Origin of the sequence: Cytobacillus horneckiae (assembly GCF_002835735.1) — a bacterium.
Lineage (GTDB): Bacteria > Bacillota > Bacilli > Bacillales > Cytobacillaceae > Cytobacillus > Cytobacillus horneckiae.
The window spans coordinates 115,344-173,014 of sequence record NZ_PISD01000016.1 but is presented as its reverse complement, the minus strand read 5'-3'; the positions used below and the strand labels follow the sequence as shown (position 1 = coordinate 173,014).

50 protein-coding genes, 1 pseudogene and 1 other annotated feature (1 of these 52 only partly in view) are annotated in these 57,671 nt (G+C 37.8%); of the genes and pseudogenes, 44 read left to right on the top strand and 7 right to left on the bottom strand.

From position 1 onward, the window contains the following. On the top strand, window positions 1-118 hold the 3' end of the coding sequence (locus tag CWS20_RS09205; protein WP_066197866.1) for a hypothetical protein. It extends 158 nt beyond the left edge of the window; only the last 118 of its 276 coding nucleotides appear in the window; its start codon lies off the left edge, out of view; it ends in the stop codon at window positions 116-118. A 56-nt stretch (window positions 119-174) separates the two neighbouring features. Here CWS20_RS09205 and CWS20_RS09200 read toward each other — a convergent pair whose 3' ends face one another. Continuing rightward, the gene (locus CWS20_RS09200) at window positions 175-918 is read right to left on the bottom strand and encodes an SDR family NAD(P)-dependent oxidoreductase (RefSeq protein WP_066197870.1); all 744 of its coding nucleotides are present in this window, start codon (window positions 916-918) and stop codon (window positions 175-177) included. 27 nt (window positions 919-945) lie between these two features. Further along, complete coding sequence (locus tag CWS20_RS09195; RefSeq protein ID WP_066197873.1) at window positions 946-1,701, bottom strand: SDR family NAD(P)-dependent oxidoreductase; 756 nt, start codon at window positions 1,699-1,701, stop codon at window positions 946-948. Window positions 1,702-1,891: 190 nt separating this feature from the next. On the opposite strand from CWS20_RS09195, the gene CWS20_RS09190 reads away from it, so the two are divergent. Then, window positions 1,892-3,016 carry a LuxR C-terminal-related transcriptional regulator gene (locus CWS20_RS09190; RefSeq protein WP_066197875.1) on the top strand — a complete coding sequence of 375 codons (1,125 nt, stop codon included), beginning with the start codon at window positions 1,892-1,894 and terminating at the stop codon, window positions 3,014-3,016. Between the two features lie 29 nt (window positions 3,017-3,045). On the opposite strand, the gene CWS20_RS09185 is transcribed toward CWS20_RS09190, so the two are convergent. Both CWS20_RS09185 and CWS20_RS09180 read right to left on the bottom strand, forming a co-directional pair. Next, window positions 3,046-3,810, bottom strand: coding sequence for an ABC transporter permease (locus CWS20_RS09185; RefSeq protein WP_066197878.1), 765 nt, complete (start codon window positions 3,808-3,810; stop codon window positions 3,046-3,048). Continuing rightward, a complete protein-coding gene (locus CWS20_RS09180) occupies window positions 3,807-4,538 on the bottom strand; it encodes an ABC transporter ATP-binding protein (protein ID WP_066197881.1) in 732 nt (243 codons plus the stop codon). The genes CWS20_RS09185 and CWS20_RS09180 overlap by 4 nt, the downstream gene beginning before the upstream one ends. 191 nt (window positions 4,539-4,729) lie before the next feature. Between CWS20_RS09180 and CWS20_RS09175 the strand changes: the two genes are divergently transcribed. After that, window positions 4,730-5,785, top strand: a complete 1,056-nt coding sequence (locus CWS20_RS09175; protein WP_066201613.1) for a tartrate dehydrogenase — start codon at window positions 4,730-4,732, stop codon at window positions 5,783-5,785. A 187-nt stretch (window positions 5,786-5,972) separates the two neighbouring features. Here the strand turns inward: CWS20_RS09175 and CWS20_RS09170 are convergent, their stop codons facing one another. Next, window positions 5,973-6,998 (bottom strand): DctP family TRAP transporter solute-binding subunit, encoded by a 1,026-nt coding sequence (locus CWS20_RS09170; protein WP_066197884.1) that lies wholly within the window; start codon window positions 6,996-6,998, stop codon window positions 5,973-5,975. A gap of 272 nt (window positions 6,999-7,270) precedes the next feature. On the opposite strand from CWS20_RS09170, the gene CWS20_RS09165 reads away from it, so the two are divergent. The 13 genes from CWS20_RS09165 to CWS20_RS09105 all read left to right on the top strand — a co-directional run bounded on the left by CWS20_RS09165 (window position 7,271) and on the right by CWS20_RS09105 (window position 21,789). Then, on the top strand, window positions 7,271-7,825 hold the full coding sequence (locus CWS20_RS09165; RefSeq protein ID WP_066197887.1) for a TRAP transporter small permease: 555 nt from the start codon (window positions 7,271-7,273) through the stop codon (window positions 7,823-7,825). Next, the gene (locus CWS20_RS09160) at window positions 7,822-9,090 is read left to right on the top strand and encodes a TRAP transporter large permease (protein WP_066197890.1); all 1,269 of its coding nucleotides are present in this window, start codon (window positions 7,822-7,824) and stop codon (window positions 9,088-9,090) included. Before CWS20_RS09165 ends, CWS20_RS09160 begins: the two co-directional genes overlap by 4 nt. Before the next feature lie 20 nt (window positions 9,091-9,110). Then, complete coding sequence (locus tag CWS20_RS09155; protein WP_066197892.1) at window positions 9,111-9,956, top strand: HpcH/HpaI aldolase/citrate lyase family protein; 846 nt, start codon at window positions 9,111-9,113, stop codon at window positions 9,954-9,956. 428 nt (window positions 9,957-10,384) lie between these two features. Next, window positions 10,385-11,047, top strand: a complete 663-nt coding sequence (locus tag CWS20_RS09150; protein WP_066197896.1) for a GntR family transcriptional regulator — start codon at window positions 10,385-10,387, stop codon at window positions 11,045-11,047. Between the two features lie 72 nt (window positions 11,048-11,119). Further along, window positions 11,120-12,481: an MmgE/PrpD family protein gene (locus CWS20_RS09145; RefSeq protein WP_066197898.1), complete on the top strand. Its 1,362-nt coding sequence runs from the start codon at window positions 11,120-11,122 to the stop codon at window positions 12,479-12,481. 73 nt (window positions 12,482-12,554) lie between these two features. Then, a complete protein-coding gene (locus CWS20_RS09140; RefSeq protein WP_066197901.1) occupies window positions 12,555-13,400 on the top strand; it encodes a fumarate hydratase in 846 nt (281 codons plus the stop codon). 10 nt (window positions 13,401-13,410) lie between these two features. After that, on the top strand, window positions 13,411-13,962 hold the full coding sequence (locus tag CWS20_RS09135) for a Fe-S-containing hydro-lyase (RefSeq protein WP_066197904.1): 552 nt from the start codon (window positions 13,411-13,413) through the stop codon (window positions 13,960-13,962). Between the two features lie 170 nt (window positions 13,963-14,132). Then, window positions 14,133-15,350, top strand: a complete 1,218-nt coding sequence (locus tag CWS20_RS09130; RefSeq protein ID WP_066197907.1) for an acyl-CoA dehydrogenase family protein — start codon at window positions 14,133-14,135, stop codon at window positions 15,348-15,350. Between the two features lie 115 nt (window positions 15,351-15,465). Then, window positions 15,466-16,650: a CaiB/BaiF CoA transferase family protein gene (locus CWS20_RS09125; protein ID WP_066197908.1), complete on the top strand. Its 1,185-nt coding sequence runs from the start codon at window positions 15,466-15,468 to the stop codon at window positions 16,648-16,650. Between the two features lie 27 nt (window positions 16,651-16,677). After that, on the top strand, window positions 16,678-17,742 hold the full coding sequence (locus tag CWS20_RS09120; protein WP_066197911.1) for a TRAP transporter substrate-binding protein: 1,065 nt from the start codon (window positions 16,678-16,680) through the stop codon (window positions 17,740-17,742). Between the two features lie 74 nt (window positions 17,743-17,816). Further along, window positions 17,817-18,320: a TRAP transporter small permease gene (locus tag CWS20_RS09115; protein ID WP_241504160.1), complete on the top strand. Its 504-nt coding sequence runs from the start codon at window positions 17,817-17,819 to the stop codon at window positions 18,318-18,320. Window positions 18,321-18,338: 18 nt separating this feature from the next. Next, window positions 18,339-19,643 (top strand): TRAP transporter large permease, encoded by a 1,305-nt coding sequence (locus CWS20_RS09110; RefSeq protein WP_066197916.1) that lies wholly within the window; start codon window positions 18,339-18,341, stop codon window positions 19,641-19,643. A gap of 55 nt (window positions 19,644-19,698) precedes the next feature. Next, window positions 19,699-21,789 carry an acetate--CoA ligase family protein gene (locus tag CWS20_RS09105; protein ID WP_066197918.1) on the top strand — a complete coding sequence of 697 codons (2,091 nt, stop codon included), beginning with the start codon at window positions 19,699-19,701 and terminating at the stop codon, window positions 21,787-21,789. A 61-nt stretch (window positions 21,790-21,850) separates the two neighbouring features. Here the strand turns inward: CWS20_RS09105 and CWS20_RS09100 are convergent, their stop codons facing one another. Continuing rightward, on the bottom strand, window positions 21,851-22,759 hold the full coding sequence (locus CWS20_RS09100; protein WP_066197921.1) for a LysR family transcriptional regulator: 909 nt from the start codon (window positions 22,757-22,759) through the stop codon (window positions 21,851-21,853). Between the two features lie 224 nt (window positions 22,760-22,983). Here CWS20_RS09100 and CWS20_RS09095 point away from each other — a divergent pair, with 224 nt between their 5' ends. The 22 genes and pseudogenes from CWS20_RS09095 to CWS20_RS08985 all read left to right on the top strand — a co-directional run bounded on the left by CWS20_RS09095 (window position 22,984) and on the right by CWS20_RS08985 (window position 46,665). Continuing rightward, window positions 22,984-23,781, top strand: coding sequence for an IclR family transcriptional regulator (locus CWS20_RS09095; RefSeq protein ID WP_066197925.1), 798 nt, complete (start codon window positions 22,984-22,986; stop codon window positions 23,779-23,781). Window positions 23,782-23,942: 161 nt separating this feature from the next. After that, window positions 23,943-24,683, top strand: coding sequence for a 3-oxoacyl-ACP reductase FabG (fabG, locus tag CWS20_RS09090; RefSeq protein ID WP_066197927.1), 741 nt, complete (start codon window positions 23,943-23,945; stop codon window positions 24,681-24,683). Between the two features lie 42 nt (window positions 24,684-24,725). Next, window positions 24,726-25,178, top strand: a complete 453-nt coding sequence (locus CWS20_RS09085) for a MaoC family dehydratase N-terminal domain-containing protein (protein WP_066197931.1) — start codon at window positions 24,726-24,728, stop codon at window positions 25,176-25,178. 23 nt (window positions 25,179-25,201) lie between these two features. After that, window positions 25,202-25,624 carry a MaoC/PaaZ C-terminal domain-containing protein gene (locus tag CWS20_RS09080; RefSeq protein ID WP_066197934.1) on the top strand — a complete coding sequence of 141 codons (423 nt, stop codon included), beginning with the start codon at window positions 25,202-25,204 and terminating at the stop codon, window positions 25,622-25,624. Window positions 25,625-25,626: 2 nt separating this feature from the next. Further along, the gene (locus CWS20_RS09075) at window positions 25,627-26,787 is read left to right on the top strand and encodes an acyl-CoA dehydrogenase family protein (RefSeq protein ID WP_066197937.1); all 1,161 of its coding nucleotides are present in this window, start codon (window positions 25,627-25,629) and stop codon (window positions 26,785-26,787) included. Window positions 26,788-26,789: 2 nt separating this feature from the next. Beyond that, entirely contained in the window at window positions 26,790-27,947 is a 1,158-nt protein-coding gene (locus CWS20_RS09070) for an acyl-CoA dehydrogenase family protein (RefSeq protein ID WP_066197943.1), read from the top strand. A gap of 22 nt (window positions 27,948-27,969) precedes the next feature. Next, window positions 27,970-29,139, top strand: a complete 1,170-nt coding sequence (locus CWS20_RS09065; protein ID WP_066197946.1) for an acetyl-CoA acetyltransferase — start codon at window positions 27,970-27,972, stop codon at window positions 29,137-29,139. A gap of 2 nt (window positions 29,140-29,141) precedes the next feature. Beyond that, complete coding sequence (locus tag CWS20_RS09060) at window positions 29,142-29,558, top strand: Zn-ribbon domain-containing OB-fold protein (protein ID WP_066197951.1); 417 nt, start codon at window positions 29,142-29,144, stop codon at window positions 29,556-29,558. A gap of 95 nt (window positions 29,559-29,653) precedes the next feature. Continuing rightward, window positions 29,654-30,799 carry a TAXI family TRAP transporter solute-binding subunit gene (locus CWS20_RS09055; protein ID WP_158236994.1) on the top strand — a complete coding sequence of 382 codons (1,146 nt, stop codon included), beginning with the start codon at window positions 29,654-29,656 and terminating at the stop codon, window positions 30,797-30,799. Window positions 30,800-30,846: 47 nt separating this feature from the next. Then, window positions 30,847-32,757, top strand: coding sequence for a TRAP transporter permease (locus CWS20_RS09050; RefSeq protein WP_066197957.1), 1,911 nt, complete (start codon window positions 30,847-30,849; stop codon window positions 32,755-32,757). 2 nt (window positions 32,758-32,759) lie between these two features. Continuing rightward, on the top strand, window positions 32,760-34,898 hold the full coding sequence (locus CWS20_RS09045; protein WP_066197967.1) for an acetate--CoA ligase family protein: 2,139 nt from the start codon (window positions 32,760-32,762) through the stop codon (window positions 34,896-34,898). A gap of 14 nt (window positions 34,899-34,912) precedes the next feature. Next, the gene (locus CWS20_RS09040) at window positions 34,913-35,326 is read left to right on the top strand and encodes a PaaI family thioesterase (RefSeq protein ID WP_066197970.1); all 414 of its coding nucleotides are present in this window, start codon (window positions 34,913-34,915) and stop codon (window positions 35,324-35,326) included. 14 nt (window positions 35,327-35,340) lie between these two features. Next, window positions 35,341-36,132 carry a citryl-CoA lyase gene (locus CWS20_RS09035; RefSeq protein ID WP_066197972.1) on the top strand — a complete coding sequence of 264 codons (792 nt, stop codon included), beginning with the start codon at window positions 35,341-35,343 and terminating at the stop codon, window positions 36,130-36,132. Between the two features lie 14 nt (window positions 36,133-36,146). Next, window positions 36,147-36,926 (top strand): enoyl-CoA hydratase/isomerase family protein, encoded by a 780-nt coding sequence (locus tag CWS20_RS09030; protein ID WP_066197974.1) that lies wholly within the window; start codon window positions 36,147-36,149, stop codon window positions 36,924-36,926. Window positions 36,927-36,946: 20 nt separating this feature from the next. Beyond that, window positions 36,947-38,740 carry an acyl-CoA dehydrogenase family protein gene (locus CWS20_RS09025; RefSeq protein WP_066197980.1) on the top strand — a complete coding sequence of 598 codons (1,794 nt, stop codon included), beginning with the start codon at window positions 36,947-36,949 and terminating at the stop codon, window positions 38,738-38,740. Window positions 38,741-38,829: 89 nt separating this feature from the next. Beyond that, on the top strand, window positions 38,830-39,750 hold the full coding sequence (locus CWS20_RS09020; protein ID WP_066197984.1) for a hydroxymethylglutaryl-CoA lyase: 921 nt from the start codon (window positions 38,830-38,832) through the stop codon (window positions 39,748-39,750). A 22-nt stretch (window positions 39,751-39,772) separates the two neighbouring features. Beyond that, complete coding sequence (locus CWS20_RS09015) at window positions 39,773-40,576, top strand: enoyl-CoA hydratase/isomerase family protein (RefSeq protein ID WP_241504159.1); 804 nt, start codon at window positions 39,773-39,775, stop codon at window positions 40,574-40,576. A 17-nt stretch (window positions 40,577-40,593) separates the two neighbouring features. After that, on the top strand, window positions 40,594-41,757 hold the full coding sequence (locus CWS20_RS09010) for an acyl-CoA dehydrogenase family protein (protein ID WP_066197989.1): 1,164 nt from the start codon (window positions 40,594-40,596) through the stop codon (window positions 41,755-41,757). 83 nt (window positions 41,758-41,840) lie between these two features. Further along, window positions 41,841-43,057, top strand: a pseudogene (locus CWS20_RS09005) (CaiB/BaiF CoA transferase family protein). 140 nt (window positions 43,058-43,197) lie between these two features. Beyond that, window positions 43,198-43,403, top strand: a binding site (T-box leader). 93 nt (window positions 43,404-43,496) lie between these two features. Continuing rightward, the gene (gene proB / locus CWS20_RS08995; RefSeq protein WP_066197994.1) at window positions 43,497-44,585 is read left to right on the top strand and encodes a glutamate 5-kinase; all 1,089 of its coding nucleotides are present in this window, start codon (window positions 43,497-43,499) and stop codon (window positions 44,583-44,585) included. Between the two features lie 18 nt (window positions 44,586-44,603). Next, window positions 44,604-45,851 carry a glutamate-5-semialdehyde dehydrogenase gene (locus CWS20_RS08990; protein WP_066197997.1) on the top strand — a complete coding sequence of 416 codons (1,248 nt, stop codon included), beginning with the start codon at window positions 44,604-44,606 and terminating at the stop codon, window positions 45,849-45,851. Window positions 45,852-46,029: 178 nt separating this feature from the next. Further along, window positions 46,030-46,665: an NUDIX hydrolase gene (locus CWS20_RS08985; protein ID WP_066197999.1), complete on the top strand. Its 636-nt coding sequence runs from the start codon at window positions 46,030-46,032 to the stop codon at window positions 46,663-46,665. Here the strand turns inward: CWS20_RS08985 and CWS20_RS08980 are convergent. Continuing rightward, entirely contained in the window at window positions 46,657-47,484 is an 828-nt protein-coding gene (locus CWS20_RS08980; protein ID WP_066198001.1) for an MBL fold metallo-hydrolase, read from the bottom strand. The two genes, CWS20_RS08985 and CWS20_RS08980, sit on opposite strands and share 9 nt — an antisense overlap. Before the next feature lie 155 nt (window positions 47,485-47,639). Between CWS20_RS08980 and CWS20_RS08975 the strand changes: the two genes are divergently transcribed. From CWS20_RS08975 to CWS20_RS08950, 6 genes are all read left to right on the top strand, one after another. Further along, window positions 47,640-48,593 (top strand): Gfo/Idh/MocA family protein, encoded by a 954-nt coding sequence (locus CWS20_RS08975; protein WP_066198006.1) that lies wholly within the window; start codon window positions 47,640-47,642, stop codon window positions 48,591-48,593. Between the two features lie 232 nt (window positions 48,594-48,825). Further along, window positions 48,826-51,105, top strand: a complete 2,280-nt coding sequence (gene helD, locus CWS20_RS08970) for an RNA polymerase recycling motor HelD (protein ID WP_066198009.1) — start codon at window positions 48,826-48,828, stop codon at window positions 51,103-51,105. A 242-nt stretch (window positions 51,106-51,347) separates the two neighbouring features. Beyond that, window positions 51,348-52,931: an esterase/lipase family protein gene (locus tag CWS20_RS08965; RefSeq protein WP_066198012.1), complete on the top strand. Its 1,584-nt coding sequence runs from the start codon at window positions 51,348-51,350 to the stop codon at window positions 52,929-52,931. 134 nt (window positions 52,932-53,065) lie between these two features. Then, complete coding sequence (locus CWS20_RS08960; RefSeq protein ID WP_083957382.1) at window positions 53,066-54,316, top strand: hypothetical protein; 1,251 nt, start codon at window positions 53,066-53,068, stop codon at window positions 54,314-54,316. 69 nt (window positions 54,317-54,385) lie between these two features. Continuing rightward, complete coding sequence (locus CWS20_RS08955; RefSeq protein WP_083957383.1) at window positions 54,386-56,467, top strand: SCO7613 C-terminal domain-containing membrane protein; 2,082 nt, start codon at window positions 54,386-54,388, stop codon at window positions 56,465-56,467. A gap of 54 nt (window positions 56,468-56,521) precedes the next feature. Beyond that, a complete protein-coding gene (locus tag CWS20_RS08950) occupies window positions 56,522-57,271 on the top strand; it encodes a glucose 1-dehydrogenase (RefSeq protein ID WP_066198015.1) in 750 nt (249 codons plus the stop codon). Window positions 57,272-57,671: the final 400 nt, after the last annotated feature.

Genomic DNA, 57,671 nt, shown 5'->3' with positions numbered 1-57,671 from the left:
TAGTCACCGAGGTAATTTGACAGCAGGCTTATTTATGGGGTATTTTTACGGGTATGCCGCGATTGGCACATATGCTTCACTAAAAACTTCATTTAACTATTTTCGCAATCAAAAGTAAAAAAGGATAACTGGGCGACAGCTTGAAACCCAATTATCCAATAATATCAATCGATGTTAATGTGTTGTATATCCGCCGTCGACTAGGAGGGTTGTACCATTTACAAAGCTTGCATCATCACTTGAAAGGAACAGCACAGCTTTTGCGATTTCTTCCGGTTTTCCTAATCTGCCTTGCGGGTGAAGGGAAGCTAAGTGCTCTTTTACTTGTGGTTCAAGCTTAGAGAGTAATGGCGTATCAATATAGCCAGGACAAACTGCATTTACGCGAATACCGTCCTTTGCATAGGCAGTACATAGGTTTTGTGTTAAAAGTTTCACGCCGCCCTTAGCTGACGCATACGCAGTCGTGGATGGCAATGCGACAAAGCTGTGAATAGACCCAGCATTGACTATTACGCCGCCGTTTCCTTGCTTTAAAAATTGTTCAATCGCATATTTATCTGATAAAAACACGCCTGAGAGATTAATATCGATTGTTCGTTTCCATTTTTCGTAAGATAGTTCTGTTGCGATAGAATCATCTGCAATTCCGGCATTCGCATACATAATATCTAATGTTCCGTATTTTTTTACTGTTTTTGCAACGACATGTTTTACATCTTCTTCATTGGTTACATCTGTTTTTACGAATAAAGTCTCATAATTAGCTGCATTTAATTCATCTGACAGTTCTTTACCGCGTTCAGAGAAATCCGCAATGACAACTTTTGCACCTTCTTCTGCATATAGTTTGACAACCGCCTCGCCAATTCCGCTTGCGCCGCCTGTAACAATCGCTACTTTATCTTTTAGTCTCATCATTAAGTCTCCCATCTATTTTCTAGACTATCTTGCAGTTGCCCCGCCATCAATGACAAATTCTGCGCCAGTTGAATAGGCTGAATCATCTGATGCAAGGAAAAGTACTGTATTAGCAACGTCTTTCACTGATCCTAAATATCCGAGTGGAAATAAATTTGAGCCAAGCTCTTCCTTAGATAGTCCCGTTTTTTCCGACGCGTAATCCGCCATTCCCGTATTAATATAACCTGGATGTATAGAATTCACTCTGACTCCCATCGGTGCATATTCTATTGCAGCATCCTTGGACATGATTCTAACAGCTCCTTTACTTGCTCCATACAAAACATGGCCGGCTGCACCAGTTAAACCTGCAATGGAGGAAGCGTTAATTACAGAGCCTTTTTTCTGTTTCGCCATTAACGGCATAATATGCTTCATGCCAAGGAAGACACCGGTTACATTAATTGACATGAGCTTATTCCAATCGTCTACTGTAATTTCAGCCAGCGGTTTAATAATATAGATGCCGGCATTATTAAAGAGAATATCCGCTTGGCCGAAAACTTTAATCGTTTCCTCGGCAACTTTTATCCAATCTTCTTCTTTACTTACATCATGATGGATATATATCGCTTCACCGCCATTATTTTTAATTTCTTTGACGGCTTGCTTTCCTGACTCTTCATTTATATCAGTGACCACAATTTTGGCACCTTCTTTAGATAATAATTGTGCCGTTTCTTTTCCAATCCCAGTGCCGCCGCCAGTTATAATCGCTACTTTATTTTCTACTCGCATCGTATAAACCCACCCCTTCTATTTTTTGGCAACTAGATTTTATAAAAAGTTAGTTGCAATTAAAGCGTACATTGATTTGTTACAATATAAATGTTACTCTTTTCAATTCAAAATGCTATCCTACAAAATAATGTATAATTAAATTAGATTCCCCGCTATTTATAGGGGGATGTTTGAAGGAGTAGGAACTATGAAGCGTTCATCAAATCATTATGAAGATATGACTTTTTCAGAGTTTATTTTGTTTATGAAGACATACAGCCAACAATTAGAAGAAAACATCAATATTTATTTAAATCTAGACTCTCCTATATTAGAATCTGACAGAATTGCGACTGAAATGTTGTTACAATCTTTTTTGCAATTTTTTACCGAATCTAGGATAGAACATAAAGAAGAGGACGGCATGGCGCAAATGCACACCTGGCTAATGTCTCAGTTAGCCATACTGTCAATGAAAAGCTTGAATTTATTCCAACTCGTTTTTGAAAAATCACTTATCACATTAGTATTTCAAATAAAGCATCATCGCAGTAGATCTATTGTCATGTATACACTGTCTATTTTTACATATTTAGTCTCTGACTATATCAATTGCAATAACAGTGAGGAGGGCAAGTCAAATGATAAAAAGTCAATTTTGGAAAATAGACCATTAGACAACTTAAATAAATTATTAATTGGCACTTCAGGCGTACAAAATTTAGCTTTTATTTTAAAAAAATGTGAAGAATGGTTTCAATATAAGCGCTGTGTTTTTTATGCTTATGTTCCATGGTCTAATGAATTTTATGGAGCAGTTGGCACGGAACTTCAAAAAGTACAAAGCATGAGGGGGCAGCTAGGAGATAGATATACAGTTTTTAGTGCGCAAAAGCCGATTTTCCTTAAGGACCCTACAAACTATATTAAAGATGATCATATTCAGTTATTCGGACTTTCTTCCATTATTTTCATCCCGATTGTCCATGAAGAGCAATTATTCGGCTGGCTTACTTTTGATCAAAGGGGACAGGAATTTGATTGCACATCTAAAGAACTTGCTTTATTGGAACAAGTAGGAATTCGGCTCGGCTTATTTTTCTCAAGAAGAGGAGAAGGGTTGATCAAAGTTAATGATGTTCATCTGACTGAAAGAGAGCATTCCATACTAATGCTCCTTTCCGAAGGCTATGATAATAAAAGGATTGCAAAGCTGCTTTTTTTAAGTGAACATACTGTAAGAGATTATGTTAGCAGCTTAATGAAAAAATTAAATGCAAAAAATCGTACGCAGGTTGTCGCTTCAGCTTTTCGTAAGGGGTTGCTTCAATAATAATCAAACGGTGAAGGCGGATGATTCCCTCACCGTTTGATTTTGTTTGATTTTATCAATTGCATTCGCTCATTAAATAACGATGGATAGGACAGGAAGCCAAGCATAATACTTGTAATTACAGCTGTAGTTAATAAAAGGAAAATGATAAGCAGCTGGAACATGACGGCCTGCACTGGGTCTGCACCTGCAATGATTTGACCGCTCATCATTCCAGGCAATTGAACAAGGCCAATTGTTTTTTGACTTTCAATTGTTGGAATGGTACTAGCTCTAATCGCCGCCATTAATGAATGATGAATGGATTGTTTTGTTGTGCCTCCTAGAGTAAGTATCAATTCCGTTTCATCCCGGCGATTCTCCACTTCGCTCGTAAAGCGGTTAAGGAAGAGAATGGAGAGGACCATAGAGTTACCAATAAGCATTCCGCTTATTGGAATAATATATTGGGCGGTTGGGGGGATAATCTTTAACCCAATTAAAATACTTTGAGTTAAGATTTCTATAAAGCTGTAAGTTACTATCAGCTTCCATGTGATTCCCCGTATGGAAACCCCTTTTTTTCTCGCATTCTGAACAGCTGCACCAATCATTAATAAAACCATTAATATGATAAAAATATAACTTTCAGATTCAAATACAAATTGCAGTATATAGCCGACAGCAAGAAGCTGAATAATCGATCTAACTGCAGCGATGACAGTGTCTTTTTCAAGTCCAAGCTTGAAATGCTTAGAAAGGAAAAATGGGATGAGAACAAATATGAGAGTGAGAGATAAGTTAAGATAACTCATTTGTCTCCTCCTTTTAAAAACTGCTTGACTTCATCTGACTTTGGATTTTCTAGCAGATTGCTGCTTCCCGATTCAACAAGTTTTCCATCGACCATCACCCATGTGTCATGACCGATTGTTACCGCTTGCTGCAAGTTATGAGTAATCCAAATAATAGTCGTAGCAAATTCCTTATTAACGTTGGAAATAAGCTGCTCAATTTCATGTTGGGACGCTTGATCAAGAGAAGAAGTAATTTCGTCCAGCAGCAAAATAGGCGGCTCATTTATCAATGATCTTGCAATAGATATTCTTTGCTGCTGACCGCCTGACAAATCAGCTGCTTGTCTATGTAAGAATGATTCATTTAACCCAATTAATTTTAAGTATTCGATCGCTTTATCCTTTGCTAATGTCTTTCCTTGAAGTGAAAGAGGAAGCGATAAGTTTTTAAACACATCTCCATTAATCATGACCGCTTTTTGCAATACAATGCCGACTTCTCTTCTAAGCTGTAATGGATCGAATTCGTTAATATTCTTTCCATTAATAATAATCGTACCTGTTTGCGGGGATCTCATCCCGTTCAAAAGGCTAAAGAGCGTTGATTTTCCTGATCCTGAAGGACCGACAAGCGTTGTGATTTTTCCTTTGTAAATATTTCCAGTTATCCCTTTTAAAATTTCTACATTTTTTGTTCCATAATTAATATTATTTAGTTTTATGGCAATAGAATCCTTTTCTGACAAACAATTCACTTCCTCAGCATATGTAAACATTAGATTCATTGTAATTTATATACTAATTATTTCATTATGTCCAGCGACTTATGTGCTTGCAGGAATACTCACTCTCCCTTTCGTGATAAAAATTGAATATTTTCATTATAAAGACTATGATGAATAAAGAGGCAGAAATTGTGAATGAAGGTGGGGAAGAGATGAAGAAATATAATATAGCTATTATACCAGGAGACGGAATCGGCAAGGAAGTTGTTCCTGCTGCATTAAATGTTTTGCATACAGTGGCAGAAGTCCATGGTGGTATTCAATTTGAAACGAAGGAATTTCCATGGAGCTGTGACTATTATTTAGAACATGGAAAAATGATGGATGATGATGGTCTCGAAATTTTAAGAAACTATCATGCCATTTTTCTTGGAGCAGTGGGAAATCCGGCAATTGTACCCGACCATGTATCATTATGGGGCCTATTAATAAAGATTAGAAGGGAGTTTGAGCAAAGTATAAATATACGACCTGCAAAGCTATTTAGTGGGTTGCCTTCACCGCTTGCTAATCCGAAAGATTTTGATTTAATGGTCGTTAGAGAAAATAGTGAAGGAGAGTATAGTGAAGCTGGAGGGAGAATACATAAGGGTGAAGACGAGGTCGCCATTCAAAATGCCGTTTTTACTAAAAAGGGAACAGAGCGGGCAATGAGATACGCCTTCGATTTGGCTAAAACTAGAAAAGGGCATGTGACGTCAGCGACTAAATCCAATGGAATTGTCCATTCTATGCCATTCTGGGATGAGGTTTTTAATGAAGTGAAGAACGATTATCCTGACATAAAAACTTCAGTTAACCATATTGATGCACTGGCGGCGTTTTTCATTTCTAAGCCGCAAACGTTTGATGTAATTGTTGCCAGCAATCTATTCGGAGATATTTTAACAGATATTGGCGGAGCGATTATGGGCAGCATCGGAATTGCTCCGGCCGGAAATATTAACACAAATGGAAAATATCCTTCTATGTTTGAGCCTGTCCATGGTTCTGCTCCAGATATCTATGGAAAAGGGATCGCCAACCCGATTGGTCAAATATGGACAGCGAAAATGATGCTTGATCATTTTGGTGAGGTTGAAATGGGTGAGAGGCTGCTGCAAGTTGTGGAAGAGGTGACTGCCGCAGGTATTAAAACGCCTGACATCGGCGGAAATGCAACAACGGTTGAAGTCGCTGAAGAGATTTGCAAGCGATTAAAGCAATAAGTTTTAAAAAGAATCCCCGTAGAATAATAGGGATTCTTTTTTATTTGGTTAGTCGTAAGTTTATTTGTGAGTTTTTGCATCACTGTTAAAAGGACGTGGAAGGATGCCATGCAGCCACAAAAAGCCCTGATCGCAGGCGGAAAAGCGAGCACTTAGAGAGAACATCGTTATAGTTATAAAAGGCTATTTATCTGCTTTCTGCATCCTCTATAATATCGGTTCCAATTTTCTCTTTCCATTCATTGTACAAAGGTGTTAAAAATTCTTTAAACTCTTCGATTTGTTCCTCGGAAAGTTCATTTATTTGTGAATTTCCATTTTCAATCAATTTTTCACGTGCTTCTTCATTCAATTTTGCAGCAGATTCTCTAGCTACCGTTGTTCCTTCTTCTATGCCAAGCTCTACAATTGCCTTCGTTTCATCGTTCATGCTATTCCAAAATGTAGTATTGGTTAGAAGTGCATAATCAACCCTTGTAATTCCCATGATGGAAATATATTTTTGCACTTCATCAAATTTCTTTGATTCTATATTGCTATAGGGGTTATCCTGACCATCAACAGTGCCTTGCTGAAGAGCTGTGTAAAGCTCACCAAATGGGATGGAGGTGGAGCCTGCGCCAAGGGTGCCAAACAAATCTTCTAATAACTGACCTCCTGTTGTCCTTATTTTCATTCCTTTAAAATCCTCGGGGGATTCTATGGGCCTCTTGTTATTCGTAATTTGTTTAGCCCCATTTGGCCACATGGAGACACCGAGCACGCCGTCTTTCTCAAGTCGCCCTAAAACCTCTTTTCCTTTTTCACCATCCCAGAAAGCTTCGGCGGCCTGATCGCTTTCAAATAAGAAGGGCATCGCGGGAATGTTAAATCCAGCTTCACTGCCGACGAGCTTGGTCATTTCAGGCATAATGAACTGAATATTATTAGCAATTAAGTTTTGATATTCATCTTTGTCGCCAAACAGTGAGCTATTGGGGAAAATCTCCACTTTGATTTTGCCCTCTGATTTTTCCTCTATTACTTCTTTCATTTTCAATGCACCCATTTGTTTAGGCGTATTTTCTGCCACAACATGTGATATTTTAATCGTCATTTGTTGTATGCCTTCCTTTTGCGATGCGTCAGCATGATTTGTACTGCTTCCGCAGCCGCTAAGAGCAGCAATAGATAAGATTAAGATAATGGCAAGCAAATGCCTCATTCTCCGCATAATAAAACCTCCTTCTTCAATGGGAATTTCGATGTCTTATACTTCCAGAAAAGCAATCGCTTTCATTTTGCCAATCAATAAACTTGAAAGAAAACCTCCTTTAAAAATGTATATTGGATACAATATCAATCATCTGATGTATAGTATAACAAAAGTATAAATTATTGTGAATACATAAAAAATAATTAATTTTCTGTTTATTTATTCTCGGATGTATAGTAAAGTAATAAAGAAAAACAGATTGGATACAATCTACAAAAGGAGTTGAAAAAGTGAAAATACTAAAAAAACTTGATATTTTAGAGGGAGGAGTAGCCGGTGTTCTTTTCGTCGGTGGCGTGGCTGTAAGCATTTATGGGGTTTTTACTAGATATGTTTTAAATTCTCCCCAAGCATGGATCACAGAAATATTTGAATTTATGCTTGTATGGTCCATTTTTTTAGGTTTTGGGATGGCCCTTAAGGATAATCGTCACATTCAAGTTGAATTATTATTTGATAAATTGTCTTTTAAGTTTAAGAGAGTTGTAGGGTGCATCAGCAATTTAATTGGGGCAGGCTTTGCTCTTTTTTTAGCGTATTCATCGGTTGAATTGATAACGCTTACAAAGGTTCAGGCGACGAAAACAATTGATGTCGGTTTGCCAATGTGGATGACATTATTAGTATTGCCCATAAGTATGTTCCTTCTTGGCATCTACTTTTTATTTAAATCGTACAAAGCTGCCAAAGGGGATAAGAAGGAGCTTACTGGTGAACTTGAGGTTTTAGCCCGGGAAATGAAAGAGTTAAGTGAAGAAAATAAAAAGAAAGGGGTAGGCGCATGACTGCAATTATTGTCTTATTCTCTGCCTTTGCAATTCTTTGCCTATTAAGAGTACCAATTGCAATCAGTTTAGGTTTATCAAGTATTCTTGCGTTATTCATGGTAGATTTCACTTTGTATACAGTTTCGCTAAAAATGTTTAACTCACTAAACTCAGCAACGCTCATGGCTATCCCAGGATTTGTTTTTGCAGGAATTATCATGTCAAAGGGCGGAATATCGTATCACTTGATAGAATCCTTAAAATCATGGGTTGGGCATATGCGTGGCGGACTAGCTGTTGTGACAATTCTCGCTTGTATGATTTTCGCAGCAATTTCCGGATCCAGTCCGGCAACTGCAGCTGCAATTGGTGGAATTATGATTCCAGCCATGGTGAAGGCAGGCTACAGCAAAAGATATTCCATGGGATTAGTGGCGGCTGCAGGCACTTTAGGTATATTAATCCCTCCATCTATACCGTTAATTATTTATGCAACAGTAGCTGAAGAATCTGTAGGTAAGCTGTTCGCCGCCGGAATTATTCCCGGCTTAATGCTTGGTGGAATACTATTAATCTCAGCTATATTTCATGCTAAAAGACATAACTATGGCAAATTGGAGAAAGCACCAATGAATGAGAGGTGGAAAAAAACATATAAAGCTATATGGGGTTTTTTGCTACCGGTATTCATTCTTGGCGGAATTTATTCAGGTATTGTCACGCCAACTGAAGCTGCATTTGTTTCTTGTTTGTATGGCCTCATTGTTTCAGTTTTTATTTATAAAGAAATGACATTTAAAAAGTTTCGTGAAGTGTTAAAAGAATCAATAAATGTTACCGCAATGATATTCTTAGTTATCGCATCCGCAATGGTCTTCGGTATGTTCCTCACAACCGAACAAGTACCACAAGCATTTGCGTTATGGATTGAACAAAGTTCAGCAAATAAATGGATCTTTATATTAGGCGTCAATATTATGTTCTTTATACTTGGCATGTTTTTAGAAGCAACGGCGATTATTCTTATTACTCTGCCAATCCTGTTGCCTGTTTTAGCGTTATTTGATATCAATATTATCCATTTTGCAATCATTATGACAATTAATATGGAATTAGCGATGATTACACCGCCGGTTGGTCTTAATTTATTTGTTGTAAGCGGGATAACGAAAGAAAAGGTTGGTGAAGTCATAAAAGGAGTAATGCCATTCTTTGGATTAATGGTCGTTGCGTTAATCCTAGTAATACTCTTCCCGCAAATCTCTTTGTTTTTAGCTGAGTAGAAAACGGAAGGGGGAATAAAATGAAGAATAGCTCTTATCTTTTTGTACCGGGAAAGTCAAAAAAAATGATGGAAAAAGCAATAATATCTATTGCCGAAAATATTATAATTGACTTGGAAGATTCTGTGGCACTATCAGCAAAAGTAGATGTACGAAAAGAAGTCGAAATTTTCTTGAAAAATAATAATATTTCAAAAAACATTTATATAAGAATAAATGATGTATCAACAAGCTATTGGAAGGAAGATATTGATTTAGTAATAGAGACGGATGTACAGGGAATTGTTTTACCAAAAGCAGAATCCCAACATAAATTAAAGGAAATATGCCATTACATTGAAAATGGTCTCCATCAATCAGGGAGAATGAGACCTGATTTCGAGGTGATTCCTCTTATTGAATCTGCTAAAGGCATTCATTTTGCCTATGAGATCGGGTGCTCGCATCCATATATTAAGAGAATGGCATTCGGTTCGATTGATTATTCTCTTGATATAGGAGTAAACCTATCGCGTGTAGGAACAGAGCTCCTTTATGCAAAATCTCAAATTGTGAATGCATCTAGGGCAGCAGAGATTGAAGGTCCGATTGATGCGGTTTTCCCCGAAATAAATGATGAAAGGGCATTAATGAATGATGCGAAGGCAGGAAAGCAGCTAGGATTTAAAGCAAAGTTAGCCATTCATCCAAAACAACTAGAAACTATTCATCAAATATTTAAACCGAGTGAAAAGGAAGTGTTGGAGGCAAAGGAAATCGTCGCTTCATTCGAAGCTGCAGAGCTTAGGGGACTTGCTTCTATACAAGTAAATGAAAGATTAGTAGATTATCCTGTTTATAAAATGGCTAAATTGCTTTTGGAATAAACAGGACTAAGCTCTTTTCTGAATAACGGTGGTTATCGGGAGAAGATGGCGGAAATGTGCACGATTTCATCATCATTAGCACATTCAATGTTATGTTTGAATAGTGAAAGGCAAGAAGCAAATTGCAGCTATACGGTAAAGCTCAGCTGATTGATTTTGTTATGGTAACAGTAAAAAGACGAAAACAATAGCGCTGTGGGATTCTTAATTATCGAGACGCAGAAAAAAGGCAATGAATGGAGTTCTCGAATCAAGTAAAGCGTTCCGGGGGATTTATTGGCCAACATTATGATTGGTTTTACGGTTGTCGTTGAGTAAACATAGTAGAAATGAATAAGTTTATTATAATGAGAATTTTTTTAAAAGTATAGACAATTCATATTGGATTTTGTATCCTATTTTAAAAGGGATAAAGGAATGATATCTATATGTCTACTGAAATTGATTTAAAATTAGATAATCGAGATACATTGCATTTGAAAGTTTGCAATGTGATAAGAGAAGCAATCATTAAAGGTCAATTTAAGCCCGGAGAACGGCTAAAGCAATCGGATCTTGCGGAAAAATTAGGTGTAAGCCGGATGCCGATTAGAGAGGCACTGCGAAAATTGGAAACAGAAGGATTAATAACGCTCGTGCCTCATAAAGGTGCGATTGTTAAAACGATTAAACTTGAGGATATTAAAGAAGTATATGCGCTTCGTGCACAGTTAGAAAGAATGGCATTGCTTCAAAGTGCGGATAATTTATCGAGTGAAGATTTAAAGCAATTATCCAAGTTAGTGGAATTAATGGATGAAGCAACAGACGTAAATCAGTTTGTAGAATGCAATATTGAATTTCATCGCTTGCTCCTTGATCAATGCAAATGGGAGCGCCTTAATGCCTTCATTGATACTTTATGGAACGGGCTTCCGCAGCAAACGCCTCACCTCATTACAGGTCAAAGAGAAACATCCAATATTGAACATCGAAAAATACTGGAAGCTTTAAAGAGGGAAGACAAAGAAACGGCTGCTAATATTTTAAGCACTCATATATTGCGTACTGGAGAAACTTTAATAAAAAATTTGAAGACTGAAGGGGAGTAATTTTCCCTTTTTTCTTCTTAAAAGATTTTGAAAGCGGTTCAACTTAATAATTTTTTGAAAAGAGGGAATGACATGACGTTAAGCAAAAAGCTTGCAGAATATACGGTTCATTTAAAATATGAAGACCTTCCCCTTGAAGTTGTCGAATTCACTAAAATATGTATTCTTGACTGGTACGGTTCGGCTTTAGCGGGTAAAGATGAAAAGCCGGTACAGTCGATTAAAGAACTGGTTGAAGAATGGGGCGGCAATGAACAATGCTCATTGATTACCGGCGGAAAATCATCGATAGGTAATGCCTGTCTAGTCAACGCAGCTAGCAGCCATATTGTCGAATTAGATGATATTCACAAATCATCGATTATACATGCAGGAACAGTTGTCATTCCGGCAGCTATAGCAATAGCAGAAGCTTATGATCTAACAGGGAAAGAATTAATTACTGCGATTGTAGCTGGATATGAGGTATGCTACAGGATAGGTGAAGCAGTATCGCCATCTCATTATTATTATTGGCATAACACAGCAACTTGCGGCACGTTTGGTTCTGCGGCAGCGAGTGCAAAACTATTAAACTTAAATGTTGAACAAATTGCCTACGCATTAGGGAATGCTGGTACACAAGCAGCTGGTTTATGGGAATTTATTGAAGATGGAGCAAATACAAAGCAGCTACATACAGCTAAGGCTGCCTACAATGGGGTGCTAGCAGCCATGCTAGCAAGGAAAAACTTCTCCTCAGCAAGCAAGATCCTTGAAGGGAGAAGGGGTTTCTTCCAAGCAATGTCAACTGAATATAATGAAGAAAAAATCACAGAACAATTAGGAAAACAATTTAAAATTATTGAAAATAGTTTTAAAATACATGCTTCCTGCCGTCATACTCATCCTGCAATGGATTGTGTTCTTCAGCTCGTACAAGAACATAACCTCACTCATGAAAGCATTCAGAACATCGATATACACACCTACCAAACTGTATTGGACATTACCGATAACCCACAGCCAGATAGTATTTATGCATCAAAATTTAGCAGTCAGTTTTGCTCAGCGCTTATTGCCGTTAATCAATCTGCCTCATTGAAGGATTTTACTAAAGAATCATTGCATTCCCCTGTTATACGTGAACTAATGGAAAAAGTGTCTGTTGCTGCAGATCCATACTTCACAGGAGCTTATCCAGAAAAATGGGGGGCGAAAGTAGAGATTACTCTAGAAAATGGCATGAAAGTTAAAGCCTCAACAGATTATCCTAAAGGTGATCCCGAAAATCAGGCAGCAAAGGACGAAATGGTTGCGAAGTTCTCAAATATGACCAGTGATAAAATTTTACATCCAGATGAAGAAGCAGCCATTATATTTGACTTAGAAAATATTAAAATTAAAAATTGGCTGCCTAACGTAAACTACAGGTTGGCCAATCAGAAAGTTTAACTTACACATGATCAATTTTGTAATTAATAAAGTAAAGCTTATCTAAAAAGAACTATACGAGGAGTTTAGATAGATGAGAGCAATTCCTTACCAATTTGTTGTCAATGAAGTAGCAAAAATGTGTCAGGAAGCAAACTTTGAATTAGGAAATGATGTAATTGATGCATTTCAAGACGCCTTAAAGAATGAAACTTCACCAATTGGCCAAAATATCCTGCAAGATTTAATAGAGAATGCCAACATTGCAAGCAGTGAAAGAATACCGATGTGCCAAGATACCGGGGGATCTGTATTTATTGTTGAACTGGGGCAGGAATGTCATATTGAAGGTGGCTCTATATACGATGCGATTAACGAAGGGGTAATAAAGGGTTATGAAGAAGGTTACTTAAGGCATTCAATTGTTGATAATCCGTTAACAAGGACGAAGAGCAAGACCTATAATAGTCCAGCTATTATTCACATTGAAATGCGTCCAGGTTCAGAATGCACCATTCATATGTCGGCTAAAGGTGGCGGAAGTGAAAATATGAGTGCACTAAAAATGATGAAGCCTTCTGACGGAATTGAAGGAGTCAAGGCATTCATTTTAGATACTGTTAAAAATGCTGGTCCGAATGCATGTCCGCCTTTGGTTGTCGGTATAGGAATTGGCGGCAATTTTGAACGCTGTGCCTATTTGGCAAAGAAATCTTTATTTAGACCGATCGGTCATCGCAGCCAACATCAAGAGCTAGCTGAATTGGAACTAGAACTGATGGCAAAAATGAATCTGTTAGGAATAGGACCTCAGGGGATGGGAGGCAGTACAACAGCTCTCGATGTGAAGATAGAAATTGAACCGTGTCATATTGCAGCCTTACCTGTGGCCATTAACTTAAATTGCCATGCAAGCAGACATAAGGAAATAAATTTATAGGGTGTATGTTATGGAACCAAAAAAACTGACAATACCAATGGAGCACCAAGCTTTAACATTGCTGCGTGCAGGAGAACGAGTTTTGCTTTCTGGCACAATCTACACGGCTAGAGATGCGGCACATAAACGGATGTCTGAATCAATTGAAAAAGGAGAGGCTTTGCCTTTTTCGATTAACCATCAGTTTATTTATTATGTTGGTCCTACACCGCCTGGACCTGGGCGGATTATTGGATCGGCAGGCCCAACCACGAGCGGGAGGATGGATAAATATACACCTTCGCTACTGGAACGTGGTTTGAAAGGAATGATTGGCAAAGGGTATAGAAACCAAGAAGTCAAAGATTCTATTGTTAAAAATCAAGCAGTTTATTTAGCGGCAATCGGTGGGACCGGCGCGCTAATTTCCCGAACTATTCAATCGATGGAAGTGATTGCATACGAGGATTTAGGTCCTGAGGCAATTTATAAGCTAACTGTGAAAGACTTTCCGGCAACTGTAATTATCGATAGTACAGGCGAGGACTGGTATGAAATTGGAAAAACGATATTCAATGGGTAATCTGAACAAAACGGAAATCCAAGGTGCTTAAAACCTTGGATTTTTTTGTTTCCTCAGCGATTTTCTTGTAGACAATTTTGATTTAGAAATAAAATAAAATATTGTTTTTTATTTAAAAATAAAATAAAATAAATATTATAAAAATTCATAATATTAGGGAGACGGTAGCGTTGAATTTTGAATTGAGCGAGGAAAATATTCAGGTTCGTGAAATGATTAGAGGCTTTATTAAAAAAGAAGTTTTGCCTAACGTGAATTATTATGAAGAGAACAGATTGTTTCCTAAAGAAATTTTTAAAAACATGGGAAAAATAGGTATTTTCGGAGCGTGCTTTCCAGAAAAATTTGGCGGCTCTGAAATGGGTTTTCTTAATTTGACCATTATAGCAGAGGAAATTTCTAAAGCTCATCCTTCATTGGGTTACGCTTTCAATATGCAGGCAATGACTTGTCCTTTTACCATATTAAATTGGGGAACTGATGAGCAAATTAATAAATATGTTCCAGATTTAATAAAAGCAAATAAAATCGGCATGTTTGCATTAACAGAATCAGGCGGAGGGTCAGATCCTGCCGGTTCAATGAAAACAACAGCACGTCTAGTGGGAGATGAATATGTTCTAAGCGGATCAAAAACGTGGATTACCTTTGCGAATGAAGCAGATGTTGGCGTATTATTTGCCAAGACAGATTTAAATGCAGGCCATCATGGTATCTCTGCATTTATAGTAGAGACAAATCGACCCGGCTTTACTGCAAAACCGATAGAAATAAGTTCGCTTGGATATATGACAAGAAGCTGCGAGGTTTTCCTTGAGGATTATCGAATTCCAAAAGAAAATCTACTTGGAAAAGAAGGGGAAGGTTTCAAAATCGCCATGAATGCACTAGATTATGGAAGGCTAACTGTAGCTTCGAGGCTAGTTGGAATTGCACAAGGCTGTATTGATGAATCATTAAAATATTGCAATGAAAGGGTTGTTAGCGGAAAGTCGATTGGTGAATATCAGATGATTCAGCATTTAATCGCAGATATGGTTGTCGATACGGATGCAGCCAGGCTTTTATCTTATCGTAGTGGATATTTAAAAGATAAAGGAGAGGCTGCAACAAGACAAAGTTCGTATGCAAAATATTTTGCTTCTGAGGTTGCAGTGAAGGTAACGAGAAGCGCACTAGAGATTTTTGGCGGCAATGGAATCTCAGATGAATATCCAATCATGAAATACGTGAATTATGCGAATATGCTTCATTTTGGAGAAGGATCTGCAAACATACAAAGAATTCTGATTGCAAATGATGCACTAGGTGTAAAAAATGCAAACAGGCATCATATTAAAAGAAGGTTTTCGCTGAATAGTGATATAAGCAAAGAAGCTGTTAAATAGTCTAGTCGTTTATTGGCATTATTCACTTACTTTGATCAGTGATGATACATTTCTTTTTGTTTTAATTTCCGGATAAATCACAGGTTTTATACTTGATATTTAAAGGAGGAGAAGTATGCAACCGTTGGATAATATAAAAATTTTAGATTTATCTCGAGTGTATGCCGGTCCAGGTGGGACGATGATATTAGGTGATTTAGGAGCAGAGGTTATTAGAATTGAGTCTCCGGAAGGAACTGACAGTATGAGGGACTGGGTTCCGTTTGTTGGAGAGGAAAGCACCTATTATTTATGCGCTAACAGAAATAAAAAATCGATTACTTTGAATTTAAAAGACCCAGAGGGGAAAAAACTATTTTTCAAAATGGTCAAAGAAGCGGATGTTATTTTGGAAAACTTCAAGACAGGTACACTTGAGCGCTTAGGTTTAGGATACGACACTTTAAAGTCTATTAAACAAGAACTCATACTTTGTTCAGTCACTGGTTATGGACATACCGGGCCGTATAAAAATGAACCAGGATTTGATCCAGTGATTCAAGCAATCGGGGGACTGATGGATGTAACAGGGTCTCCAGGTGGTGAGCCGACAAGGGTTGGATTGCCTTTAATAGATATTATGACCTCGCAATACGTTGCAATTAGCATACTTTCAGCAATCCGATTAAAAGATCGGACAGGAGTCGGGCAGAGGATTGAACTTTCATTGCTTGATGTTCAAATTAGTTCATTAGCCAATGTTGCGAGCAGTTTTTTAAATGCTGGTAAGGTTTCCAAAAGAATGGGAAACAGCCATAGCTATATTGTTCCATACCAAGTGTTTCAATGTATCGACCGCCCATTAATGGTGAGTGCAGGAAACGACCGGCTTTTTAAACAGTTATGTATAGCGTTAAACCAATCAGAGTGGGCTGAAGCTGAAAAGTATGCAACAAATGAAAAAAGAGTAGCAAATAGAGATGAACTAACTAAGAAAATTCAATCTGTATTTTATGAAAATACTGCAGACAGCTGGTTTAAAGTTTTATCAAAAAATGGTGTTCCTTCTGGACCTGTGAACAATATAGAGCAAGTGTTCGATCACCCGCAAGTAAAAGCTAGAGAGGCTATCGAAGAAGTTTCTCATCCGACATTGGGTACAATTAAGCTCGTAAAGAGCCCCATCAGATTTTCTACATTAAACGTCCAGACAAAAGCACATCCGCCGAACTTAGGGGAACATACTGAACAATACTTAACAACTGAATTGGGGTTGAATAAAGAGGAGATTTACAGATTAAAAGTAAATGGAGTTATCTGATCATAAAAATAATAGGGGGTTGAGAATTTGAAAAAGTTTGTAAGGAGCCTATTTGTCTTGTTTATTTCATGTACATTGGTTGCCTGCAGCTCAACTGCAGGCAAAAATGAAAACGCTAACAATAAGGTGTATGAGCTCGATGTGAATAATTGGCAGCCTTCCACACACCATTATGCATACAATGCGTGGGAACCTTGGAAGGAGCTTGTTGAAGAAAAAACGGATGGCCAAGTAAAGGTGAATATCTACCACGGCAGCTCACTTGGTAAATCCAGCTCTGTTTATCAGGATATAAAGGGTGGACTCTATGATGTTAGTTTACTAGTAGCTAATTATTCTTACGACACGCCTTTCTTTCCATACACAATAGGAAGTTTGCCATTTGCATTTGAAGGACCAGCTGAAGCATCAGCTATCTTAAAAGAATTTGGAGAAAAATATGCAAAAGAAGGATTAGAAGATTTGATAATTATGCCGCCGACATCTACTGATGGCTATGATTTATTTTCAACTAAGCCGGTTGAATCAATTGCCGATTTGAAAAATAGAAAGATGAGAATGAGCGGGAAAAGCGAAAATGCATTCATTGAAGCATTAGGCGGTACACCGGTTTCGATTACTTCGGAAGGCATTTATGAAGGATTGGAAAAAGGAATGATAGATACGGCATTTTATACACCTATTGGCGGCGAAGCACTTAAGTATTATGAGCCGGCACCTTATATTACTAAAATGGCCGTTCTAGTTAATCCGCTCATTCCTGTCATGAATAAAGAATTTTTTGAAAGTCTGCCAGAAGACTTGCAAAAATTATTTGAAGAAGAGCTTAATCCTGCTTTATCACAATTATTTACGAACAGCTATGAATCCGAATTGGAAGAATCACATAATCAATTGGAGGATAACGTAAAAAAACGCGGTAAATTTACTAGTTTATCAGTAGCTGATACGGAAGATTATCGAAAGCACGGTAAAGCTGCATGGGAACTATGGATAAAGGATGCAGATCAAAAAGGATATAACGGACAGGAAATGGCAGATGAATTCTTTCGGATGCTTGAAAAAGCCGGTTATCCTCTTCCGTATAAATAACGATTTATAACAGAAAAACTGCTGCTTCTATAAAGAGCAGCAGTTTTACCATTCTTAGCTATGAGGTGATGGGAGTGAAATATCTGGAAAAAACGATACAACTATTAACAACGATTACGAAATATATAGCTTTGTCAACAATGACATTCATGATGCTTTTTATTGCATTTGCTGTACTTAGCAGATTATTTTTTTCGCCAATTGTTGGCGATATCGAGCTTGTGCAGCTTGGAATGGTTGTGATGATTATGTGCGGCTTAGCATATACACAGCAAGTTGATGGACATATCACAATCGAAATACTGGCAAACAAAATGTCTAAGCGAGCCCAAACCATTCTGGATATTTTGGGGGCGTTACTTACTTTTTGTGTTACATTGGCTTTTGCATATATTTATCTTGAAGTAGCTATTACACATCAGAACGATATGCGCTTAACTACAAATTTATTAGAAATTCCGTTTTATCCATTTGATTTTATTATCGTTATTGGCCTATTCATGTGGGGCTTAGAAGCATTGCTTAAATTTTTGCGTTCATGCTTACTATTATTCCAATCAAATTCTAAAGAAAGCTGATCAAAAGGAGGGGAGCATATGTCAGTTGAAATAATTGGCCTTCTTGGCATTCTTCTAATGTTTATCTTAATGTTTCTAAAGGTTCCTATCGCTATTTCAATGGTTGTTCCAGCGATATTTGGAATTATTTATTTAAAGGGCTGGAATACACTAGCTGCAGCTGTTGAAACAATTACATGGGATCATAGCTTCAGCTACACATTAAGTACGATTCCCATGTTTGTGTTGATGGGGGAGCTTTTGTATATATGCGGCATCAGTACGGAATTATTTAATACTTTTCGATTATGGCTAAGCAGATTAAAGGACGGTCTTGGCATGGCTACTATTGGCTCGTCGGCAGTATTTGCTGCAGCTTCGGGTTCGAGCCTTGCAAATACTGCTACGATGGGTGTTATCGCTTCAAAGGAAATGTTGAATGCCGGATATAATAAATCGTTAACAGGCGGAACGATTGTGGCAGGCGGTACATTAGGGGTATTAATTCCGCCTAGTACACTTTTTATTTTATATGGAATGATGACTGAACAATCTATTGGACAGCTGCTTGTAGCAGGAATTATACCGGGCATTATGCTCATGGGGCTATATATGCTGACTGTTTATATTGCTGTTATGATCAAACCTGACTTAGCTCCTGTAATAAATGCAAAAGTTACCTGGAAAGAAAGATTTGTGTCATTAAAATCAACGATATGGATATTATTGCTGTTTGCCATTGTTATAGGCGGTATGTATATTGGCTGGTTTAACCCGACTGAGGCTGCGGGCATTGGTGCTTTTTGCACCTTTATTATTGCATTATTGAGGAAGAAATTAACTGTACAATTATTTATTCAAGCATTATCGTCTACATTAAAAACAACAGGCTTTTTATTTGCCATTATTATTATGGCATTTATTCTTAATTACTTCCTGACAATCACCAGGCTGCCAATGGTGTTGGCAGATATTCTAAATGGCTTGTCATTGCCGCCATTTTTATTATTTGCCATTATTATTCTCATGTATATTTTGCTAGGTATGGTAATGGATGCGTTAGCGATGGTTGTCGTCACCTTACCTATCATCTTGCCATTGATTCATTTAATGGGGCTCGACCTTATCTGGTTTGGAGTGATTATTGTTCTTGTAATGGAAATGGCGATGATTACTCCGCCGGTAGGAATGAATTGCTTTGTTTTAAAAGGAGCAGCTCCGGATTTATCATTGGAACAAATTTTTAAAGGCGCTGCACTTTTCATCTTACCAATTATTGTGCTAATTGTGATATTGTATCTTTTTCCAAATATTGCACTCTACTTGCCTAGCAATATGTATTAAATGAAGAGTGAAAGATCGAAAGAAGCCATATTTTTAAAAAAGAAAGGGGATAACGATGAATCAACAACAATTATTATCGCCCATGCTTTCTCCGCAATCGATAGCGATAATCGGGGCCTCAGGTGATGTAGGAAAGATTAGCTATAAACCTATAGCAAATCTAAAAGATGTGGGCTATAAAGGCGAAGTATACTTAGTTAATCCAAAATATGAAGAAATTGCAGGTTATCGATGCTATAAAGATATCGAAAGCCTTCCTCAATCCATCGATCTTGCTTTAATTTCCGTTCGTGCTTCTAAAGTAAAAAATATACTTGATCAACTTTTTAAACAAAAGGTGAAAAGCGTTGTCACTTTTAGTTCTGGATTTACTGAAATTGGAGAAGAAGGCGCTATATTAGAACGCGAATTAACAAAATTCTCTGAACAAACAGGTATACCGATTTGCGGACCTAATTCATTAGGGCTGTTTAACTTTAAAGAGAGAGCGATTGTGTCATTTTCAAGCTTAAAATATGGGCAATATGATCCCGTAGCCTTTATAACGCAAAGCGGCGCCTTAGGGACACTCACTTATACAATGGCTAAAGAAAATGGATTGGGATTTCAATATTTTGTATCAAGCGGTAATGAAGCAAGTGTTGACTTCTTTGATTATGTTCAATATTTTGCTGAACAAGAAGAAATTAAAGTAATTGGTGGTTATCTAGAAGGGGCTAGGGATTTTGACAAGATGGATGCTGCAATAGAGGCATGCCATCAATCAGAAACACCGCTCGTTTTATTAAAAGTAGGAAATTCAAAAATAGGAGCGGAAGCAGCAAGCTCTCACACTGCTTCAATGGCTGGAAACGCAAATATATATCATTCTTATTTGAAACAGAGCAATGTTGTAAGAGTTGGTGATGAAGAGGAGTTAATTGATACTCTGTCAGTATTTAATAAAACAAAAAAGCCTAAAAATAACGGAGGGACGGTAATTGTAACGCAGTCAGGAGGAGCGGGCATTGTGATCGCTGATCAATGTGAAGTAAGAGGCATTTCGCTGGCAGAATTGTCAGCACATACTAAGGGAAAATTAAAGCAAACGCTTCCTCCATTTGCTTCTATAAAAAACCCTGTTGATATTACGGCACAGGTAAATCAAAATCCGAACCAAGTGATTCATGCTGTGGAGATTTTATTAAATGACAACCTCGTGCAATCGGTTATTTTGTACCTGCAAATGACTGACGGTCCATTTTTGCCGATGATTCCTAAATTGGCGCAAATAGCTATGGAAACAGAGAAGATATTTATTTTATGCTGGGCAGGCATAGAGCAGACAACGCGAGACAAAATCATTGATGAGAGCAGTATTTGCTGGATTCCGACACCTACAAGAGCGGCGGATGCTCTGGCAAATGTTCTTGAGTATTATCGGGCAATAAATGACAGTCAAACAGTTAAAAAACGTTTAACACTTAACGGGCATCAACTTAGTCCGATTAGTGGCAAGAAAAATGAGTGGGAAAGTAAGCAGCTATTAAAAAAATATGGCGTTGATGTCCCTAAAGCTTTAAAAATAAACAATTTAGAAGAACTGGCGTCAATCCCATTAAAATTCCCGTTAGTAATGAAAGCCTTATCTTCTGAAATCGCACATAAAAGCGACTATGGGCTAGTAAAGTTGAAGATAAAATCTTTAGAGGAAGCGGAACAAGCATATAGAGAAATATTCAAAAATGCAGAGAAATCTAATTTACTTCACGATATAGAAGGAATAATCATTGAGGAAATGGCGCCAGAAGGTATTGAGGTAATTATTGGCGCGGTTCAAGATGAATTATTTGGTCCCACTATTATGTTTGGTTTAGGAGGAATATTTATTGAAGTATTGAAGGATGTAACTTTTTTGCCTGCTCCTTTTACAGAACGAGAAGCATTGAAAATGATACAATCCATTAAAAGTTTTTCTATTTTAGATGGTGCACGAACTAAAGAAAAATATGATATAAAGGAACTTGCTAATGCACTTGTTAATATATCAATTTTTTGTAATGTCCATAAAGATTATATAGAAGAGCTTGATATTAATCCTTTAATCGTTCATAAGGAAGGTTTCGGGGTTACTGCAGTAGATGCGTTCATCGTTGGAAAAAAATAAGGGCATGAAAAAACGGCTTTATCCGCATCTGCTGCAGGATAAAGCCGTTTTTTTCAAAAATCTAAAGCGTATAAGGCTTAGTCTCTTGGATAAATTGCAAAAACTTCTCCACACCACCTGTCATAATTAAATCCTTATGATAAATTAAATGTGAGTATCTATAGAGCTTTGGAAAGTTTTCAATCTCAATCATTGTTAATCTGTTATTTTTTACCTCATCCTGTACAGAAATTTCCGGTAAAAAGGAAATGCCTAGATTAATCTCGATCATTTTTTTTGTAGCATTAATATCATTTAACTCCATACCAGTTTTTGGTTCTAGCTTGAACTGATGGAATGCCTGTTCAATTTGTGACCAATAATTTGATTTTTTTCCATAAACAATAAAAATTTCATTGATAAGGTCCTCTACTGTCACTTTCTCTAATCGGTTAAGGCGATTGTGAGTTGAAACAACAAGGACAATAGGATCTTGCCCTATCGACTCGCTTTTTAATTGTTCATCATTAAAATGTGGTGTACCAGTTCTTGCGACTGCATAATGAACTTCTCTATTATTGACCATATCGATCATTTTTGGTGTGAATTCTGTGTTCAAAGTAATCTCAACTGCTGGGTATCGCTGATTGAAATTTTCTAATATCTGCGGTAAAATCCAATAGCAGAAAGAGTCAGATGTCACTAAGGATAATGAACCAGAATACCCTTTTTTATATTGAGATAACGATGTTTCTGCGTCTTTTACGAGCGATAAAATTTGGCTTGAATAAGGATAAAGAATTTTACCCGCATCAGTTAGATTTCCTAGTGCTTTGTTTTTTCGGTTAAATAACTGTAAACCTAGACTTTCTTCTAATGATTTAATTTGTGCACTGACTGTAGGCTGTGAAATTTCAAGTTCTTGGGCAGCTTTGGAAAAATTTTTATGTTTATATATCGTATTGAATACTTCTAATTGCTTAATATCCATACTCCTACCTACCTTTTTAACATCAATTATCAATAGTTTAATTAAATTTTATCATACTTAATTTAGCAAACGCATAAGAGTTGCTGTAATTTTTTGAATAGATTTGTATTTTCTTGACAAAAAAATATTTTATATATAAAATAAATCTAAATATTTTGGATTTTATATTAATAGAAGTAAATTTTAAATTGCTTTTGATAAAAGAGGAATCAGGAGGAAGGTCTGTGGAGAAAAACCAAGAGGAAAAGAAAGAAAAAAGAAAATATAATGTACCTGCAGTTGATAGTGCATTTAGAATACTTTCATTACTAAGCAGGAAAAAATTTAGTAAAAGCAATTTAACAGAAATAGCTAAGGCATTATCACTAACTCCAACAACTTGTTATCGTATTTTGCAAAAGTTAGAGGAGCTTTCTGTTGTTCGCTATGATCAAAGTTCTAAACGGTATAGTCTTGGACCGTATTTAGTTGTCCTTGGAGAAAGGGCTAAGGAAAATATCCTTGATTTATCAGTGATTAAGCCATATATGGAAGAGCTCACAGAAGAAACCGGCCTTACTAGTTTTTTAGTTAACCGAATTGGGAAGAAAAAATCAACAATTATTTCTAAAGTTGAGGCTGAACAATTTGGTATCAATGTTTCAGTCGGTCGCCATTTTTCTATTGTTGATGGCTCGTATGGCAAATGTATGCTGGCTTATATGGATGAAGCAGAAGCAGAGGAACTTCTTCATATGAATGATGGACTAAGACCTTTGTCTGAGGAGGAGATGGATACACTAAAAAGTGAACTAAAGGATGTACGTGAAAAAGGCTATGCCATTGCTTTTGGTGAATATATTGATGGAATTGTCGGCATAGCAGCTCCTATTGTTAATAATACAAATAAAGTTGATATGTCAATTGTATTGGTAGGATTAACGACGCAATTGCAAGGTGAGGAAGCAACAAGAATTGGGGAAAAAGTAAAAGCAATCGCTAATGATATTAGTTTTAAGCTAGGTGGAACGGTAAAAAACTAAAAGCAAAATCAGAAAACTCGCTATCTAGGATGGTGGGTTTTTTTTATATTTAAACAAATCTAAATTTTCTAATTTTCATTGACAAAAAATTTTTTATTATATAAAATTTATTTAGTAGAATGTAAACCTTTTCTTTAAAGGCAAATATGAGGAGGATATAAATGGATCTTCAAAATAAGGTGGCAGTTGTAACAGGAGCAGGGCAAGGAATTGGCAGAGAAGTTGCACTACTATTTGCAAAGCATGGCGCAAATGTTGTTGCTGGTGATTTGAATGTTGAAGCTGCACAAAGCGTTGTCCAAGAAGTAGAACAGCTTGGCAGTAAAGGAATGGCTGTTCGGGTGGATGTAGCTGATAAGGAAAGCGCTTCCTCATTGATTCAGTCGGCAATCGATACGTTTGGAGATTTAGATATTTTAGTAAATAACGCAGGCATCACAAGGGATGCAATGTTACATAAAATGACTGAAGAGCAATTTGATCAAGTAATCGCCGTTCATATGAAAGGGACATTCCTTTGCATGCAAGCAGCAGGGGCTTATATGAGAAAACATGAGAAAGGAAAAATTGTGAATATATCATCTATTGCAGGAAAAGTTGGCAATATGGGACAAGTAAACTACGCTGGGGCTAAAGCGGGTATTGTAGGGATGACTAAGGCTGCTGCCAAGGAACTTGCAAAGTTTCAAGTCAATGTGAATGCTGTTCAGCCCGGATTTATTGATACTGATATGACAAGAGCTGTTCCTGAAAAGGTAAGGGAAATTAAAATTGCGGAAATACCAATGCAAAGAGTCGGTGAACCTTTAGATATTGCCAAAGCAGTCATTTTTTTAAGCTCAGATTACGCTGATTATATGACTGGGAATGTGCTGGAGGTTACTGGCGGGAGATTCATGTGAGATAGCAGACGATTCAAACGAGCCAAGGCGAGGTGAATGTAAATGTCTAAAGTAATGGATTTAATTGGTTTAGAGCTTTCACCCTATTCATATTCTGTGGATAAGGTGAAGATTAAGGAGTTTGCAGAAGCAATCGGAGACTTGAACCCAATTTACTTCAATGAAGAAGCTGCGAGACAGGAAGGTTACGATGGAATCCCGATCCCATTAACCTTTCTCCAAGTAATTGATATGTGGGGCGGATATAGCTTTATGGAAAAATGTCATATTCTCGGTCTGAATCCTGTGAAAATTCTTCATGGTGAACAGGAATATAAATTTGTGAAGCCGATTTATGCCAATGACGTTTTAACAGTTAAAGGAAAAGTAGATGAGGTGAATATTAAAAAAGGGTCTTCAGGAGGGATGAATATTATTACTTTAAAATTCGAATATCATAATCAAGTAAATGAGCTTGTTGCCGTTTCAACAAATGTGACGATTGATCGTCACTAGCTATGGAAAGGAGGGATGAAAGAATGCTGAAATATTACGAGGATGTGATTGTTGATTCACCATTTCCCGTTTTAAAAAAGGATCCAATATCCCGAGTCCAGCTTGTGAAATATGCCGGTGCATCCGGAGATTTTAATCCACTGCATACAGTTGAAGAAGTTGGTCAAGCTGCTGGGTCAGGAATTATCGCTCATGGAATGCTTATTATGGGGATGGCTTCTCAAGGGGTAACGACTTGGATAGAAAGGAAGTACATAGAATCCATCCGAGTCCGCTTTCAAAAGATGACATTTCCAGGGGAACAAATCCACGTTATCGGAAAAATCATAAAAAAAATAGAAAATAATCGGGTGATTGGTGAAGTAAAAGCAGTCAATGATGAAGGTGAAGTTAAGGTATCAGGCGTATTTGAGGCGATGTTGCTATCTAAAGATAAGGAGGGATAAAGATGAATTTTACCTATTCAAAGGAAGCAGAAGAGTTTAGAAGTTCATTTCGAACATGGCTTAATGCTAATTTCCCACGAGAATGGGATAAAGAAGTGACTGGTGATGAGTGGGTTCAGCGGCGGAAACAATGGGGAAAAACTCTTGCAGAGGGCGGATGGGTCGCACCTTCTTGGCCGAGAGAATATGGTGGCCTTGGGTTATCCATTGAGCAGCAGCTTGTGTATATTGAAGAGCTCGTCAAAATTAATGCCCCGGAAGTGTTGAATTCAAACGGTATTGGCATTTTTGCTCTCACATTAATTAAATATGGAACAGAGGAGCAAAAAAAGCATTACTTGCCAAGAATGCTTAAGCATGAAGATATTTGGTGTCAAGGGTTTTCTGAACCTAATGCAGGATCAGATCTAGCCGGATTGCAGACAAAGGCTGAAGATAAAGGCGATTATTTCTTGTTGAACGGTCAAAAGGTGTGGACATCGTATGCCCCATATGCTAATAAATGCTATGTCCTTGTCAGGACAGCAGAACCAAGATACAAAGGCATTAGTTTAATGATATTGGATATGAATCAAAAAGGTGTAACTGTCCGTCCGATTAAAAATATTGCTGGTGAATCAGAATTAGCAGAAGTCTTTATGGATGATGCAATCGTGCCTAAAGAAGATGTCGTTGGTGAGCTGAATAACGGCTGGGAGATGGCAAATTTTGCACTTTCAAATGAAAGGGGCATCCATTTTGCGCAAAGATCATTAAAGATGCAGCAGGAGTTTCAGCAATTGCTCACGCTTTTTACAGAGCGAGCTGCATCAGGTCAATCCTACGTTAATGGCCGGCTGCAAACGCAATTGGTGAAAGCCTATCTTTCATGCGAAATATTAAAGAGTGTCTGCTTAAGAAATATTGCGCTCATTTCACAAGGGGAAGAAACAGGCTCATTGCCAGCCATTGCAAAGCTTACATGGAGCGAAGGGCATCAGGATTTATTAAATACAAGTTTGGACCTTCTAGGTGAGGAATCAATCGTAAAGGGTGACCATGAGGTATGGATGGAGAAGTTTCTTCTATCGCGAGCGGAAACGATCTATGCTGGAACAACTCAAGTACAAAAAAATATCATTGCAAAATCCCTAGGCTTACCAAGTTCAAAAGGGGGCAGATAGAAATGGAATATCGCTATACAGAACAGCAGCTGATGTTAAAGAAAGCATTGAATACACTGTTAAAAAAAGAAATGGCATTTGAAACGTTTGTAGAGATAGCTGAGAAAGAGAATGGGTTCTCTAAGAAAAAATGGATGAAATTAGCAGAGAATGGCTGGTTAGGCATTCTTGCTCACGGAGAATTTCAAACATTGGAAGAAGTAGATACGCTAGATTTAATGTATTTAGCTGAATCTATCGGCGCATCCTTATTCCCAGGTCCTTTCTCATTAACTTCAGGATTTGTCGTGCCATTAATGAGCCAGCTACCATTAACTGATAACCAAAAGTCAGTACTGGAAGCAATTATTGGTGGAGAAGCTGTCGCTGCGGCAGTATTGCCTAAATTAGTTAAACGAGATGAGACCTATTTTCAATATCCAGCAGTAGAATTGAAGAAAGTGAAACAGCATTATGAAATAAGCGGCAGCTATGAACATTTGCAGTTTCTGCAAAACGCTGATTATATTATTTTGCCGATTGAGGATAATGATCAAACATTTGTTGCACTTATTTCAACAAAACAAGACAATGTAATCATTTCTGCTGAAGAATCGGTAGATTTATCAAAGCCTCAAGGAACCCTTGTGCTGAAAAATGCTGTAGTTACTGAAGAAGAACTTATAACATCTGAAAAATTAAAAGATTTGATTTCGGAATCACTACGAAGCTACTTCATTGCTATTAACGGAGAAATCATCGGCGGTGCCGATGAAGTGTTAAATCGGACGGTTCATTTTGTATCGGAAAGAAAGCAATTTGGTGTTCCTGTCGGCTCTTTTCAAGCGGTAAAGCACATGATTGCGGATATAAAAGTAGAGATTGAAAAAGCGAGAAGCTATAGCATTTATATTCACTCTATTGCAGAAGATGAGGAGAAGGTAACTTTAAATCTTTTGTGCAGCCGTTATTTTAATACTGATATGTATAAGAAAATATGTGAAAGTTCAATCCAGCTTCATGGTGGAATGGGCTTTACTTGGGAAGAGAGCATCCATTTTTGGTATAAAGCAGCCATGTATCAACTTTATCACTTAACCCATCCGGCATTAATGGAAGATTATATACATCAAAACCTATTAAACACTGTAAAAAATAAAGAATTTCATTATCATAACTAACTGTATAGAGGGTGTGATATTTGTGTCTATTAAACGATCTGCTGCAATTGTCGGTGTAGGAGATGTTGAGCTCGAAAATGGAAAGGTTGCAGGCGGCAAGTCAGTTCTTCAAATCCAGGCAATTGCAGCGAAAAGAGCATTAGATGATGCCGGATTAACGAAAGATGATGTCGATGGAATGTTTGTAGCTGGACTATGGGGACTGCCAGGAGTAGGATCATTTCCATCAGTAGTAATGTCAGAATATTTGGGTATTAACCCTAAATTCACTGATTCAACCCAAATTGGCGGTTCTGCCTTTGAGGCTCATGTGGGTCATGCGGCTGCAGCCATTAAGGCGGGTTTATGCGAAGTAGCATTAATTTTGTACGGCAGTACACAGCGTTCTGAAAAATCAAGATCATTAGCCGGTCGCCCACCGACATTAACAGCTCAATATGAGACGCCATTCGGTTTGCCAAGTCCCGCCGGTTCTTATGCAATGGCTGCTAATCGTCATATGCATGAGTATGGGACAACAGCAGAAGATCTTGCGGAAATTGCCGTCGCTACACGAAAATGGGCGCAGCTTAACCCTGATGCAATGATGAAAGATTCATTAACGATTAATGATGTTTTAAATTCACCGATGATTTGCGACCCTTTACATCTATTGGATTGCTGTTTAGTAACAGATGGCGCCGGTGCGCTTGTCATCGTTTCTCCTGATAGAGTAAAAGATTGCCGTAAAAAACCTGTTTGGGTTCTCGGCCAGGGAGAGTCTCACAGTCATTGGTCTATTCAAGCAATGCCTGATTTGACCGTGACTTCGGCAGCCATTTCCGGTAAAACAGCGTTTGAAATGGCTGGAGTAACGCATGATGAAATAGACTTTGTGCAAATCTATGATTCTTTCACAATTACTGTACTGCTCACTTTAGAATCTCTAGGGTTTTGTAAACGTGGTGAGGGAGGAGATTTTGTTAAAAATCAACGCACTGCACCCGGCGGAGATTTCCCAATGAATACGAATGGCGGAGGACTTTCATATGCTCATCCAGGCATGTATGGAATATTTTTATTAATAGAAGCGGTGAGACAGCTCCGCAATGAATGCGGAGAAAGGCAAGTGCAAGATGCAAAAATAGGACTTGTGAATGGTACAGGCGGCACCCTTTCATCTACTTCAGTCGTAATTTTAGGGAGGGATTAACTATGGAAAACTCTATGACCAAGCCACAGCCGGTTATTGATGCGGATTCAATACAATTTTGGGAAGGCTGTAAAAATAATCAGCTATTGATACAAAAATGCTTAAATTGTTCAAAACACATTTTTTATCCGCGCATTGTTTGTCCGCATTGTACTTCTGAGAAGATAGAATGGATTGAATCCTCAGGGAAGGGCAAGATTTATTCTTTTACTATCGCCCGCAGGCCCGGCGGACCCGCTTTCAAAGCTGAAGTTCCCTATGCCGTTGCACTGGTCGATTTAGAGGAGGGTGTCCGCATCATGAGTAATATTATCAATACAGATGTGGATCAAATAAAATGTGAACAAGAAGTCGAAGTAGTTTTTGTGAAAAACGGTGAGATTACTTATCCTATGTTTCAGCCTGCAGCAAATAGTTAACTCTATACATTGGGGAAATGAAAGCGATTTCTTATTGCTCATATACATCTAATGGGACCTGCTGAAAAGAATAATGAATGTTTGGAGGAAATCGAATGAGGAAGAAACCGTTAAAATACTTCATGGTGTTTCTCTTACTGGTGATTTTGGCAGCAGGATGCAGTTCTGAGCCTACCCAATCTTCTAAGATAGATTCAAGTGGACTGCCGCATCAAATGACTTGGAGCGTCTATGATGTCGGTTCCGGCGGATATGCGGAAATGTCTGCGATCGCAAACGCTTTGACTGATATTCATGGTTCGCAAATCAGAATGCTCCCATCCGCAAGCGGTGTCGGAAGAATGGTACCTTTAAAAAGAGAAATTGCTTCAGTTGGGAAAGTAGGCGATGAAATCCAGCTTGCCTTTGAAGGTACTGAAGAGTTTGCATCCAGAGACTGGGGGCCGCAGGATGTAAGAGCTTTTTGGGCGCCAATTAGCCAATTCGGTTTTGCCGTGCGCAAAAACTCAGATATTCAATCTATTCATGATTTGAAAGGAAAGAAAATACCAGTTATTGCTGGAAATACGTCTGTCAATATTAAAAATGAAGCACTGCTTGCTTTTGCAGGCTTAACTTGGGAGGATGTCAAGCCTGTAAAAATCACCTCCTATTCTGGTCAAGGTGATGCACTAGTTCAAGGACAAATTGATGTTGCCGGCATAAATCCAACTGCCTCTTCAATGTTTGAAGCTCATAGTAAAGGCGGCATTCGCTGGCTCGAACTGGATGAGGATGATACTGAAGGATGGGAACGTGTCGAAGCTGTCGCACCGTGGCTTTTTCCATACAGCCTTAGCAATGGGGCAGGAATGGAAAGTGAAATGGCAGTAATGGGGCATGGCTATTTGATTGGCGGGTATGCGAAACAAGATGAAGAAACAGTTTACGCATTAATAAAAGAAATGGATAAATCATTTAATAAATACAAAGATGCGATGCCTAATTTAGCTTTATACTCCAAAGATGAAGTCCTAACAGAACCAAAGGGGATTCCATTCCATGATGGCGTAATTAAATTCTTTAAAGAAGAAGGTTTATGGAGCGATGAAAAGCAGGCACAAAATGATCGGTTAATTGAACGATTTGATCAACTAAAATCTGCTTGGAATCAGGTGTTGGATGAAGCCGATCAAGAGGGCATCACCGATAAGGAATTCAAGGAATATTGGTTAATGAAAAAAGAAGAACTAGTTAAATAAACGATCGCCTTGTTATTTTTAACCAGTAAGTTGGGAGGGTTTGAGACATGAATAATACAAGACTTACTTCCTTTTGGAAAATTGTCATCGTACTTTGCACTTTGGTAGGTATTTTTCTATCAGTCAATATGCTGTTTTATTTAGAGTTATTTGGAATCAATCCTATACAAAACGCATATCTTATTTTCTTATTAGCTTGTTTCTTACCCATTGCGTTCATTTTTTTCCCTGCAAAGAAAAAACACACTTCCGTAAAATGGTATGACATCATCTGTTTTGCATTAGCAATCCTTATCACCATATACATTGGAATGAATGGCGAAAGAATTATTATAGAGGGCTGGGATTGGGAAGCACCTTTTGTTCCTACTGCTTTCAGCATTCTGTTATGGGCTCTATTACTAGAGGCGCTTAGAAGAACTGGCGGCCTTGTTTTATCTATTATTTGTTTAGTGATTTCCCTTTATCCACTGGTTGCTTCTTTCATGCCTGTAGGATTTTTACAAGGTCAATCATATGATTTCTTAACTTTAGCAAGAAACCATATTATGAGTGCTAATAGTGTCTTCGGCATTGCTTATACAACAATTGGAAATCTTTTATTAGGTTTTTTAGTTTTTGGTGTTGTTATTACCCGGACTGGCGGAGGAGACTTTTTCTTTAATTTGGCTCTTTCAATATTTGGTCGTACAAGAGGAGGATCCGCTAAGGTTGCAGTCGTTGGAAGTGCTTTCTTTGGAATGTTAAGCGGAAGTGCTGTTTCCAATGCTGTCACAATCGGGGCAATGACCATTCCAGCGATGAAAAAAACGGGATATAAACCCCATTATGCAGCAGCTATAGAAGCGACTGCATCAACCGGTGGAACAATTACACCTCCTATTATGGGTTCAGCTGCCTTTATCATGGCCTCTTTCTTGGCTGTACCGTATTATCAAATTGCTTTAGCAGCAGCAGTTCCAGCATTTCTATATTATTGGGGCCTATATATTCAGATTGATGGTTACGCGGCGAAAAACAATTTAAAAGGAATGCCAAAATCAGAGATTCCATCCTTTTGGAAAACATTAAAAGAAGGCTGGTTTTATATTTTTGCCATCCTTATTATGATTTTCTTTCTTGCCGTCCTCAATTCAGAAGGTCAAGCACCTTATTATGCAAGTGCTGTGTTATTAATCATTGCTATGATTAAAAAGAAAACAAGGTTGTCAAAGAAACAAGTGCTGGATATGTTTGTCGATATGGGAAAAGTGCTTGCGGATATTGTCGTCATTATTGCTGGTGTAGGATTTATCGTTGGCGCATTATCTGCTACGGGCGTTTCATTCTCGTTTTCAAGAGAATTGGTTGCAGCTGCAGGGGATAATACATTTCTTATTTTAATCGGGGGCGCATTAACATGCTTTATATTGGGCATGGGAATGACCGTATCTGCCGTGTATGTATTCCTAGCAATTATCATGGCGCCAGCACTTGTTGCTGTAGGGATAGATCCGATTGCAGCTCATCTATATGTCGTCTATTGGGCAACTGTTTCTTATATTACACCGCCAGTCGCGTTAGCAGCCTTCGCTACCGCAAGTATAGCCGGTGCCAGTCCGATGAAAACAGCTTTTCAATCAGTACAGCTTGGTTCAGTGAAATTTATTGTGCCGTTCTTTATGATCTATAATCCTGCAATATTAATTGGACGCGGTGAATTATGGGATACTGTCATCAGCATTGTCCTGTCTATAATCGGAATTACCGTGATTGCTTTCGCACTAGAAGGATATTTATTAGGCGCTGGCATAATAAATGCAACGGAGAGAACGATATTATTTATCGCAGGACTCTTTATGTTTGTACCGCTTTGGTACTTCCCAGTAGCAGGGCTTATTTTATCACTATTATTGTATTTCTATAAAACCAAAGGGTCAAAGAATTATTTTAATCAGGATAAAGGGCAGGAGGTATAACATTGTCAAAAAAACAAGCGCTTGATTACTTATTAAATCCGTCCTCGATCGCCATTGTTGGCGTTTCAAAAGATTTCACATCAATCAGCGGAAAGCCGCTGAAAAATTTGCTGCATCATAAATTTACTGGGGAGATTTATCCGGTTAATCCAAAATACGATGAAATCGGAGGATTAACTTGCTATCCTTCATTATTGGATATTCCGGGGGAAGTAGATGTTGCATTAATCGCTGTCTCATCAAAAAGAATGATGCAGATTCTAGATCAATGCAAGGAAAAGGGCGTTCATCATTTAGTCTTGTTTGGATCGGGATTTGCTGAAGTTGGAGAAGAAGGCGCCGCTTTACAGAAGGAAGTTCTAGAAAAAGCAAAGCAATCGGGCATCCACATCCTTGGTCCGAACTGTGTCGGCTTATTGAATGTAAAGAAAGCCATTCCTATGGGCTTTGCCACATCCTTTGAAACTGTGGCCGGATTTAAATCCGGCCCAGTAGGTTTTGCTTCGCAAAGCGGTGCAGTAGGGTTTTCATTATTTGGTATGGCTCAGGAAGAAAATATTGGCTTTTCCTATGTTGTGAACACAGGCAACCAAATGGATATTCACTCAATCGATTGTATTGAGTATATGCTCGAGGATGTTGATACAAAGGTGGTCGCTGGGTATTTAGAAGGAATTCCTGATGGTGAGCTGCTTATTAAACTGTCATCCGTCTCAAAAGAAAACGACAAGCCGGTTATTTTACTTAAATCAGGACGGTCTGAGCTCGGACAGCAGGCAGCATTATCTCATACTGCCTCACTAACCGGATCAGATGAGACATTCCGTGCCGTTGCAAAACAATATGGATTTATTATAGTAAATGACTTGGATGACATGATTGATGCAATGAAAATATTTAGTACTGGCAAGAGAGCAAAGGGCAATCGAGTGGTAACGATTTCAAATTCAGGCGCAGCGGGAATTGTAATGGCTGACTATAGCGAAGAACTGGGGTTGGAAATGGTTCAGCTATCTGAACGGACTGCGCAGAAAGTTAAGGAGCTCATTCCATCATACGGATCTGCCTTGAACCCTATTGATGTGACTGCCCAGGCTTTGAAAGAGCAGCATATATTAACAGAAACACTGGAATTGCTTATACATGATCCTGATGTTGATGCCATCGTCTTTCAAACAACCTTTGGAGGAGAGCTAGGTTTAAAAATTTGTGAAAAAATCATTGAAATCGATGCGAAAACAACAAAGCCAATTATCGTAACGATTACAGGGACCGAAGAATTAACTGGAGAGGGCAGACTGGCGCTTCAAAACGCTGGTGTTCCGGTGTATGCTACCTCTTATAAAACGATGGTTGCATTAAAGCATCTAGTTGATTTTTCACTTTTCTCCACAAGAACAAAAACAGAAGAACTTGGCGCATATTCGAACGGCAATATTGGGAATCCTGCAGGTGTCTGGACAGAGGTAAAAGTGAAAGAGACGCTATCAAAACTTGGGATTAGAGTCCCGCAAGGAAAGGTATTTGCTAATAAAGAGCAATTGCAGCAGCATAAAAACGAGTTGAAATATCCTGTCGTTTGCAAAGTGCTTTCAGATGAGATTCTTCATAAGACTGATGCCGGCGGTGTAAAAGTAAATATTAAAAATGGTGACGAGTTAGCTGCTGCATATGACGGGATTATGCAAGCAGTGACTGCGTATAATCCATCAGCTCGAATTGAAGGGGTTCTGGCAGAAGAGATGATTGAAGGTGATGCTATTGAACTGTTTGTTGGCATTAAAGATGATCCTCAATTTGGCTCCCTCATAGTATGCGGTCTTGGCGGAATTTTTATTGAAGTATTAAAGGATGCGTCAATAAGAAAAGCACCGGTTAATCGGCTGGAAGCAAAAGAAATGCTAATGGAGCTGAAAGGTTATCCTTTACTTGAAGGCATTCGAGGCAGTGCTAAAAAAGATATTAATAAACTGATAGATACACTTGTAAAAGTATCCGAATTTGCCTTTCATGCCAATGGAAAAATAGCAGAAATGGATATTAATCCGCTTTGGGTGTTCGAAGATGGATATGGCGTGGCAGCCCTGGACGGAGTGATCGTCTGGAAGGAAAAAGATCGTGTAACGCAGGCGAATAGATGAAAGGTGGTGGAGTGATGGCAGTAAGTGACGATTATTTACAATGGCTAACAAAGGAATTTGAGGAATCCCCATATTGGAAATTACTAGGCATATCGATGGATAAGCTTGAGCAAGGTGAAGCAGTGATAAAAATGCCTGTTAAAGATGAATTGCTTAATTCGAATGGAATGATGCATGGAGGAGCCATTGCTTCTATTCTGGATTCAATTATCGGTGTTGTCATTCGTTCATCTCGTGATGTGAGAGTAGCGACAATCTCCCTTACAACGCAATTTATTGCTCCTGTGAAGGAAGGAATACTTTATGCAGAGGCGAAGACGATTAATAAAGGAAAAAGAATTCAATATGTCGAGTCAAAAGTGATCGATGAAAAAGGGACAATAATAGGAACGGCCCTCGGTACATTTGCAATCAAGGAAAAACAATAATCGGAGGAATCAAAATGGAATTTCAAACTAAAATCGGCAAATCTGAACCTGATAAAATTTTTGTTCATGGATACAACTTAACTGAAGATTTAATAGGCAATATTACATTGGCAGATATGGCATTTTTAGGTGCTAAGCATCGAAAGCCGACTGAAAAGGAATCGAAAATGTTAAATGCTTTACTTGTCGCAATATGTGAGCATGGTTTTACACCAAGTTCAATATCTACTAGATTGACTTATTTGGGCGCTCCCGAATCCGTTCAATCTGCAGTCGCCGCTGGGCTATTAGGCGCAGGGACAGTGTATCTTGGTGCGATGGAGTATGTTGCTGAAATGCTACATCACGCATTTGAAAAATATGGAGAGGGTTATCCGATTGAAGAGCTTGCATCTTTAATCATTCAAGAACGCAAGGAGAATAATCAGCAGCTTCCTGGATTTGGTCATCCAATACATAAGCCAGAGGATCCGCGGACAGGGAAGCTGTTTGAAATTGCTGAGGATTTAGGGTTTTATGGCAAAAATTCTAAGCTTTTAGTAGAGATACACCGTCAATTTTGTGAGCAAAAAGGGAAAACGATAACATTGAATGCTGTAGGAGCAATAGGAGCAATTATGGCAGATATGGAGATTGATTATCGCGTCGTTAAATCATTTGCGGTCGCTTCAAGAGCTGTAGGCTTAGTCGCACATATCGTGGAGGAAATTGAGCTAGGAAGGAAAAATAGTGTAGGGCAGGAAATCTTTGATTATATTGAGCACCATACTGATTATAAAGGTAAGGTAGAGACTCAAAAATCATGAAAAGGCGGAGTGAAATGAGCAATCAATTTATTGATATAGAAAATTATGAGGGTATAAGAGTCATTTATTTAAATCGGCCTGATGTACGTAATGCATTAGGGATGGAAATGAGAATGGAGCTTTTGGAGTCACTTGAGGAAGCTGAAAAAGATGACGAAGTAAAATGTATTATTTTATCTGCAAGAGGAAAAGCATTTTCAGCTGGGGGCGATTTAAAAGCTTTGCATAGCTTATCTGCTATAGAAGGCAGACAGAGACTACAGACCTCACATAAATTAGTCATGAAAATTTTAGACCTTGAAAAACCGATTATTGCTGCTGTAAACGGTGCAGCAGCAGGAGCTGGGTTTAGCTTGATGCTGTTATGTGATTTTTCTATCGCAGACGAGAATGCATTTTTTGTACAGAGTTTTGTAAATGTAGGTTTAATTCCAGATTTTGCGGCCATACACTTCCTTCCGCTTATTATCGGACATCAAAAGGCGAAAGAGCTTATGTTTTTAGGAGATAGAATGACAGCAGAGGAAGCTTATTCTTTAGGGCTAATAAATAAATTGAGCACGGGCGGAAATCTGCAACGGGATGCATTGGCATTAGCTAATCGATTAGTAGCAAAATCACCATTATCAATTGGCATGACAAAAAAGCTGATGAACCAGAATATAAATGTCCAATTAAAAGCATTATTGGAAATGGAAGCACAAGCGCAAGGGATATGTTTTCAGTCTGAAGATTTTAAAGAAGGAGTAGATGCTTTCTTTTCAAAAAGAGAAGCTGAATTTCAAGGTAAGTAAACTAAAAGGAGGTAATAAAATTGAACGAAAGGTTTATTGTGCCAAATCCTGAATCAAAGCTAGGGGCTATGCCTGAGCCAACAGGGCTAAATTACTTTGAAGCCGATCCAAATATGGATTTTTTATTGTCTCTTTATAGCAAAAAGGATTATAAAGATGCTTTTAAAAATTTATGGAAACTGGGAGGTATGGCCGGAGATGAGATTGATCAGCTATCAAGAGAAGCTGATCGCCATCCTCCTGAACTGCAGCAATTTAATAAAGCCGGTGAAAGAGTGGATAATGTGAAATACCACTCCTCTTATGAAAGAATGGAAGAAATCGGGTATATCGAATTCGGACTTGTTGCTATGAGCCACAGTCAGGGGATAATGGGAAAACAATCGCGATATAGCAGAGTGATGAAATACTCTTTCTGGTACTTATTTGCACAGGCTGAATTTGGTTTATGCTGCCCTATGAGCATGACTGATTCAGCAGCAAAAGTATTAGATGAATATGGTGATGATAACCTCAAACAAACCTATTTGCCAAAATTATTAAGTACGGATAAAGATAATTATTGGACTGCAGCACAGTTTATGACTGAGAAACAAGGCGGTTCAGACGTCGGCGAAAACACGTTACTAGCAGAAAAAGACGGAGATAAATGGTTCTTAACTGGAGATAAATGGTTTTGTTCAAACGTGAGTGCGGATGTGGCGCTTGTTCTTGCACGGCCTCAAGGAGCAGAAAAAGGGACGAAAGGGTTAGCAATGTATCTCGTGCCTAAATTTCTTCCTGATGGAAAAAGAAATCAATACTATATTAATAGATTGAAGGATAAATTAGGTACGAAAGATATGGCATCCGGCGAAGTGAGTTTTAATCGGGCAGAAGGATATTTAGTCGGCACGGTTGAGAATGGGTTTAAGCAAATGATGTCTATGGTGAATTCATCGAGATTATCAAATGCGGTTAGGTCGGCTGCAATTATGCGAAGAAGCTATGTAGAAGCTCTTTATTCTGCAAGGGGCCGGAGAGCGTTTTCGAATCGGTTAGCCGATTTGCCATTAATGAAGGAAAGTCTGTTTGAACTTATGATTGACTCTGAAGCAGCTGCTTCTATGATTTATTTTACCGCAAATATATTTGATAAAGCAGATGTCGGTCAAAAGTCTGCGCAGGGGTTATTAAGGATGCTTACACCATTATTAAAGGGATATATTTGCAAAAGAGCAAGATATGTATCAGCGGAAGCAATGGAAATACGCGGTGGAAATGGCTATATTGAAGAATGGGTAAACCCAAAGCTAGTCAGAGATGCCCAATTAGGCTCAATTTGGGAAGGCACGACGAATATTGTCGCTCTAGATATTTTAAGAGCAATCAGAAAGAATCATTCAGATGAACATCTTCTTGAGGAATGTGAAAAGATCATTGCGAATTTGGAATCACCACATTTGAAACAAGTTTCAAAAATAATTAGTGCAGAATGTCAACAAATAATGAAGGAATGTGAAAAAATTAAGAAACTGAATGTTTCAGAAATGGATTTAGCAGCGAAGAGATTTATGAACAAGCTTTATCATTTTATTGTGACAGCCGCATTATTAGCAGAGGCAGATTATGAAATAATCCATCGTTCCAGCCATAGAAAATTATTTTTGCTTTTGCATTATTATAACCGCTATATTAAGCAGATTCAGAATAATGAAATCTTTGATCGGTCTATCCTTGAATGGTCAGAAAAAGTGATAAATTGGGAACCTATTCCATATAGTGCAACCGAAAAGCTAATAGAATCGTTGAGTGCGATAAAAATTAATCATTAATTAAATAGAAAATTCATAATAATATTGCAATTGAATATTGGATACAGTATCCTATATATAAAGCTAAATTATTAAAGAAGGGTGAGAGAATGAGATTAAGTGAGGAAGTAACCATTAATGAAGTTGGGCTTCGCGATGGCCTCCAGCTGGAATCCACTGTTTTGTCCGCTTCACAAAAAGCAGTTATATATACTCATCTCAAAAAAGCGAATGTACAAGAAATAGAGTTTGGTTCATTTGTTCATCCAAAGTTGGTTCCGCAAATGGCTAATACAGGAGAATTTTTTGAAAAAATTAAAGGTGATACAGATGTGATATTAACTGCATTAATACCTAATTTAAGAGGGCTTGAACGTGCCAATGAATATGGTGTCAACGCTGCGAATTTTGTATTTTCTGCTAGCAATACACATAATTTGCAAAACGTCCGGCAAACGACCGAGCAGTCATTGGAAAGTCTGAAAATAATAGTGCAATACGCTTCAGCACATCAAATTGATCTTCATATTAGCATCGCAACCTCATTTGGCTGTCCATTCGAAGGTACAGCACCACAAGAAAACATCATGAAAATCACCGAACAGCTGTTAAATTATAATATTAAAAGAATTACATATGCAGATACGACCGGAATGGCCAATCCAATGCAGGTGAATCGTTTGATGAAAGAAATCAAACAAGAATGGAAGAATTTCGAATTTGGCTGCCATTTTCATAACACAAGAGGAATGGGGCTGGTTAATATACTAGCTGCTATGGAAGCAAATATAGCTATTTTTGATTCTTCTTTAGGCGGAATTGGCGGCTGTCCATTTGCCCCCGGGGCAACAGGTAATGTGTGCAGCGAGGATGTTGTTCATATGCTTGAAGAAATGGGCGTGCGCACAGGTGTAGATTTAGATGAATTATTGCAGGCTTCTTTGCAGCTCAAAGAGTTTTTAGGCCATGAGTTGCCTGGCCAAGTAATGAAGGCTGGCAAGAGCACACGGCGCTATCCAGTTCCTAACTAATATTATGATAAGCGGAGGATAAATGATGGTAGTCAAAACATATGAAACAATTAAATTAGAAAAATCTGCGGACAAAAAAGAGATTGCTATTCTTACATTAAATCGTCCAGGTTCCATGAATGCTTTGAATACGAAGATGGCAATCGAACTGCTCGAAGCATTACAGGAATTAAAATATGACGACAACATTCGAGTATTAATATTAACGGGCGAAGGAGAGAAAAGCTTTTGTGTTGGTGCAGATTTAAAAGAAAGAAATGGAATGAGTCAACAGGATTGGAAGCGTCAGCATGACTATTTTGAAGAAGTGACAGAGAAATTGCGTGAATTTCCTTTTCCGGTTATATGCGCTGTAAATGGGTACGCATTGGGTGGAGGAATGGAGATTGCCTTAAGCTGTGATTTGCGAACAGCCTCATCCAACGCTTCTTTTGGATTGCCTGAGGCAAAGCTTGGGCTCATTCCGGGAATTGGGGGAACTCAACTAATTTCCAGGGTTATGCCTATAGCGGTTGCTAAGGAAATATTATTCACAGGGAAGCGATTTTCCACAAAGGAAGGAAAAGAATATGGCTTAATTAACCATGTGTATGAGAGCGAGAGCTTATTAAATGAGACAGTGCAGCTCGCTACCGCCATTTCCGAAAATGCCCCGCTTTCTTTAAAAGCGATTAAAAAGGTCGTAAATAAAGGCTCAGATACAGATTTATCTACCGGAATTGCGCTCGAGCTCGAGGCTTATTACAAATGCGCCAATTCGGAAGATCGCTTAGAAGGAATTTATGCATTTAATGAAAAAAGGAAGCCTTCATGGCAAGGAAAATAATTTTGGAGGGATAATGGATGGCACACACAAAAGCAAATCCAGAGCATGACATGATAAGAAAGAGCGTTAAAAGTTTATGTGAACGCTTTCCTGAGGAGTACTGGCGTGAAACAGATGAAACAGATGCCTATCCAACAAGTTTTGTCCAGGCATTAACGGCAGAGGGCTGGCTATCTGTCTTAATTCCTGAAGAATATGGCGGAGCTGGACTTGGCATGAAGGAAGCTTGCATTATCCTTGAAGAGATTAATCGTTCAGGAGGAAATGCAGGTGCATGCCATGCACAAATGTATACAATGGGAGCGGTATTAAGGCATGGCAGCGAAGATCAGAAGCAAAGATATTTGCCGAAAATAGCAAGCGGCGAATTGCGTCTACAAGCTTTCGGAATAACAGAACCAACAGCTGGAAGTGATACGACAAGCATTGAGACCTTTGCTGAAAAAAGAGGAGACCGCTATGTCGTTCATGGACAGAAAATATGGACTTCAAGAGCGGAGCATTCAGACCTTATGCTTTTATTGGCAAGAACAACGCCGAAGGATCAAGTAAAAAAGAAGACAGATGGACTTAGTTTATTTTTACTTGATATGAAGGAGCAGGCGGCTAAAATTGATATTCGCCCGATTGACGCAATGATTAATCATGCAACAACTGAAGTTTTTTTTGAAGGAGCAGAAATTCCTGTTGAAAATCTTATTGGAGAAGAAGGCAAAGGCTTCAAATATGTATTAAGCGGCATGAACGCCGAAAGGATTCTTATCGCTTCTGAATCGGTTGGAGATGGACTGTATTTTATTGATAAATCTGTACAATATGCGAATGAACGTGTTGTTTTTAATCGTCCAATCGGTCAAAACCAAGGGGTTCAATTTCCGATTTCAAAAGCCTATATGAACATTCAGGCGGCAAAGCTTATGAGAGATAAAGCTGCCGAACTTTTTGATGAAGGCATTAACTGCGGTGAAGAAGCAAACATGGCAAAATATTTAGCATCTGAAGCAACATGGGATGCCGGCAATGCAGCCATGGATACTTATGGTGGCTATGGTTTTGCCAAAGAATATAATATCGAACGAAAATTCCGAGAAGCACGATTATTTAAGGTAGCTCCAATTGCGAATAACCTGGTCGTGAGCTTTGTCGGACAACATGTCCTTGGTTTGCCAAGGTCATATTAAAACTTGAATCATGAGCTTTTATTAAAAACTGCGTTAGCCGGCTCAACAAGCCGCCTCCGCATAACAATAAGGGAGGTTTTAATATGGGAGGGCCTTTGACGGGTGTGAAGGTTATAGACGTAACAACAAATATTTCGGGTCCCACCTTAACGATGATTTTAGCTGACTTAGGTGCAGAAATTATAAAAATTGAAAGACCGGATGTTGGTGATGATGCGAGAGGAATGGGCCCGTTTATGGACGGAGAAGGTGTTTATTTTCTCCATATTAATAGAAATAAACAGTCTGTAGTAATCGATTTGAAAAAAAATGAAGGCAAACAGATTATTTACGACCTCGTACAAACGGCAGATGTTTTTGTTGAAAACTTTCGGCTAGGTAAGGCTGACAAGCTTGGACTTGGCTATGAATCATTAAAAAAGCTGAATCCAGCGCTGATCTATTGCTCGCTAACTGCTTACGGGCAGAATGGACCTTTGAGCAAAAGGCCTGGCTATGATGCAATAGCACAAGCCGATTCCGGAATCATAGGAATAAACGGAGCTGAAGGAGCGGAAATTGCCCGAGTTCCGGTTTCTATTTTAGATCAGGGAAGCGCTATGTGGGGGGCAGTTGGCATTTTATCTGCTTTATTGCACAAGCAAAATACAGGTGAAGGCCAACATGTTACAACCTCGTTATATGAAACAGGTGTATTCTGGTCAGGGTACCATATGTTATCCTATCTCGCTACTGGAAGCGAACCGAAGAAAAATGGTGCAGGTCATACAGCATTTGCACCATATGGTGCCTTTCATGCAAGCGATACGTATATTATGATAGGGATTTCAAATAATTCATTGTTTAGTAGATTGTGTGAAGTGCTCGGCAAGAAAGACTGGCTTGTTGATCCGCGTTTCCATGATAATCGTAATCGTGTTGTAAATCAGTCCGCACTGAAAGAAGAGATTGAGAATATTTTGCAGCTAAAAACAGCTGATGAATGGGTTCAAGCTCTGGCAGTATCAGGCGTTCCAAGCTCTAAGGTGAAAAAATATCAGAGGTAGTTAAGGATGAACAAACGAAGGCTACAAAAATGTGGACTGAAGTTAACCATGATAAGATTGAAAACCTGGAGCTGCCGCGCCTGCCGTTTCACCTCAGTGTGTCTCCACCTGAACTAATGCAAGGGCCGCCTGCACTCGGCAGCAGTACAAGTGCAATTTTAAAAAAATTAGGTTATAGCACTGATCAATTGAATGAATTAATTGAGAGAGGCGTGATTCAAACGCACGTAAATCAATTAAATGCGAAGCAATAGCTGATTAGACACTGAAGGTCTAAATGCAAATTTGCATTTAGATCTTTTTTTCGTATAAGCAATATAAATGGTTATAAGTTATCTAAATTTTCATAAAAAACAATTGACATCTAAAGAAACAATCGTCATAATATTAAAAATAATGAACATTGACGGAGGGCTAGTAAGCAGTCCATGGTGTGCCAGAGAACGGGATTAAAAGCTGGAAAATCCCGTCACATTCACCTGCAGAACCTTCCTCCAGAGTCTGATGGCTAACCCATCAGCGTTACCGAAGCGTTAATTCGTTGAGTGGGATGCTTCATGCATCCAATTAAGGTGGTACCACGAACCCTTCGTCCTTAAAGTTTTAGGATGAAGGGTTTTTATTTTGATAATTAATTTATTTGTTAACATATCGTATGAAAGATATGTTGCTTTAACAAAAGGATGAGTGTAGATGGGGAAAAAAAGAGTAGTAGTAAAGATAGGAAGTAGTTCATTAACTAATGAACGAGGTGAAATTGATCGAGTTAAATTCAGTGATCATATTGACGCAATTGCCGAGCTGCGTGCCAACGGCCATGAAGTAGTGATGGTATCCTCAGGAGCAGTTGCTGCAGGATTTAGGAGGCTCGGTTATCCTTCCAGACCGATTACACTAAAAGGAAAACAAGCTGCTGCAGCTGTAGGACAAGGATTGTTAATTCAATCTTATATGAAGGCGTTTCTGCAGTATGGCATTACTCCGGCGCAAATATTATTAACCCGTTCAGATTTCTCAGAACGTACAAGATATAAAAATGCGTTTGAAACATTAACGGAATTAATGGAAAGAAAGATTCTTCCAATAATAAATGAAAATGACACTGTCTCTGTTGAAGAATTAACATTTGGAGACAACGATATGCTGTCTGTCTTAGTAAGCGGCCTGATTCATGCAGACCAGTTGATTATATTGACAGATATAAATGGGCTATATGATTCCAATCCGAAAATAAATCCTCATGCAAGAAAGCTTGATTATCTTACAAATATTCCGGATGAGTTGATGGAGGCAGCAGCAGACAGTGGAACAAATGTAGGCACAGGGGGCATGAAATCCAAGCTAATAGCTGCCAAAATAGCGTGTTCATTAGGCATTCCAGTGTTTATTGGTGAAGGCAAAGGAAAGAATAAATTAATTCAAATCGTACAGGGAAATGGGAACGGAACGTATATAAACAACCGGCAGTTGAAAAGCATAAACACAAGCAGGCAATGGATTGCTCTTCATTCTAAAGTTAATGGCAGGATATATGTAGATAAAGGCGCAGAGGAAGCAATTTTGCGAAAGGGTAAAAGCTTACTGGCTGCTGGTATTAATGAAATTCAAGGCGAATTTGCAAAGGGAGACGTCGTAGAGGTTTTAGCAACAGATAGAGTGATAGGTAAGGGGCAGGTTAGTCTATCAAGTGAAGATATAAAGAAATGGATGGTTCATAGTAATCTAAATCATCCTATGCCGATAGACGAAGTCATTCACCGTAATAAATGGGTGAAATTATAATCGCTGGAGGGGTCCATTATGAATGAAGTTTTGCGAAAAGGAAAATTGGCGAAAGAGGCAAGCTATTTATTACAAACACTAACGTCTAAGCAAAAAAATGAAGCGCTCTATAATATTGCGCAGCAAATTTTACTTGATGAAGCAATCATTATAAATGTAAACAAGGATAATTTACAAAAAGGGAAACAGCTGGGCTTGTCTGATAGTATTTTAGATAGAATTATGTTAAACAGTGAACGCATTAAAGCAATGTCAGAAGCAATTATGCAAATAATAGAGTTGGATGATCCTATAGGAGAAACGCTGCAAACGATAAAGAAGGATAATGGTCTGTTAATCAATAAAGTAAGAGTGCCAATAGGTGTGATTGGGATGATTTATGAAGCTAGACCTAATGTGACACTAGATGCAGCAGCTTTAGCTATAAAAACAGGAAATGCAGTATTACTAAGAGGAAGTTCATCTGCATTGTCATCTAACAAGGCATTAATACTGTCCATTCATAAAGCGCTTCAGCCAACAATCGTTCCGAATCATGCGGTTCAATTAATAGAGGATACGAGCAGAGAAACGGCTAGAGAGCTATTTCAACTCAATCAATATTTGGATGTGCTTATTCCTAGAGGCGGAAAGCAGCTGATTGACTCGGTTATGAAAGAATCGACAGTGCCTGTAATCGAAACAGGAGCAGGTAATTGCCATATGTATATCGATGAAGAAGCGGATCTGAATATGGTTGAAGAACTTGTAATTAATGGGAAAACACAACGGCCATCCGTCTGCAATGCGGTTGAGTCACTTCTTATTCACAATACGTGGTTTGAGCAATACGGTAAACAATTATTGTCTAAATTAACTTTTCATGAAGTTGATATATATGGTGATGAAACGGTACGCTCATTTTATAATAAAGCGAAGCTTGCCACAGAAGAGGACTGGGGAACAGAATATTTAGAGTTGAAAATAAGTGTAAAGATTGTAGAATCTTTAAGTGAAGCCATTGAACATATAAATCAATACGGTACGCGTCACTCTGAAGCGATCATTACTGAAAATAAGGAAAATGCACATGTCTTTCTAAATAGAGTAGATGCCGCGTCAGTCTATCATAATGCTTCAACAAGGTTTACTGACGGATTCGAGTTTGGTTTTGGCGCGGAAATGGGCATTAGTACACAAAAGCTTCATGTAAGGGGACCGATGGGGCTAGAAGCTCTCACATCAAGTAAATATTTGATTTCGGGTGATGGGCAGATAAGGAATTAAGATTTTTTTCCTTCTATGAGAAAGGGATAGAAGAGTGGATAAGGAATATATAATAGTGTAGGCTCTTTAGTTTCGCTAAATTACTAGTGAGTGCAAACAATATCGAATTTGCACAGAATAACATTCACTGAGAGTCTGTAGTGTACAATTAGTTTTCTCTTAGAAAGGTGTGCTATTTATGTCTGCTATTCCAAAACCTGCCTCTACTGTCATCTTAATCGACCAACAAGGAAAAGTATATTTAACAAAGCGCCCAGCAACAATGAAATTTTTGGCTGGGCACTATGTTTTTCCAGGAGGATCAATCGATAAAGGTGATTTCCCAAGTACAACAGATTTATTCTTAAATGTTAATAATCATCTTTCATTCTCTATTGCGCACTATGTTGCAGCTGCTAGAGAACTTTTTGAAGAAGTTGGCATATTACTAGGCTGTAATGAAGATGGCACAAAGGCGGTTATCAATCAGGAAGATATGAATCATTACCGTCGTTATTTACTTGAAGGTAAAGTAACATACTTGGAAATAATGAGAGAGCATCGGCTTGTATTAAATTGTGACAGCTTCACATATATTGGCCATAAAATTACTCCAGAACCAAGTCCTATTCGTTTTGATACGCGGTTTTTTATTGTTGTTCTACCTGAGGGACAGACCCCATTACCCGATGCGTATGAAATAGAAGAAGCTTTCTGGATTGAACCAGAAGCAGCGCTCAGCGCCTATAAACTCGGACATTTAAAGATGGTCAGACCTACAGTCGGGTCACTGCAGGCAGTGATGGATTATCGCGACAATCATCTATTAAACTAATTTGTAGGCTTGACCGTCCTTTTCGGTAATTCCTTCATTGCTCAATTTAATGAGGTGGGCCTCTGTTGTTCTTTCAGCAACATTAAGAATACTTGGATGAACATGATTTTGATAGATTCGTGTTGTTATTTCCTTGGATGAAAGAGGTCCAATTTCTTTTAATAGTTTAATAATCTCTGTTTCCCGCTGTAGTCTTCGATTATAAACAAACTCAAGATGTTCGTATGGATTTACAATCCAGTCGCCATGTCCTGGTCCGACTTTAGTAATTTGCAGTGATTTTAAGCGATTTAATGATTGAAGGTATTGGCTAATATCTCCATCGGGAGTGCCAATCCATGATGTGCCATTTTCAATCAGGTTGTCGCCAGCAAGCAGAATTTGCTGTGATGGAATATAAAAATTCAATTGACCTGCGGTATGACCTGGACTGTGAAGGATATTGATCTCTGTATGACCTATAGTCAGCCGGCTATTATCCTCTAAAAAATGAAGCGTATCCAATGTGGGGATGCATTTAAGCACCTCTTCTTTTTCCAGTGGGTGGCAGTATACACTTGCTTCCCAATCCGCTAATTGCATGACACCAGGCGCATGATCACTATGTGCATGTGTTAATAATATCCTTTTTGGAATCGCTAAATTGAATTCTTGCAATGATTGCTCCAGCACCCATTTCGTTTCTTTCTGATCATAACCGGCATCTATTAAAATCGATTCATTTTCGTCGCCGATTAAATAGCTATTTGTTGTTGAATGTGGCCATAAAGTAGGAGTAGGAATCGGAACACGAAAAATCTTTACATTTGATTTATGCATCTAATCATCCTTTCAAATCAAAATACCGTTTCCTACTAATATTAATCATTCTATTGTAAGAACCCTTTAAAAATTATGAAAAATTCGCAATAATTAAGCAAAAAACGATATAATGCTAATAGAGAAAATCTAAAATTTCAATAGTAGGTGACAAAATGCAAGAAACAGTTAAAGTAGGGATGATAGGTGTAGGAGCAGTAGGAGAAAGAGTGCTGAAGAGCTTTTTAGGTCATCATCGTACACAAGTTGCTGCTTTATGTGACGTAAATGAGGAGAGGCTTGCTGAATTTGCCCAAAAAGTACCTGAAGCTGATTTATATACTGACTATTTACATATGCTGAATGATGAAACAATTAAACTAGTATACTTGGCGGTGCCGCCTAAATATCATTCCAGCATTGCAATCGATATCTTAAAAAGCGGGAAGCATATCCTCTGTGAAAAACCGTTAGCAAACTCAATAGAAGAATCATTGAAAATGAAAGTATTAGCGGAGAGAACTGGGCTAGTTCATGCAATGAACTTTCCAATGGCATACAGCAATGAGAAATTAATAATCCAGCAAAAGGTGCAAGCAGGCGAAATCGGTAAACTAAAAAGAATTGAAATGAATATGCACTTTACAGAGTGGCCAAGGCGGTGGCAGCAGAATGCTTGGATATCATCGAGAGAGCAGGGCGGTTTTATTCGCGAGGTAACTCCTCATTTTATTCAACTGATACATTCTTTATTTGGAGAATTGAAAGTGATTGCTTCATTTGTCGAATATCCTGAAGACAGAGAAAGTTGCGAAACAGGATTTGTTGCCCGTATGGAGTTAGAAGGTGGCATACCCGTTATCTTTAATGGCTCAAGCGGCATTGGTCAAAAAGAACATTTATCGATGAAGTTGTTTGGTGATGAAGGGGCAATTGACTTGGTTAATTGGAAAGATGTTATACTGACTAAAGGTGATTCTGACGCTGAGTCTGTTAAAGTTGAAGCTAAATCAGAGCTGAATCTTGTAGCAGAATGTGTGAAAGCAATGGATAGAAGCGGTGGATTTGTTATAGACTTTAAGGACGGACATCAAGTTCAGATCGTATTGGAATCATTATTAAATAGTTAAGCGAATGAAAGCTGAGCATTGAGCTCAGCTTTTGATGTATTGCATAAAAAAACATCTCTAGTATATAGAGATGTTAAATGATATGTAAAAAAATATTGAAATCATTATGATTGCATGTTAACATAAAGTCTAGTGGCGATTTTTACATTTGAAATATATTTTATCCCTATAATAACAATAGCATAGAAATAATCTTAAGTCAACAATAATCTATTTTTTTAGGAGTGTTTTAATGAGCGATATCCGTAATGAACAGCAGCGTGTAAATGAGATTATTGAGGAAATTGACAGAAAAACTGCTAATTACATAGGAAAGACTAAAAGTGTTGGATCACAAGTTCAGCAAATAAAACAGGAGTTTTGGGATGATGTTACAGTTAACCTGGATGAACCTGATGATGTAATAGAAACATTTACGAGCATTAAGCAGCAAGCAGAACTTCTTTCTGAGAGAGAGAGAAGTAAGGGGCTGATTGATAAACAGCTGAATACGCTAGCGAAATTAAAAAACTCTCCTTATTTTGGAAGGATTGATTTTCACGAAAAGGGAGAAAATCAATCTGACAAAATCTACATCGGCATTGCTTCATTAATGGATAGTGATGATGAAAATTTTCTTATTTATGATTGGCGTGCACCGATATCGAGCTTGTATTATGATTATTCCCCTGGTCATGCACAATACGAAACACCTTATGGAGAAATAAAAGGAGATATTACTTTAAAGCGGCAATTTATTATAAAAAATGGACTAATAAATGGACTGTTCGACACCGGGTTAACAATAGGTGATCAACTGTTGCAGGAAGTGCTTGGCAATCAAGCAAATTCACAAATGAAAAGCATCGTTGCCACCATTCAAAAGGAACAGAATGCTATTATTCGTAATACTAAAGATAAGATTGTAGTCGTTCAAGGGGTTGCAGGCAGCGGAAAAACCTCAGCTGCTCTCCAGAGAGCGGCATTTCTGCTCTATCGTTTTCGCAATACGCTTCATTCAGACAACATCATTCTTTTTTCGCCTAACCCTTTATTCAATAGTTATGTAGCAACAGTTTTGCCCGAACTCGGTGAAGATAATATGGAGCAAACAACCTTCCAGCAATATTTAAATAGTCGCTTGGCAAGTATATTTATAATAGAAGACCCATTTGATCAAATGGAATATTTGCTCACTGCTGAGGATCAGGAAAAACTGGCAATAAGAAAAAAGAATATACAGTATAAATCTTCTTTAGCTTATAAAAAGGAGATTGACAATTATTTAGGCTATTTATTAAATGATGGGCTTGTTTTTACTGACATTGTCTTTCGTGGGGAAACGATTATAAACAAGGAATCAATTAAAAGCTATTTTTATTCCCTTGAATCGACGATTCCCATTCCAAATAGAATGCAACTGCTTCAAGAATGGCTATTAATCGAAATAAGGAAAAGGGAAAAAAACGAAAGAAGAAAGCCATGGGTAGAAAATGCTATTGAATTTCTCGATAAAGATGATTATTTGGAAGCGTACAAAGATATGCAAAAGAGGAATAATGAAGACTCATTTGATGATTATGAAATAGAGAAGAAATTTTTATCAAAAATGATCGTTAGCAAAAAATTCAAACCGATAAAAAGTAAAATTAAAAAAATGAAATTTATCGACATGAAGATGATTTTTATTCAATTATTTTCACATATAAAAAATAAAGATTATGAGCTGCTGGCAGATTACACAGTAAAGAATATACAACAAAATCATCTTTCTTACGAGGATGCTACCCCTTATTTATATTTACAGGATCAAATTGAGGGCAAAAGATCCAATACATCGATACGCCACATATTTGTTGATGAAGCTCAAGATTATTCGCCCTTCCAATTTGCTTTTATGCAAGAGCTCTATCCCTATAGTAAATGGACGCTGCTTGGCGATTTAAATCAATCAATATATTTTCATTCTTTCTCTAAATCCACATTATATGAAGTAGCAGTTGGGGAAACTTACCGATTAATGAGGAGTTATCGATCAACTAAAGAAATCGTTGAGTTTACAAAAAGTTTAATTGCAGATGGAGAGGACATTCAGCCATTTAATCGAAAAGGTGAAAAGCCACTTCTTATCCAATGCTCCTCTAATGTTTTTTATCAAGAAATGCTGAATAAAATTGATGAATGCAAAAAAGCAGGAGACGAGACAATAGCGGTTATTTGCAAAAATGCAAGTGAAAGCGAACAGGTGTATAAGCAATTAATGCCGGATCTTCACAATGTAAAACTGATTGATAAACACACTTTGTCCTATGAAAAGGGAGTGTTAGTCATTCCATCCTATTTGGCAAAAGGAATCGAGTTTGATGCAGTATTTATTCATAATGCAGCAGAATATCAATTAGAATATGAACGAAAGCTTTTTTATACAGCATGTACCCGAGCGATGCATACGCTTATATTATTTTCTACTGAAGATGGTAATCCATTTATAAAAGAAGCGGATGAAGCATCCTATAGAAAAATTCTTCGATAAAGCTAAAGTCTCAATAGTTCTAAAGGTTTGTACATTGTGCATCCTTTTATTCTATTGAGACTTTTTGTATTTAGGTGATATGAATCATTAGTTGTGTTTTTTATAAAAAGGAAGGATTTCCTTTACGGGAGCATAAAAGAATATAGAGCGTTTTACTTACGCTTTAAATCAAGCCGTGATGGTTTGGTGCTTAAAGTGTCACTGTTCCCTTTGCAAGCCATCTTCATATTCAAAGTAGGAGGATGATTTATTTGAAAAAGATTGTGTCGCTTGTTTCATTTGTTTCTTTATTGTTTTTTGCAGTTTCACCTGTTACGGCATCGGCGCAAAATGAATTGACAGGAAAGTTGAAGCCGCCGGGTGAAAGCTTTACACCTGGCGATTGGTTTCTCGGCAGCACCCCTCCCAATTTAGACCCTAATAAACCCCCAATTGTATTTGTACAAGGAAAAAATGGCAGTTCAACAAGCTGGTACGGCGAAACAGAGTATCATGGTGTCAATGATATGTATACAAAAGCATATGAAGCTGGGTATCAAACAGTATTTGTTCAGCTATATGATGCAGCAGGAAATGGTTCTTCCAGCCAATATGCAAATGGTGAATTGCTTGCCTCATTACTTCAAGATATTAGTCAACATTTCAACGGAAAAAAAGTAAATATTATTGCTCATAGCAAGGGCGGACCTGATACACAAGCTGCTTTAATCCATTATGGCGCACATCAATATGTAGGCAGAGTTTTTACTTTAGGTTCTCCTCATCACGGATCACATTTAGCGGATTTAGCCTATAGCTGGTGGGCAGGGTGGTTAGGCACACTTCTGGGACAGAAAGATGATGGAACATATTCGCTTCAGGTTGGTGAAATGGCACATTTTCGTTCATTAACAGACAATCATTCCAATGCTTTAAAAAATAAATATTATACAGTTGCAGGGACAAATAAAGGTCCGGCTATGTCAGCGTTATGGATGGGCGGGCAATATCTTTCATCCCATGGCTCAAATGATGGTCTAGTTAATGAATGGAGTACACTCCTTCCATATGGCAACCACTTATTTACTGATTCAGCAATTGATCACGATCGCATTCGGATGGGCTCAGCTGTTTTTTCACGAATAGAGCCGCAGCTTCGAACGGCTTCGATTGCTGGAGTTTCAATGAAAAGCAAAGCCGCAATTGATAAAGAACAAGTTATTTCTACCGAAGAGTCCTATTATGTGCATGGTGGCCAGCTATTACAAAATCAAACGGTAAGCAATCGCTTTTTCGTGAATGATGAAACATTAGAGCATGTAAATGTTCTTACGGCTTCAGCTATTGATCATATTAAAATGATTTCTCCATCAGGGAAAGTTTATCAAAGTATTGCTGATATATCTGGTGAAGAAACATCCTTTTTTAATGGTGCTGCTATACACAGCTTTAAAAATATAAATACAGAACAAGGTGAATGGCAAATTGATATGAACACAAACGAACAGCAGAATGCCTATTTGTTAACAGTTCAATATAGTGAACATTCGCCAATTAAAATGGATATGGTGGGAATGGCAAAAGGAAATTCGGCTGCTTTTTCTATAACTGCTTCACAAACATTAAAAAATCTTTCATTTGATATTCATCTAACGGATGAATCAGGAAAAGTGTATTCTACTCCATCATCTATACAGGAAGTTAATCAAGCTCATTTCATCGGCCAGCTCCCTGCCGTCAGCAATTCAGGAGTGTACAATGTAACCATTGATATAAAAGGGCAAACAAACAAAGGGGCGCCATTTAATCGAACGATTATCCGATCGGTGTATATTGAAAAACCATAAATAATCAAATAGAGGGTGTCCTACTTAAGGGGCACCTTTATTTAAGTTAGGGATCTCTTTAAATGTATATTGATTAATATACATCATTAGTGTAATATTACACTAATAACAGAGTGGGATTGGAGGCAAATGATATGTCCGACAGCGACAATAGAGAGCTGTTTGTTAAACAGCTGTCTTCTTTAAAAGATGGTGAGTATATTTCTCATGATCATTATCGTATAACGATTGATGCCTTTGAAAAATTTAAACTTGACCAAGAGGCCATAAAAGAAAATGTGTTAGCGGCTAGTGCCGTATCAATCCATGTTGCCGAAGTGAAAGCAGAAATACCAAAACAGGCAGAAGAAAACGAAAGACGAATAACGAAAAAGAGGCTTTCGCCTGAAGAAATAAGAGAGAGAAATATTTCTTGGCTTTTAAACATCGGTGTATTGATGCTTTTAATCGGCGGTATTTATATCGCAACTAGCAATTGGTCAACTATGTCAAACGTAATGAAGAGCGGCTGTATAGCGCTTATCTCAGTATTATTTTATGGTATTGCCATTTTTGCTGATAAAGTTCTGAAAATTAAAAAAACATCCTTTGCTTTTTATGTTTTGGCCAGCTTATTTTTACCAATACTTATCCTTTCCATTGCCTGGTTCGAATTACTGGGCACATATTTTTCATTCTATGGACAAGGACGGTTTTTATTAGGAGCCTTAGGAAGCATTTGCCTTCTGCCGGTTTATTTCCTATTAGCAAAGAAGTTAAATTCAAGATTATTTGCTTGGTTTGTTTTTATCACAATGACATTTTTAGCAGGCTATACATTGGCGTTTGTCAGATTTACGAATGACTTGTTTTATCTTGGAATGACTTTTTTCAGCTTCCTATATGTAATGGGCTATCATTGGCTCCGCAAGAAAAAGCAATTTCTGCTTTTCATTGAGCAGTTTAAACATTTTGTGCAAATTCAGCTAATTTTTACAACTGTTTTTATGACGTTATTCTTTGAGGATCATGTAATACATAGTGCGAGTATAATAATGGCTGCCTGTCTATTTCTCGCAATCGTATTTATTTCGGGAAATAAGGAGTATCATTTTGCCTTTAGCTTATTAATTGTGTACGGAGCTTATCAGCTAATTGAACATTCTTTCCTTTCTTCAGTTAGTCCAATTTTGTATTGTTTTGTCGCAATCAGCTTTTTAGCAGTACCTAAGTTATTAGTAAATAAGGGGTCGTGGGAAGAAGTATTTCAGCTGACTAGTGCAGCGGCCGCAATCATCGCTTTTATATATATATCTGTAGAAAAAATACTAGCCAATTTGATGGAACCTTCTTATGCGCTGCTCGTCGCTTTTATATTTTTAGCAGGTCAATTTCTTTATTTGTAATCGCGCATACAAGGTTATCTATTCAAATATTTTCCACCTATTTTTATTGCAGCATTTCTATTTGAAGTAATGCTCTTTGCGCAGAAAATTTATGCTTTTAATGATTTATTATTGCCGTACTTTTTAATTGGGTTTATTCTTCATCTCGTTTTTGGGCATTTGATTAAACATCATTATATCGTACCAATTAACAATAGCAGCAAAAATGTTGGACTTATTATTATGGTATTGTCCGTCTGTGCTGGTGTAAGCTTCTGTGCATTTTTACAGGCTGGCACGATGCTTTTATTATTAACTGGGGTATTTATGCTGCTTTATCGGTTTGATAATAGAAAATATTATCAGGATAGTTGCTCTTGGCTGATTCCTTTCGTGCTTGGATGTGCCTTTTTATTCTTCGGTGAAGAAATGAACACTAGCTTTAAGTTCTATAACAAACATTTAGGCATAACAATAAGTGCTTTCTTGGCAAGTGCAGTTCTATTCATCTTTAATTTCATATCAAAATATACTTTTTATGCTGATATTAAAAGACAAATTGTGTATACAGCTCAAGGCTTTTATACATTGTCTATCATTTTTTCAATATTTTTTAGCGCTCATACCGCTATTAGACCGAGTATATTTTTGATTGGTTCCGTTGTTTATGCAGCTTTATATTTCATGAGTAAAAATAAATGGATACCATATATTTCTTCATTTGTCTTTTTATTTGGTTATTTATTCAGCTTGAATGCTTTTACACAATTACCAGTATTTTTCACGAAAATTATGTGGCCATTCGGTGCAATCCTGCTTTTCGTTATTGGCTATAGTTTTCTTAAAAAGGATTTTATTTTTTCCAGAGGTTATTTTGTGACAGGCCATCTTTATTTACCTGTTGCCTTATTCTTGAATTTAATCTTTAATGGTGATCAATCCTTATACAGTTTTGTAGGAGCGGCTGTTATTTACTTGTTATCTGCAAAGCGCGTGAACAAGGAAGTTTTCATACGAATCTTTCTTTATGGTTCATTTTTATCCATATTTATATTTATGGTCTTGTTGATTCACATTGCATTTTCGACTTACTATAGCCATTATGCGTATATATCTTTAAGTATTTTCGTTTTTGCCTATTGGAAAATAAATAAAGAAAATAATAAAAAACGAATTGAAGACTTTCTGATTCCGTGGTCAATAATCGGGCTGCTTGCATTTCTCAACCAATATCCCTTTGGTCTTCCTGAATGGCTTTCGTTAATTGTCTATAGTTTGTTAGTCATTGCTTTCATTCATGTGAGAGGGATGAGCATCCTTAATATGATTCCATTATTTATCCTGTTCGTTTCAACTCATTATTATATTTTATCAAATGCAGTAATCTTAGAGACAGCCTTTAATGTAGTTTTAGTGTTTGCTTTAGTATTTTTATTCGGAGGATCACTTTTATCCAAAAAGCTGTATCACGTCGCAAATAAGTGGTTTTTTATAGATGTTTATACAATCATTTCGTGCCTGTATTTATTATCATTATATGCTTATCAATTAGAGGCTTTATGGATGAAGCTTCTGCCTGGTTTACTCATTGCTGTTCTATTATGGATGCAGCGAAAAAGAGTAAAACAATATTGGGTTCCTGCAGTTTGCAGCGTTATTTACCTATTGCAGCCATATTATGCTTTCATCAATGAAGTAAGGTTACCGGCTTATTTCGAAAGAGAATTTTATATGCTTCCATTGGTATGTGTTATTATCGTCATTCGCTTAATATTAAACGGGCGTTTCCGATATCAGACTTCATATTTAGAATGGGGCGTATTAGTTGTTGTTGCTTTAACATTAGTAATTGATGCATTAAATAGTAATCAAGTGAATGATGCCCTCATATTAGGAACATTAACGATTATTGCTTTGCTTGCCGGTATCTATTTCAGAAAAAAATCATATTTCTTTGTCGGGTCCATCGTCTTGCTCATAAATGTCATTCTTCAATCTAGACCGTTCTGGGGCAATTTGCCTTGGTGGAGCTATTTATTAATGGGAGGATCATTACTTATTACAGTTGCCAGTTTTTATGAATGGAATAAACAAAAAATGGGTAAAGGCGAAGTGATAGTAATAGTAAAAATAAAAAATCGTTTAAGAAAAAACTTTAGAGAATGGCAGTAAGTTGCTTCAGCGGTTAGCTGCACACTACAATGAAAGAAAAAGGAGTTTTTCATCATGGATTTTAAGGAAAAAACGGTCATTATTACTGGAGCGGGAAATGGAATAGGCAGAGGCTTAGTCCATGCCTATGCAAAAGCAGGAGCTAATATAGCTGCTGCAGATATTAATATGGCTGCACTTGAAAACTTAAAAGCAGAATTAGGGACAGGTAGCAAATCTATCATTATAGTTGAGACGGATGTAAAAAATGAACACGATATCAAGATACTTATGGAAAAGACATTTGAGACATTTGGCAGGATTGATATTCTTATAAATAATGCAGGTATCTCAAGCTGGAAATCACTTTATGAGTTGAAGATTGAGGAATGGGATCATATTATCCAGACAAATCTCCGCAGTGTGTTTCTGGCATCGCGCTCAGCAGCAAAATTCATGAAAGAAAATGAACATGGCGGCACAATTGTGAATCTAGCTTCAACAAGAGCATCAATGTCTGAGCCTGATACAGAAGCTTATGCAGCATCAAAAGGAGGCATCGTCGCCTTAACACATGCACTAGCAGTTTCTTTATCAAATGAAAGGATCACAGTGAACAGTATCTCGCCTGGCTGGATTGAAACAAAGCATTATAATGAATTACGAGAAATCGACCATTCCCAGCATCCTTCCAAAAGAGTAGGGACACCTGATGATATTGCAAGAGCCTGCTTTTATTTAACTGATGAAATGAATAATTTTGTCACAGGTGAAAATATCGTCATTGATGGCGGCATGACTAGAAAAATGATATATGAAGAGTAAACTGGAGCCCCTCTGTTTAGTGACGGAAGGGATTGGCGTGTTAACAAAGTGAATAAAGTTTGAATTTGGAGAGAGATAATCCGCTCGGACTTCCGCGGGAGAAGCGTCACACTTAAGGAACTATCGTGAAGTAGTGCCCATGTTGGCTCTTTTTCAGATATACGGCCACTACTTATGCAACATATTGCCCATGATCCGCTCTTATTTAAATTAGGAGTAAGTTTGCCTACTGCCTCAGCTCCTCTGTATAGTGACAGAGGGGCTTTTTGTACAAAGGTAGAGCTGTATGTTGATGATTTAATAATTAAATTTTCTGAATATTGGTTGACTTTTAATAATTTTGAGGTTATCTTATTGTTAAACATATGACGCATTATATCTATTACGACAAAATAACGTT

Excerpts from the sequence above, each read along its gene's own strand:
- CWS20_RS09140 (WP_066197901.1), top strand. The coding sequence starts at position 12,555 with ATGAGAGCAATTCCTTACCAATTTGTTGTCAATGAAGTAGCAAAAATG.
- helD (WP_066198009.1), top strand. The coding sequence starts at position 48,826 with ATGAGCGATATCCGTAATGAACAGCAGCGTGTAAATGAGATTATTGAG.
- CWS20_RS08960 (WP_083957382.1), top strand. The coding sequence starts at position 53,066 with ATGTCCGACAGCGACAATAGAGAGCTGTTTGTTAAACAGCTGTCTTCT.
- CWS20_RS09145 (WP_066197898.1), top strand. The coding sequence starts at position 11,120 with ATGACGTTAAGCAAAAAGCTTGCAGAATATACGGTTCATTTAAAATAT.
- CWS20_RS08985 (WP_066197999.1), top strand. The coding sequence starts at position 46,030 with ATGTCTGCTATTCCAAAACCTGCCTCTACTGTCATCTTAATCGACCAA.
- CWS20_RS09015 (WP_241504159.1), top strand. The coding sequence starts at position 39,773 with ATGATGGTAGTCAAAACATATGAAACAATTAAATTAGAAAAATCTGCG.
- CWS20_RS09110 (WP_066197916.1), top strand. The coding sequence starts at position 18,339 with ATGTCAGTTGAAATAATTGGCCTTCTTGGCATTCTTCTAATGTTTATC.
- proB (WP_066197994.1), top strand. The coding sequence starts at position 43,497 with ATGGGGAAAAAAAGAGTAGTAGTAAAGATAGGAAGTAGTTCATTAACT.
- CWS20_RS08975 (WP_066198006.1), top strand. The coding sequence starts at position 47,640 with ATGCAAGAAACAGTTAAAGTAGGGATGATAGGTGTAGGAGCAGTAGGA.
- CWS20_RS08965 (WP_066198012.1), top strand. The coding sequence starts at position 51,348 with ATGATTTATTTGAAAAAGATTGTGTCGCTTGTTTCATTTGTTTCTTTA.
- CWS20_RS08950 (WP_066198015.1), top strand. The coding sequence starts at position 56,522 with ATGGATTTTAAGGAAAAAACGGTCATTATTACTGGAGCGGGAAATGGA.
- CWS20_RS09075 (WP_066197937.1), top strand. The coding sequence starts at position 25,627 with ATGAATTTTACCTATTCAAAGGAAGCAGAAGAGTTTAGAAGTTCATTT.
- CWS20_RS09100 (WP_066197921.1), bottom strand. The coding sequence starts at position 22,759 with ATGGATATTAAGCAATTAGAAGTATTCAATACGATATATAAACATAAA.
- CWS20_RS09170 (WP_066197884.1), bottom strand. The coding sequence starts at position 6,998 with ATGCGGAGAATGAGGCATTTGCTTGCCATTATCTTAATCTTATCTATT.
- CWS20_RS09010 (WP_066197989.1), top strand. The coding sequence starts at position 40,594 with ATGGCACACACAAAAGCAAATCCAGAGCATGACATGATAAGAAAGAGC.
- CWS20_RS09190 (WP_066197875.1), top strand. The coding sequence starts at position 1,892 with ATGAAGCGTTCATCAAATCATTATGAAGATATGACTTTTTCAGAGTTT.
- CWS20_RS09150 (WP_066197896.1), top strand. The coding sequence starts at position 10,385 with ATGTCTACTGAAATTGATTTAAAATTAGATAATCGAGATACATTGCAT.
- CWS20_RS09135 (WP_066197904.1), top strand. The coding sequence starts at position 13,411 with ATGGAACCAAAAAAACTGACAATACCAATGGAGCACCAAGCTTTAACA.
- CWS20_RS09125 (WP_066197908.1), top strand. The coding sequence starts at position 15,466 with ATGCAACCGTTGGATAATATAAAAATTTTAGATTTATCTCGAGTGTAT.
- CWS20_RS08980 (WP_066198001.1), bottom strand. The coding sequence starts at position 47,484 with ATGCATAAATCAAATGTAAAGATTTTTCGTGTTCCGATTCCTACTCCT.
- CWS20_RS09185 (WP_066197878.1), bottom strand. The coding sequence starts at position 3,810 with ATGAGTTATCTTAACTTATCTCTCACTCTCATATTTGTTCTCATCCCA.
- CWS20_RS08955 (WP_083957383.1), top strand. The coding sequence starts at position 54,386 with ATGCTCTTTGCGCAGAAAATTTATGCTTTTAATGATTTATTATTGCCG.
- CWS20_RS09070 (WP_066197943.1), top strand. The coding sequence starts at position 26,790 with ATGGAATATCGCTATACAGAACAGCAGCTGATGTTAAAGAAAGCATTG.
- CWS20_RS09155 (WP_066197892.1), top strand. The coding sequence starts at position 9,111 with ATGAAGAATAGCTCTTATCTTTTTGTACCGGGAAAGTCAAAAAAAATG.
- CWS20_RS09200 (WP_066197870.1), bottom strand. The coding sequence starts at position 918 with ATGAGACTAAAAGATAAAGTAGCGATTGTTACAGGCGGCGCAAGCGGA.
- CWS20_RS09030 (WP_066197974.1), top strand. The coding sequence starts at position 36,147 with ATGAGCAATCAATTTATTGATATAGAAAATTATGAGGGTATAAGAGTC.
- CWS20_RS09080 (WP_066197934.1), top strand. The coding sequence starts at position 25,202 with ATGCTGAAATATTACGAGGATGTGATTGTTGATTCACCATTTCCCGTT.
- CWS20_RS09050 (WP_066197957.1), top strand. The coding sequence starts at position 30,847 with ATGAATAATACAAGACTTACTTCCTTTTGGAAAATTGTCATCGTACTT.
- CWS20_RS09160 (WP_066197890.1), top strand. The coding sequence starts at position 7,822 with ATGACTGCAATTATTGTCTTATTCTCTGCCTTTGCAATTCTTTGCCTA.
- CWS20_RS09020 (WP_066197984.1), top strand. The coding sequence starts at position 38,830 with ATGAGATTAAGTGAGGAAGTAACCATTAATGAAGTTGGGCTTCGCGAT.
- CWS20_RS09105 (WP_066197918.1), top strand. The coding sequence starts at position 19,699 with ATGAATCAACAACAATTATTATCGCCCATGCTTTCTCCGCAATCGATA.
- CWS20_RS09060 (WP_066197951.1), top strand. The coding sequence starts at position 29,142 with ATGGAAAACTCTATGACCAAGCCACAGCCGGTTATTGATGCGGATTCA.
- fabG (WP_066197927.1), top strand. The coding sequence starts at position 23,943 with ATGGATCTTCAAAATAAGGTGGCAGTTGTAACAGGAGCAGGGCAAGGA.
- CWS20_RS09055 (WP_158236994.1), top strand. The coding sequence starts at position 29,654 with ATGAGGAAGAAACCGTTAAAATACTTCATGGTGTTTCTCTTACTGGTG.
- CWS20_RS09085 (WP_066197931.1), top strand. The coding sequence starts at position 24,726 with ATGTCTAAAGTAATGGATTTAATTGGTTTAGAGCTTTCACCCTATTCA.
- CWS20_RS08990 (WP_066197997.1), top strand. The coding sequence starts at position 44,604 with ATGAATGAAGTTTTGCGAAAAGGAAAATTGGCGAAAGAGGCAAGCTAT.
- CWS20_RS09035 (WP_066197972.1), top strand. The coding sequence starts at position 35,341 with ATGGAATTTCAAACTAAAATCGGCAAATCTGAACCTGATAAAATTTTT.
- CWS20_RS09195 (WP_066197873.1), bottom strand. The coding sequence starts at position 1,701 with ATGCGAGTAGAAAATAAAGTAGCGATTATAACTGGCGGCGGCACTGGG.
- CWS20_RS09040 (WP_066197970.1), top strand. The coding sequence starts at position 34,913 with ATGGCAGTAAGTGACGATTATTTACAATGGCTAACAAAGGAATTTGAG.
- CWS20_RS09175 (WP_066201613.1), top strand. The coding sequence starts at position 4,730 with ATGAAGAAATATAATATAGCTATTATACCAGGAGACGGAATCGGCAAG.